The following is a 57,250-nucleotide window of genomic DNA, read 5'->3' on the forward strand; positions in this document are numbered from 1 at the left end:
GCCTTGCCGATGGCCAGTGTGCCCACCGCAACACCACCGGGCATCTGGGCAATTGAAAGCAGGGAGTCCAGCCCGTTAAGCGCCTTTGACTGGACAGGTACGCCCAGCACCGGCAGGGGTGTCTGTGACGCCACCATGCCAGGAAGATGGGCCGCGCCTCCGGCCCCGGCAATGATGACTTTCAGTCCACGCCCGGCCGCGTTCTTGGCATAGTCGAACAGCAAATCCGGCGTACGGTGCGCAGACACCACCCGGGTTTCGTAACTGACCCCCAGCTTATCCAGCATCAGTGCGGTATGTTCCATGGTGGGCCAGTCCGATTTGGAGCCCATGATAATGCCTACCAGCGGTTGCATAGCAATTGTCCCCGTCATTAAAGGTGACGGCAGCGGGCGTGGTCCGTCTGATGCCCGGCGTCGGGAAAGCCCGCCATTTTAGGATTTGCCTGACCGCCATGCAAACGCAAGCCGTGTCTTGCGGGTCGGCTACGGTTAACAGAGGGGCTTTAAGATGCACAGCAGGGCAGTAACTTGGTGATAAAGCCTGCAAACGGATATGATCAGTCGCCATAAGGCTGTTTCAGGTAAAGAGGTCACTATGGATTCGATTCGCCCTGATGAGGACGAACTGCGTGCTGACGCGCCAATCGCTGGCGGCGTGAGCAAAACCGGCAAAGGCAGGGCAGGGGAGCGCCAGGCTTCCGGCGATGGCGGCAGGCGGACCCCGCCACCATCTTCCGGCGGAAAGCCCGGAGGGACGGGTGGCGGCTCTGAAGGAAAGTCCGGGGGCTCATCTGGCGGCCTGGTCTGGACGTTGCTTATCCTGCTGGTGGTGGTGATCGCCGGTGGCGGCTGGTTCGGCTGGCAGATGCATCAACAGGTGCAGTTTATGGAATCCCAGCTGGAAGAGGCGGACTACTGGGCCCGCCAGAGCAAGCTGGCACTGGCGAGGTTCGAGGGCGACCTGTCGGAAACCGGCGAAAACCTGGAGGAAACCGGGTCCTCCATGGACGAGCGGCTGAGCGGTCTGGACACACAGCTGGAAGAAGCCAACGATGAAATCCGTAAGCTCTGGGTGCTCGCCAATGAAAAGAACCGGCCAAGGATTACCTCTCTGACAGAGCAGCAGCAAAACCTGACGGAACAGCAGGAAAACCTGACGGGCCAGCTGGAAACCCTGGTCAGCGACCTGGAAGCGGCGGGCCAGCGCGTGACCGAATTGCAGGGGACGACCGATACCCTGTCGTCGGGGCTGGAGCAGACGCAGCAGAGCCGGCAGCAGAATAGCGAGCGCCTGCAAACGCTATCCGGCGAACTGGAGAGTGTGAGCGATCGTGTTGGCGGAATTGACGAGCAGGTCGCCCAACAATTGCAGCGCTTCCGGCAGGAGCAGTCGCTGACCCTGGAAGGACTCGAGAGCCGGCTGGAGGCCCTGGAGACCGGCGATGGTCGTGTACAGGAGCTTTCACGACAGCTGACGGCTACCCGAAACCGTCTGGCGGAGGCGGAGCGGACCCTGGAGTCGGTGGATGCGTCCCGCGCCCAGCTGACCTCCCGGCTGGTGCGCCTTCAGGAGCAGGTGGATCAGCTCAGGGCCAGGTAACGCGCTTGCCGAGAGGGCGCCCTAACTCTCGGAATTGATTGAAAAATAGCCTGATTCCGGGGCTGGCAAAATAATTCCGGGAATTTTCCCTGAAATGTTTGACACTGCCTCAGAAATACTTAAAATGCGCGTCTCACTTGATTGATGAACACGGCAAAGGCCAGTCAGTCAGATGAAGCGCAAGCCGAAAGTGGGTGGTTAGCTCAGCTGGGAGAGCATCGCCCTTACAAGGCGAGGGTCGCAGGTTCGATCCCTGCACCACCCACCACTTTTCGGGCCGTTGACTTACCCCGGTCAACGGATATTGTCGAGACAAGCATAGCCTTGTCTGGCAATGATGCGGAGCGGTAGTTCAGTTGGTTAGAATACCGGCCTGTCACGCCGGGGGTCGCGGGTTCGAGTCCCGTCCGCTCCGCCATTTTTTTTATTCCCGGGTGGTTAGCTCAGCTGGGAGAGCATCGCCCTTACAAGGCGAGGGTCGCAGGTTCGATCCCTGCACCACCCACCATTTTTCCTTTTCCCCGTTTCGTTTGTTCCTCTATTCGTCGGCTCCCTTGTGCCCGGCTGCTTCCTGACGCCTGATTTTACATGTCTTTTTTACATGCTGTTACCTTCGTTTACAGGATCTGACAATTTTTCTCGCATTCTCCGCAAGTTAGGTCCAAAAAACAGACTTTTCTCACAAAACTACTCTCCCGCATTTTGTAAAATTTCACAAAATCTTCGTCAAGCGGGAGTTATTATTCATGCAGTTTTATGCCACTGGAAAGTCACGGACAGGGATAACTGCGGCTGTGATTGCCGTGGTCCTCGCAGGATGTGGCGGGTCCGGGTCGGGCAGCAGTTCCTCGTCGGATACCAGTGGCCAGACTCCCTCGTCGGAAGAGTCATTCAATGCTGATGCACAGGCAGTGTCCCTGAGCTGGCTGGCACCCGGGCAACGGGTCAATGGTGATCAGATCAGTTACACCAGCGATATTGATGGCTATATCGTGCTCTATGGGCAGGACCCGGACAACCTGGACCAGCAGGCTGTGGTGGATTGCAACTCGCTGAACTGCGGTTATTCGGTCGACGATCTTTCCACCGGCACCTGGTACTTCGCCGTGCAGACGGTGGACAGTAACGGGTTGATCAGCTCTCCCAGCCAACCGGTGTCACGTAACATCTGACCCGGCTTTTTACTGGTCAGGCTCGTCAGGGTGGGAGGCGACTGGCAGCTTCAGGGTGAAGGCGGAGCCTTCACCCTCTTTTGATTCCACATTGATTTCCCCCTTGTGCTTTTCCACAACCACGCTGACAAACGACAGCCCCAGGCCGACACCGTGCTTGCCGGCCAGTTCGGTACTCTGCTGCCGCCGGAAGCGGTCGAACAGGGTGGGGAGTTCCGAGGCGGCGATACCTGGCCCTTCATCGGTGACCGTCAGACAGGCCTGATGGCCCGCCCGGAATACCTGCATGGTCACCGCAGTACCCGGTTCGGAGTACTGCACCGCATTGGTCAACAGGTTGATCACCGCTCGCTCCAGCAATTCCGCATTACCCCGTAACCAGAGATCATCGTTGCCCAAAAGCACCAGTTTGATGTTCTTTTCCAGCGCCTGTTCACTGACGCTGTCACGGGCATTCTCCACAATGGCCAGGAACTCGCAGTCGTAGAAGCGCGTTTCCGTGAGCTGCTCCGCCCGGGCGAGCTGCACGAACTCTTCCGCCAGGTGGTAGCTGCGACGGGCCAGCTTGCGGAGCTGGTCCAGCTGTTCGGTCTGAACCTCACCCGGGCGCCGCTTGAGCTGCTCGATCAGGGCAAGCTGGGATACCAGCGGTGAGCGCACATCGTGGGAGATAAAGTCGATGGCCTCCCGGTGCTGCCGCTGCTGTTCACGGAGCTCGGAAATGTCCGCGATGTTGGCGATGATGCCATTCTGGTTGCTGTCCGGCAGCAGGAAAGGAGCCAAGTGGATGAGGAAGTCGCGGCCGTGCAGTCGCAGGTCAACGGTACGGCTCTGCTGCTGGGTCAGGGTGTCTGCCAGGGTTTCCGCCCAGCCTGGCGAGCGCTGGTCGTGCCCCTGCAGCAGGGCGGCCAGTGACATGCTCTGCAGGCTGGGCTGCGGTTCGTTGAACCAGCGGGGCACATGGCCATTGGCAAACAGGATCAGGCCCAGTGGATCGGTAACGATGATGCCATCGGGCATGTGCTCGAAGCTGCGCCAGATAAAGCTCTGGATATGATTGAGCTTTTGCGTGGCCTGTTGCGCACGGTTGATGCGGGTGGACAGGTTCTCCCGCACTGCGGCGACAGGTTCGGGCGTGCTCGGCTGTTGCAGCTCAAGACGGCCCAGGTAACGCTCGGCGGTGGCTCCGGCAAGACCTCCGGGAACCCTCAGGGCCAGGCGATACCGGCGTCCGCCGCGCGTCAGAACGGTTCGGCTGACGCCCTGGTCATGCAGCCAGATACCGGCGCGGCGAGGCCAGGTGCGGATGTCATCGGTGGACAGGTCTTGCTGCGCCAGCACCGTGTCGTCCTCCATCAACAGCCAGCCTTCCGGGCTCAGCAGATGTCGCAGGTTCGACAGAATCTGTTGTGGGCTTCGGCTCCAGGTCGGCGGCAGGTGCAGCAGGTTGCCTCTCTCCAGCTGGTCGATCTGCCGGTTGAGGAAGCGGTTCGCCAGGGACAGCCGGCGGGTACTCCACAGCGGGAACGCAATCACCGGCACCAGCAGGGCATTGGCCACTGGCAGCCAAAGGTTCAGGTATCGCAGGCCGATGACTGAAGCCGCCAGGATCAGGGCGAACAGCAGGCCCGAGAAACCGAAGGTACGGCTCGGGCGAAGGCGGGGCAGTACCAGTACGATCACCAGACCGCTGAACAGAGCCAGCAGAACCGGCCAGACCGGTGATACCTCGCGGATCAGGCCCTGGTTATCGATGGCATTGAGCACGTTGGCGTGGAATTCCACGCCAGACATGGGCTGGGCCAGGCCGGAGAAAGGTGTGGGCAGTACATCGCCGAAACTGGCGGCGGTGGCACCGACCAGTACGGTCTTGCCCTGCAGCCAGTCGGATGGCGGTGGGTTTACCAGAAGCTCGCTGTAGGAGTAGGTGCTAAAGGCGCCACTGCGCCCCGCCAGTGGTACCCGGCGAAAGCTCTGGCGAACGTTGACATAGCCCGGAGCCTCCAGCTGGTCAAAGGTGTCCGGGGTCACCGAGGGCGAGTTCCTGCCGGCGGCCAGGGTCATTGCGGGCCATAACTCATTGCCCAGGCCGTTGAAGAGATACAGGCCCCGCGCGATGCCGTCGGAATCCAGTTCCACATGGGCGTGACCAATGGCAAAGGCAGCGCTGGCCAGTCGTGGCGTGGGCAGTTGCTCCCGGAACAGATCGTTCTGACTGTTGGGGGCAACGTAAAGCGGCAGGATAACGCGGCCATGAGCGCGCATGGCTTGCGCCAGTGCCTGATCATCCATGGCCGGTTCGTTAAACAGGATGTCGAGGATGATGCGCTCAGCGCCTGCATTGGTCAGGTTCCGGATCAGGCTGGCGTGGACAGACCGGGGCCAGGGCCAGGGGCCGATGGCAGACAGGCTTTTTTCGTCAATGGCGACAATCACCACGTCTTCCGGGGCGTCCGGTGGCCAGGTGGTGATCAGTGTGTCGTAAAACCAGTTATCGAGCCGTTGTGGCAGAGTGGTCAGCTGCAGCAGCAACAGGATGCCGATGAGGGGCAGGGCCAGCGTCCAGGCTGAATGTCTGGTGGAAAACCAATCCCTCGTCATGGGTCCTGCTATGGTGCGTGGTGGATTCAGGTATGGTCGGGCGCCCGCGCCCATGGCCCGGGCGGCGGACTCGCCAGGGCACATCGGGCCGACAGTACCATTATTCTACATATAATTCTCTACCCGGGCCCCACCGACCCACTATAGGACTTTCGGATACCGCGCGCAGGCGAACGAAGTATCGTCTGCCCGGAATCAGCCGCAATGCTGCCGTGGTGTCGTCCACCGTGGCTTCCTTGAGCACATCCTCGAAGGATGGATCCTCCGAAAGCTGCAACAGGTAACCGGAGGCATCCTGATTGCGCTCCCAGAAAATACGCACCTGCCGGTCAATGTAGTTGGCGCTGATGACCTTGACCGGATCCAGCGTCCCGTTAATGGTCAGCATTCGAGTGTCGCTGGTGGCGACGGAGTTGCCGCCGGCTTCCGTCACTACCCGCCAGTGGTACTCCCCCGGCTTCAGGGATTTGCCGGGGGTAGCGGATTCCTGCCTGCTCCAGTCACTGCTGGCTGCAAGGTCCGTAAAGCTGTTGTTCCTGGCAATCTCCACCCGTGCCTTTTCACTGTCGCCCTGATAGCGCCAGCTGAAGCGTGGGCGGTTACTGTCCAGCGTGGCACCGGCTGCCGGTTCCAGCAACGTTGCGGCACGCGCTGCCAGATCCACCTGGAAAGCCACGTCCGTCGGCATGCCGCTGATGCCGTCGTTGGAGAGTGACGAGACCTGGGCGCGGTACCTGCCATTGGCAAGACCGTCCAGGCCCACTGCGGTGTCGCTGGTTTGCTCGCTGCGCACCGGCTGCCCGGTATCCTGGTCGAGTATGTCCACCTGATATTGGCGGGCTCCGGTGGCCTGCCAGGTCAGCTCCGCCGGCAGGCTGTTGATGGTGTCCGGCAAGGAATTGGTTGTCGGCGCCGGCGGCAGCCGCATGAGTTTCATGTTGCCCGAGCCACCGGGGTCGACTGACGCTCCATAGCCGGCGGGGATGTCGCGACTGTTGCCGGGAGGGCCAAAGGCAACCCGGCCCTCGGTCACCTGCAGGTGGCTGCCGTCGGAATCGGCCTGCAGGGCGAAAGCCGTACCGCGAACGGCGGCAACCGCCGACGGGGTTTCGATTTCGAAACGGGCGCCTTCTTCGATCATCGGTTGTATGCGGTTGCTGACGCCGCCGTGTTTGAGGCGTATGCGGGTGTCGGTCATTCCGGCACGGCCATAGCGGGTCAGCCGGTTGAATACCACGGAACTGCCGGGATTGATGCGGATGGTGGAGCGATCGGCAAGCTCAACGGTCACCATGCCATCGTGGGTGACAATGGTATCGCCGGCCTGGATGCGCCGGCCTTCGGTCAGGGGCCGAATGGCGCCGTTGCCCGCCGAGCGGACCCGGGCCTGGCCGCTGACACCCCGCACCCGTGCCGGTTGGGGGCGTTGCTTCAGCCAGGCGAAGGGAATGCGGATCTGATCGCCGGTGCCAATGGCCGAGGGGGAGTCTATGCGGTTGTAACTGGCCAGTCGATGAATGGATGCCGACGGTTTCAGTAATTCCCCGGCGATCCCGCTGAAGCTTTCGCCCGCCTTGAGCGTATAGGTCCACTCGGCACGATCGCTCGTGGCGCCCGCCGGGCCAGCTGTTGAGCCTGATCCGGACCCCCGTGCGACGGCCAGCTCCGCCTGTAATGGCATGGACCACAGGCCCACCAGCAACAGCAGGACAACAGCCAGTCTTGCCGGGGACAGTCGGTATCGGTCTGTCATGGCATCGGTGGTTCGCAAGTGACGGCCTCTGGAATCAGGCAGAAGTGGGTTCCTCATCAGCGGTGGCTTCGGTCATGGCCTCAAGCCGGTAGCCCCGCTGATAGATGGTCTTGATCCGGAAGCCGTTGTCCGGATTAAGTCCGAGGCGCCGGCGCAGGCGGCTCATGTGGGTGTCCACGGTGCGGGTGTTGATGTCCCGGGTCAGGCCCCAGACCCGCTCAAGCAGCATTTCACGGGTGAGCAGCCGGCCCTGGTTCTGGAACAGGAACAGGGTCAGGTCAAAATCCTTGTCGGTGAGGGTCAGCAGCTCGCCGTGCAGCGTGATGGTGCGACGGCTGGTATTGACCACAAACGGGCCGTAGAACAGCTCTTCCTTTTCCGTGTCCGGGTTGGAGCGGCGGGCCAGGGCATTGATACGGGCATTGAGCTCCGCCGGGCGGGCCGGTTTTGCCAGGTAGTCGTCGGCGCCTGCGTCCAGGGCCTGGACAATATCCTGCTCACTGTCCCGCTGGGTCAGGAATACCACGGGTACCGGCCAGTTCAGTTGTGCCCGCACATTGCGAAGCACATCCAGGCCGGTCATGTCGGGAATCTGCCAGTCAAGAATCATCAGGTCATAGCTGCGGTGAAGCACGGCGCTCAGGAACGATTGCCCCGTGGGAAAGCTGTCACAGGGGTGGCCCTGGTCCGCCAGAATCTGCTGCACATGCTGAGCCTGTTCGTGTTCGTCTTCCAGCAGGGCTATGCGCATGGGGTTTCTCCTGAAGAAAAAGGTGGTTCTCACCGCTGTAAAATGACCACTGGCGTCTGATCGCCATTAAAACGGCTGTTTTACACCCGTTATTGTGTCAAATATTGAATAGCACGTCAGTGTCATTGTGTAGCTTTACGTAAGGTGCCGCGTCAACAGGCGCTATCGCGCCGGCGGCCGCTGAAGTGCAGCCGGGGCGCCATTGTCGTCGTTTACGGTTTGTCGGCAGGAAGGGAAATTACTGCAGCCCCAGAACCAGCCGCGGTGGCTTTTCCGGCGCACCAGCGGGGCATAGCAGGCGGGGCAGGGCCAGGGCCGCTGACTGGTGCCGTCCTCGGGTGCCGTGTCTTCGATGGGACGGGTGCCATTACAGTCCGGGAAGCGAGTGCAGGCGTGGAACTGACCGTATTTGCCCTCCCGGACTCGCATTGGCGCGCGGCATTTGGGGCAGTGAATGGCCTCAGAGCCGTCTGCCACATCGGCGGTTTCACGTCGCGACGGGGCACCGGCGGTGGCTGCCGGCTGGCGGATAAAACCGCTGATCTGTTCCTTGAGCTGGTCCAGGAACTGGCGGGGGTCGCCCTCGCCGGCGCGGATCTGCTCCAGGGAGGCTTCCCAGCGGGCGGTCATGTCCGGCTGGCTGATGGCCTCGGGCAGGGCATGAATCAGGGTGCGGCCTTTCTCCGCCGCCCGGATATGGCGACCTGCCCGGTACAGGTACTCCCGGCGGAACAGGGTTTCCATGATCGCCGCCCGGGTGGCCTCGGTCCCCAGACCGTCGGTTTCCCGCAGCGTCCTGCGCAGTTCCGGGTCGCTGACAAAGCGGGCGATGTTGGTCATGGCCGCCAGCAGGGTGGCATCGGTGAAATGCTGGGGCGGCTGGGTCATACGCTCCTTCACCGAGGTGTCGGTGCAGGTGACGTCATCGCCGGGTTCCAGTCTTGGCAGCGGCTTTTTCGCGGGCCCTTCCGCTGCGGTGGACTTGCGCTGTCTCGGCTCAAGGGACTTCCAGCCGGTGTCCAGCAGTGCCGTTTCCGTCGCCCGGAAGCGGTGGTCGGTAATGGTCAGGTCCAGGCGGCCTTCCCGGTGGATCGCATCGGCCATGAACTGCATCAGATAGTAACGGGCCACCAGGTTGTAGATGTTCTGCTCCGCCTGACTCAGCGGCCCCGATGGCCGTGCCCTCAGGGTCGGAATAATGGCGTGGTGGGCGTCCACCTTGGCGTCGTTCCAGGCAGCGGTGCGACGACTCAGGTCCACCGCCTCCGACGCTTCGGCAAGGCTGCCATCTACCCGGCCAATGGCGCGGGTCACACCCTCTGACTGACCCAGGTGCCCTTCCGGCAGATAGCGGCTGTCGGACCGGGGATAGGTGATCAGCTGGTGCTTCTCGTACAGGTTCTGGGCGGTATCCAGCACATCCTTGGCACCCATACCGAAGGCCTTGCCGGCCTCGATCTGCAGCGCCGACAGTGACAACGGCAGCGGCGGTGCTTCGCGACGATCACGAAAGCGGGCAGCGGTGATTCGCCCGGGGCGCCCCTGCACCGCGCTGGCAATGTCGTCGGCAATTTCCCGGTTGAGCAGACGGTCCTCCTCGTCCAGGTGATCGCGCACGGATTCCGATGGCAGCCATCTGGCCTCGAACGTCTGGCTGCTGTCACCTTCCGCGGGTTGGGCGGTGATGGTTATGCGATACCAGGGCTTTGGCTCGAAGTTGGCAATGGTATCGTCCCGGTGGACCACCAGGCCCAGTACCGGCGTTTGCACCCGGCCTACGGAATAAACGCCGTCCGCTCCCTGTTGACGGTAGCTCAGGGTGTAGTAGCGGGTCAGGTTGATGCCGTAGAGCCAGTCGGCCCGCTGGCGGGCCAGGGCCGAATGGGACAGGCGCCGGAAGTCGTTGTTGTCCCGGGGCGCTGACAGGGCCCGGCGCACGGCATCCGGATTGAGGTCATTGATCAGTACCCGTTGTACCGGGCACTGGGCGCCGAAGTACCGTATCACCTCGTCCACCAGCAGCTGGCCTTCACGGTCCGGGTCACCGGCGTGGACGATTACCGCCGCCTGGCGGATCAGGCCTTTCAGTACATCCAGCTGCTTTGCCACACTGTCCCGCGGCATCAGGCGCCAGCGCTCGGGGAATACCGGCAGGTCCTCCATGCGCCACGACTTCCAGCGCGGGTCATAACTGGCGGGCTCCGCCGGCTCCAGCAGGTGGCCGATACACCAGCTGACGGTGACGCTCTGTTCCCCTTCGCCACAACGCAGCCAACCCGGCCCCTTCTGGACGGGACCTGGCAGGGCATCGGCGATGGCACGCCCCAGGCTGGGTTTCTCGGCGATATAAAGCTGCATGGCGAAACGGGGTATCCGGCGGTTCAGGGGAGAGGCAAGATGGCGTCTCGGCCGCCCCCTGTCAAGACGATGCGCAGGGTGTAGACTAGGGGGATAAATGGCTGACTCGCTGATTTTAATCGTTTGCGAGGCAGTCTTACCGGACCAATATCACACCAGAAGAGACCACATTGGTATGCGGATACAGCAGTCTATTGAACAGAAACTGGGCGAAAAGTTCGAAGGCGGCCACCTGACCGTGGAGAACGAGAGCCATATGCACAGTGTGCCACCGAACTCCGAAACCCATTTCAAGGTGACGCTGATTTCAGATCAGTTCGACGGGCAGTCAAAAGTGCGCCGTCATCAGGCCATCTATCAGGCACTGTCCGAGGAAATGCAGAACGGGGTTCATGCCCTCGCATTACACCTTTTTACACCGCAGGAGTGGGAGCAGGCCGGTGGTCAGGTTCCCGCGTCACCCAACTGCATGGGCGGTTCCAAAAAGGAGCAGGCATCGTGAGCCAGTTTTTCCAGATTCATCCGGAGACACCCCAGAAGCGGCTGATTAACCAGGCCGTGGATATTCTTCGCAAGGGTGGCGTGATCGTATACCCCACGGATTCCGGTTATGCCATTGGCTGCCATCTGGGTGACAAGCAGGCGGCGGACCGCATCAAGCGTATCCGCAAGCTGGACGACAAGCACAATTTCACCCTGGTCTGCCGCGATCTGTCCGATGTGGGCATTTATGCCAAGGTGGACAATACCCAGTACCGGCTGCTGAAAACCTTCACCCCCGGGCCCTATACCTTCATTCTTGATGCCACCAGTGAAGTGCCGCGCCGGTTATTGCATCCCAAGCGTCGCACCATTGGCCTGCGGGTGCCGGACAATGCCATTGTCCAGGCGCTGCTGGGTGAGCTGGGGGAGCCCATCATGAGCAGCACGCTGATTCTGCCGGGTGAGGAAGACCCCATGACCGACCCCTACGACGTGCGCGATGTGCTGGAGCATGAGCTGGATCTGATCATCGACGGTGGCTTCTGCGGCATGGAGCCCACCACGGTGGTGAACATGACCGGCGAAGTGCCGGAGGTAACCCGCGTGGGCAAGGGCGACCCGGAACCCTTCCGGGTGTAATGGTGCGCCTGCTCAGGCCCTGGCGTTGAGCCGGAAGGCGTAGTCACGCGCCGGTGAGCCGGTATCGCCAGCGTAGTTGCGTCGAATGCTGTCGTACCGGTGAACCAGATCCTGCAGACCGTTGAACTGCTGGTTATCGCTGACCAGGGTGTCCAGCACCGTGTTGCTGGTGCCGTAGGCCTGGTTCAGCTTGAGGGCCGTGTCCACGAACTCCAGTGTCGGTTCGTTGACGCTCAGGCGCTGAAGGGAGTCGCGGAACTCGCGGCTGTTATTCAGGTCCTGCTCGATGCGCTGGCGGGGCTGCTCCGGCATCCGTCCCTGTACCTGCACGTCTCCGCCGGCAGAGCGCGAGGCGGCGATCTGGGTGGTGGGCTGCATACCGTACTCGGCAAGCTTGTGCCGCAGGGTTTCCCGCACGAAGGCAAGGTCCTGCCCGACCTGTTGCCGGTATTCGGTGACCGATAGCCGGCCGGTCTTGGTTTGCGGCTTGCCGCCGGACAGGGTGAAGGTATCGTCATTGCCCTGACGGCTATCCGCCGGCTGTGCCTGGGCGGCCTTGCCAGCCGTTGCGGACTGCGGGTCCGCCGCCTTGCGGGCAGTGGCCTGCTGGAACTGGCTACCGGCCTTGATCAGTGATGTCAGCAGAGACATGGTGGCTTTCCCTCCGGCAATTACCGGGCAGACAGTGACGTTTCACCAGCGATCAAGCAGGATCCGGGCCAGTTGAACCGAAAACCGGGGTGGCATTTTTCCGGCCAGCATGGTTTCCTTTAACGGATATCAATAAAAACAATCTGGTAGAAGGTGGTCCAATCATGTCCCTGTTCGATCTTGCCGGAAAGGTCAGCCTGGTCACTGGCGCCGGGCGCGGTATTGGCCGCAGCATCGCCCTGGGCCTGGCGGAGGCAGGCAGCGACCTGGTGTTATGCAGTCGCAGCCCTGATGAGCTCGAGACCGTAGCTGCCGAGGCCCGCAAAAAAGGTGTCACAGCTCTGGTGGTGACTTGTGATGTGAGTGACCCGGGGCAGATCACCGCCGCCGTGGACACCGCCATCCGCGAACTGGGTCATATCGATGTGCTGATCAATAACGCCGGCCTGGCGATCAAACGGCGTGCCGAAGACCTGCCCCTGGAAGACTGGCAGACCATTATCAATGTCAACCTGACCGGTGTGTTCCTGATGGCCCAGGCGGTAGGGCGGCACATGCTCGAGCGCGGTAGCGGCAGTATCGTGAATATCTCCTCCATCGCCGGTAAAACCGGACTCACCGGCTCCTCCGCCTATTGTGCCAGCAAGGGCGGCGTTGACATGCTGACCAAAACCCTGGCGGTGGAATGGGCCGGGCGTGGTGTCCGGGTCAATGCCCTGGCGCCGGCCTATACTGAAACACCGCTGGTCAAGTCCATTACCGATGTGCGGGCGGATTTCGCCGACAAGGTGGTGGCCCGCACGCCGATGCAACGTATGGCCGACCCGGATGAAATGGTGGGTACCGCGATTTACCTGGCGTCGCGGGCATCGTCCTATGTGACCGGCGAGACCGTGATGGTCGATGGCGGCTGGACAGCCTTCGGAGCCTGAGTTCCCCCCGAATCCACCAATAATAATGACGAGACTGTACAGGAGTATCCATGACCAAATCCGTTGTTGCCCCTGATTCCCCCTGGTTTTCCAGTTATCCCCCCGAGGTTCCCCAGCAACCGGAACTGACCGGATTGTCGGTGCACCAGATGCTGACAGACTCGGCCAGCCGGTGGCCTGACCGGGCGGCCGTCAATTTCATGGGGCGCGAGCTGTCCTATCCGGAACTGGACCAGCTGGTGTCCCGGGCGGCTGCCGGTTTTCAGAAACTCGGTGTTGGCCCCGGGGTTCATGTCGGACTGTATCTGCCCAATTCTCCTCACGGCATCATTGGTTTTCTAGGGGTTCTCCGGGCCGGTGGCGTGGTAGTGAACTATTCGCCACTGGATGCCGAGCGTATCCTGGAGCACAAGATCGGCGACAGTGAAACCGACATCATGGTCACTGTGGACCTCAAGGCGCTGCTGCCCAATATGACCGGATTTCTGGGCACTTCGCGCCTGCAGAAGCTGGTGGTGGGCTCGGTGGATGAGTTCGCCCTGCAGGCCGATGCCGTGCGCAGCCAGCTCGACCAGGCCGGTGAGCTGGCGGCAGTGCCCGATGACGATCGTGTGATGAGCTTTGCGGACCTGTTGAATAACGACGGCAACTACCAGCGCCATGCCGAGGCGGAAGACCTGGACGGGCTGGCAGTGCTGCAGTATACCGGTGGAACCACCGGCGCGCCCAAGGGGGCGATGCTGACCCATGGCAATATCGCCTGCGCCGCGGACCAGCTTGGTACCGCTCTGAAGAGCACGGTAGCCTCCGGGGAAGAGCGGGTGCTGGCGGTGCTGCCGCCGTTCCATATCTATTCCATCGTGGTCAATATGCTGTTTGGTCTGCGCAACGGCGCGACCTTGTACCTGCACATGAAGTTTGATCCGAAGCAGGCTCTGGAAACCGTCCAGCGGGAGAAGATCACGGTCTTCCCGGCGGTCCCCACCATGCTGTCAGCGCTGCTGGCGATACCCGGGCTGAAGGAGTATGAGCTTGATTCCCTGAAGCTTTGCAACTCCGGCGGCGCGCCGTTGCCGGTTGAGCTGCAGCAACGGTTCCAGGACGCTGCCAGCTGTTCCGTCAAGGAGGGCTGGGGCATGACCGAAACAGCCGCCCTGGGTACGTTCACGCCCGAAGGCATGGTGTCGCCGGACGGAGCCTGCGGGCTACCGGTGCCGGGCGTCGACCTGAAGATCATTGACCTGGATGGCAGCGACCGGGAAATGCCCCAGGGCGAGCGCGGCGAGCTTTGCATTGCCGGCCCCAACGTAATGAAAGGTTACTGGAAGCGGGACGACGCCACTGCCGAGTCCATGACCGCCAATGGTTATTTCCGCACCGGTGACGTGGCCTGGATGGACGAGAAGGGATTTTTCTACATCGTTGATCGTACCAAGGACATGATCATTTGCAGCGGCTACAACGTATACCCCCGCAACATCGAGGAAGCGGTGTACGAACATCCTTCAGTGGCGGAAGTGTCGGTCATCGGTGTGCCAGACGACTACCGCGGCCAGAGCCCCCGGGCCTATATCACCCTGCAGGAGGGCCAGCCGGAGCCAACCCTGGATGAGATGAAGGCCTTCCTCAAACCGCGCCTGGGCAAGCATGAGATGATCCACAGTATGGAAATCCGCGATGAACTGCCGAAGACCCAGGTAGGCAAGCTGTCCAAGAAGGAACTCTATGCCGAGGTACGCCGTTGATGAGTGAGTCCGCTGTCGACGGAGCCGTCACCCGGCTGCGTAGCTTTGATTGCCTGGTGGAGGACTTTCTGGCCCTTCGCCAGCGGGGGCAGGCAGTTGCGCTGGTAACGCTGGTGGGCTCGGAAGGTGGATCGCCCCGCCCGCCGGGCAGCCAGATGGTAGTGGCGGCCGACGGGCATTATGCCGGTCACCTGACCGGTGGCTGCGCCGAAACCGTAATCGTGGACGAGGCCCGGGCCGCGCTGGCGGAAGGGCGCAACCGGACCCTGCGCCTGGGCACGGGTTCCGACTATCTGGATATCCAGTTGCCCTGCGGTGCTTCAGTGGAACTGTTCATCGACGTAACCGTGAACGACGAGGTAATGCAGTCCATCCACAAGGCACTGACCGAACGCCGGGTGGTTGCCCTGGACACCCCGGCAGCGGGCCCGCACCAGGCGGTTATCGACCCGGCTGGTGCTGATCCGGCCAGTGGTTTTCGCCGCTGGTACTACCCGCCACGAAGGCTGATGGTTTACGGCAAGGGTCCGAACGCCTATACGCTGGCACGTCTGGCGCAGGAAAGTGACTTTACTGTGTCGCTTCATTCCCCGGATCAGGCCACCCTTGCCGCCTGTGAAGGAAGCATGGAGACGGACCTGCTGAGGTCGCCGGTGTCGGTCAGGGTGCCGCCTCTGGATCCGCATACGGCGGCGGTGCTGATGTTCCATGAGCATGACTGGGAGCCGGCACTGCTTAAGCCGTTGCTGCAAAGCGAGTGCTTCTATCTGGGGGCACTGGGCAGTCGACGTACCCATCGGCAACGATGTGAGCAGCTGGTAGAGGAAGGTTTTAGCCAGGCGCCGGAGCGGATTCACGGGCCCGTGGGCCTGGATATCGGCGCGGCTAATCCGGTGGAGATCGCCCTGTCGATACTGGCGGAGATGATCCAGGTTTACCGCACGGGTGTGGCAAAAAGGCCACTGCTGTCAGTGGCCGATACCACAGTTGCTGCGTCTATCGCCTGAGGTTCGCCAGATCCTCCGGTGTATCCACGTCTGCGGCCACCCCGCTGATAGCCAGGCGATGGGCGCCGGTAGCCTTCAATAGCTGGCCGGCCCCCCGGTCCCCCTCCAGGGTCATCAGAGCTGGCCATAGCCAGCGCGGCAGATACGCAGGAACACCCGGACGGCCGTTGTAGTCCGCCGCAAACGGCAGCCCCGGTTCCCGGCGGGCGGCTTCACCGAGCCGGGCAAGACCTTCGCTGTCAATCAGCGGCTGGTCCATCAGCACCACGAATACCCCGTGTGCCGGGGAGGGGAGGGTACGGATGCCCAGTTTCAGGGAGGCAGACATGCCCTGGGGCCAGTCGCCTGTAAACAGCCAGGATGACGGGTGACGGTGAGCCCGGAGGGGCAGCAGCGGTCCGCGGCAACCGGTGATTACCCGCACATCGGGGCTGAGTTGACGGGCCTGGGCAATGGCGTGATCCAGCAACAACTGACCACGCCAGCGAGCCAGGGCCTTGCTGCTGCCGAAGCGGCGGGAGGCACCGGCGGCCAGTACCAGCGCCGGGGTGGCACTGGTGGCGCGAAACGCAGCGGCACAGGAGCGCTGCCTTCGCCATCGGGGGCCGGGCGCCACTACCATCACACTGCCATCAGGCCTGCAGAGCCTCGCGCACGGCTTCCGGAGTAATGGGGATTTCCCGCAAGCGGATGCCAACGGCCGCGAAGATCGCGTTTGCGATGGCGGGGCCAGTGACGGTGGTCGCTGGTTCGCCCAGGCCCACGGCGGCTTCGGTGCTGTCGACAAATTCGATCTCCAGCTCCGGTACATCACCGATTCGCATGGGCGTATAGGTGTTGAGGTTACGGTCAACCGGTTCGCCATTCTCGAATCGGGTGCCTTCATGGAGTGCCATGCTGGCGCCCCACAGTGCTGCCCCTTCCACCTGGGCGCGAGCGCCATCGGGATGCACCACCGTGCCGGCATCGGTGACCAGGGTGAGCTTCTCCAGCTTCACCCGTCCGGTCTCGCGGTTCACGTTCACTTTGGCCACGCAGGCGGTCCAGGTGGGCATGTTGCGCTCCTGCCCGTAGGTGGTGGCCACGCCAAGGCCGGTGCCTTCCGGCATGTCCTGGCCCCACTCCGAGATTTCCCTCACCCGCCGCAGCACATTGGCCTGGCGTGAGGCGCCGCCCACTGAGTTGGGGGCTTCGCCGGCGTTCTTGCCTTCCGCCTTCAGCAGGGCCAGCCGGAAATCGATGGGGTCCTGACCGGCCTCGCGGGCGGCCTCATCCATAAAGGACTCAATAGCAAAGTTGATCCAGCCAGAGCCGACGGAACGCAGCCAGCCGGGTCGGAAAGTAGCATTGGCCAGGTCATTGGAGATGGGACGTACCCGGTGGGGCCCGACGGAATACCAGTGGGCCGCCCCCTGAGCGGAGAACGGGTCGAAAGGCTCGTCATTGGCGCCCTTGGGCATGAAGAAGGGGGCCATCACCTGCGTGGGCCAGCCAGCGGCCGCATGGTGTTCCATGCCGACCGGGTTGCCGTTATCGTCGAACGCCATCCGCATGCGCTGATAGGAGGGCGACCGGGGTGAGTCAAAGCGGATGTCGTCGTCGCGGGTAAACACCAGTTTCACCGGCTTGCCCAGTTGCTGTGACGCCAGTGCCGCAGGTACAGCGTAGTCGCCATTTAGCCGACGACCAAAACCGCCGCCCAGCATGTAGGTGCGCATCACGACCTTGTCTTCCTTCACACCCAATGCCTTGGCCAGTACCGGCAGGATCAGTGACTGCCACTGATTGCCGGTGTGGATTTCCCAGGTGCCGTCCTTCTCGTAGGCCAGCGCATTCACCGGTTCCATCTGGAAGTGCAGAACCGTGTGGGTGATGTAGTCCTGCTCGAAGACATCAGAGGCATTGTTGAAGGCCTCGTCAACGCCTTCATCGGAGAACATGAGCGAGCCCTTGTCCGGGTTCTCGATCAGTTCCACCGCGTGGTCCAGGATGTCCTGTTCGCTGACATCGGCGGTATCGCCGGCGGTCCAGTCCACTTTCACCTTCGCCGCCGCCTTGTTGGCAGCGTGGAAGGAGTCGGCAATCACCACGGCCCAGCCCGGCGCGGTATCGGTCGGGTCGTCCAGCACAATCGTCTGCTGGTAACCCTTGACGGATTTCGCCTCACTGTCGTCCACACTGTTCACGGTCGAGCCGTAGCGGGTGGGCGGAATCAGAGGGCGCCCGTACACCATGCCTTCTACTTTGGCGTCCAGCCCATACTGGCTGGTGCCGTCGGTCTTGTCCGGAATGTCCAGTGCCCGGGACTCACGCCCGATCAGTCGCCGCTGAGATGCCGGTTTGATGGGCATCTGTTTGAGCTCTTCCTCGCTGTAGGTGCGACTGAGATCGCCCTGGCTGACGATATCGCCATAGCTGATGGACTGGTCACCGGCGATCACCTGGCTGTTGCGGGCCTGGCACTGGTCCGGGCTGACACCCAGCAGGCGGGCGCCTTCCTCGATCAATGCCTGACGGCCCGCCGCGCCGGCCCGGCTCAGGGGTGTGAAGTTCTGCCATATGGACCAGCTGCCGCCGGTGACCATCAGGCCCCACTTGGGGTCGCTGTCCACATGGTGTAATTCCACCATGGACCAGTCGGCCTCCAGTTCGTCGGCCACGATGCGGGCGAGGGCAGTGCCTACGTGCTGCCCCATTTCTGCCTCGGCAATATTCACCACAATGCGGCCGTCCGGGAAGATGTGATACCAGATGGTGGGATCGAACGTCTCTGCCTCGACTACCTCTTCCGGCTGGGCAAAACTCAGCCCGGAGCGGAAGAACGCCAGGGTAAAGCCGGCACCGGCAGCGCCGATCAGGAAGCCTCGACGACTGACAGGCAGGGTGTTTTCGGACGCCGGTGTTTCCGTGCCCTCGGGACGATTGAGATAGCGTTCGAATTTATTCATTGGTGGCCCCTCCTGCGACAGACGCATTGTCCGCGCCGGCTCCGTTCATTTCCCGGGCGGCCAGTTTGATGGCTTCGCGGATACGTACATAAGCCATGCAACGGCAAAGGTTGCCTGCCATCACCGAATTGATCTGTTCATCGGTGGGGTCGGGGAAGTCCTTGAGCATGGCGGCGGCCTGCATGATCTGTCCGCTCTGGCAATAGCCGCACTGGGGGGTCTGGGTCTGCACCCAGGCTTTCTGCAGAGGATGTTCGCCGTCAGGGTCCAGCCCTTCGATGGTGGTCACGGTGGCGTTGGCCACGGACTCCACCGGGGTGATACAGGACCGGGTTGCGCGGCCGTTGACCAGCACTGTGCAGGCTCCGCACATGCCGATGCCGCAGCCGTACTTGGTGCCTGTCTGATCAAGGTCGTCCCGCAGGGCCCAAAGCAGGGGGGTATCACCGTCAATGTCGACAGTGATGGCCTGGCCGTTGAGTTGGAATTCTGTTGCCATGGTGTTCGCTCCGTTCTGGTCTCTCTCGGCCACGGTTATTGTTCCCGGTGGTCCCGGATGGTCTGTTCCAGGTTATCCCAGGCTGGCTGGTCGGTATGGGTCTCGCGCAGGAAGCCCAGCAGGCTGGCGATTTCCTGGTCGCTCAGAGCACTGGCAAATCCGGGCATCATGACCTGCGGTATGCCGTCTTCCTGGGAGACACCGTGCAGGGTGGCGCGAATCAGGTTAACCGGGTCCGGTGCGGTGACGGCGCTGTTCAGGCTCATGTCCGGGCGCATGGCGTTGGGGCTGGCGGGATCGTTGTAGTGGCATGATGCGCAGGCGTAGGCATAGATGCGTTCGCCCTGGCTCATGTTGGGGTCGGGACCCAGTTGTGCCTGTGCGCTCTTGATAGCCGCGGTAGCCTGACTGCCCGCCTGCTCACCGTCCGCGGCACCGGCCAGGTCGCTCAGCCAGACTGCCAGACCCCGTACATCCTCGTCCGGCGCCTTGCCCAGTCCGGCATGTACAACATCCGCCATGGAGCCGATGGCGACACCATGGAACGGAGACGCGCCCTCACGCAGATAGGCATGGGCGTCGTCGGTGGTCCAGTCCACGGGGGACAGGTTACTCTCGTTCAGCGCCGGCGCGTACCAGCCGTTGACGACAGTGCCTTCCCAGGCCTGGCCCTTGTCTTCCGCGCCGAACTGGTTTCGGGGCGAATGGCAGGCACTGCAGTGGCCCAGGCCTTCGGCCAGGTAGGCACCGCGGTTCCATTCATCGCTCATGCTGTCCTCGGCCTGGTAACGGCCCTCATCAAAGAACAGCAGCTTCCAGCCGGCCTGCAGCATGCGGATATTGAACGGGAACTCCAGGGTGTTCTCCGGTGCCTCGGTGCGGATCGGCTCCCGGGTCATGACGTAGGCGTACAGGTCCGCCACATCCTCGTCTGTCATTTTGGTGAAATGGGTATACGGGAAGGCGGGGAACAGGTGGGACCCTGAACGGTCCACCCCTTCACGCATGGCCCGTGCAAAGGCCTCCTGAGACCACTGGCCAATGCCCGTTTCGGGATCCGGCGTGATGTTGGTGGTGTAGATGGTGCCGAACGGGGTCGGCATGGCCAGGCCCCCGGCGTAGGGCTGCTCGGGGTCGGTGGTGTGGCAGGTCTGGCAGTTGCCGAGGCCGGAAATGACTTCGCCACGGTCGATCTGCTGCTGGCTGAACTGGTCGCTGGCAGGCGGATCAACGGGGTCAACCGACGACTCCCACGCAATGACCAGGAACACGGCCAGAACCAGTACGGCCAGGCCGACAATTCCCATCAGTATTTTTTTTATCACCGTTCTTCTCCTTGTTCGTCCCGTGACCGTCCGAGGTGTGTGCCGGGTAGATGGATGGTTTCGGGTAGCTGGTAAGACACTGTAGTCTTGTTTTACAGGTTTTGTTTCGGTTGCATGCTTACAGTTTCATACCAATACATCAACACGACTAATCAGTTTAGGCGACGAATCACCGGAATACCCAATGTGATCCGTTCATTGTGTGGGCCACTTCCAATGGCTGCCCTCAATGGTAGTCGAGCGGGTTGATACGATAGAAACCGCAAAGAGTTTCATAGACTTGGGGCTGCTTTTCAAAAAGGTGGCCGGGTTGCTGGAAGAACGTCTCGGTGAGTACCGCAAAGAACTCCGCGGGCTCGGTGGCGCCATACGGGTCCAGCCAGCTGGTCTGGCGGTGGCGCAGGGCGTGTTGCAGGTGCCTGTAGGCTTCGCTCATGGTGCGCTGCCAGTGTTCGGCCTGGGCCCCGGATAGTGGCGGTGCGCCATCGGCGCTTCCGTCCAGATAGTCGAGCTGATGGGCGAATTCGTGGAGAATCACGTTGTGGTGGCTGCCCGGGGACAGTGCCCCTCGCTCGCAGTCATGCCAGGACAAGACCACCTGCCCGATCGTTGACGCCTCACCCGCCCGTACCTGGTGGGTCATGTCCACCACCATGCCCTGTTGCCTGGATTCCATGACCTGGTAGGCCGACGGATAGACCAGAATGCTGCGGATCTCGTCAAAGTCGCTGTACGGGCGAGCAAGAATCAGCAGGCAGGCGTGGCCGGCAATGGTCAGCCGCACGGTGTCGTCGATTTCAAAGCCGTCGCAGCCGTAGAATTCCTTCTCCGACAGGAACAGCTGAACCCGCTGCTCCAGGTCCGTTCTGAGATGCTTCGGCAACCGTGTATACAGGGGCACCCTTGTTTCCAACAGCTTGCGCCAGGCCGCCGGAAAAGGCTGCTCCAGCTCCCTGCGCCGGCGCCAGTTACGGTAGAAAAACAGGAAGAACACGGCCAGGGACAGGGCGGCGACGGCGAATATGGCGAATACAAGGCCTGGTGACATGGCGTAATGGCGTCCCTGGAGGTTGGCTGGGCGGATTCACTGTTATAGTAGGGATATCCTATCCCTTTATGGTCCTGATATGCCAAGGAGGTACCATGAACAAGACCGCTCTCGTTCCCGTCGCCGATGGCAGTGAAGACATCGAATCCATTGCCATAATCGATGTACTGCGTCGAGCCAACGTGGAAGTCACCGTCGCCAGCGTGCATGAACACCAGACCGTAACCCTGTCCCGGCGGACCCGCATTACTGCCGATGCCCTGCTGCAGGACTGCGTGGATCACGACTATGACCTGATCGCCCTGCCGGGTGGTATGCCCGGTGCCCAAAAACTGTCGGAGTGCGCTCTGCTGATAGACCGCTTGCGCAAGCAGCGGGAGGCAGGTTTCTGGTATGCCGCCATCTGTGCCTCACCAGCGGTGGCGCTGGCCCCGCACGGGTTGCTGGACGGCCTGGCGGCCACCGGTCATCAGGGTTTTCGTGAAGATCTGCCGGACCAGTCACGGGTAACCGAGCGGGTGGTGGTGGATCAGAACTGCATCACCAGCCAGGGGCCGGGGTCGGCCATCGAATTTGCGCTGGAGCTGGTCGCGAGGGTTTGCGGCGAGGATGTGCGCGACCAGGTGGCCGCACCGATGATGCTGCCCTGATAGCCGGTTAACCGGGTATTATCGGAGCAAATCCAGAATAACAACTGTCCGGAGAATACAATGCGATTCCTGTATGGCGTTATAACAACGCTGATTGTTCTTGGCCTTGGCGGCGCGCTGTTTGTCTATAGCGGGGTCTATAACGTTGCGGCCACCGAGGAGCATACCGATATTGGCAACTGGGCGTTGCATACGGCCATGCACCGATCCGTCAAGGGGCGGGCCGGAGATATCGAGGTGCCTGAGAACCTGGTCAGCGAGGAGCGTGTGCGCCAGGGCGCCAGGGCCTATGATCAGCTCTGTGCTGCCTGCCATCTGAAGCCGGGGCAGTCTGATTCGCTTATCCGGCAGGGTCTGAACCCGACACCTCCGGCCCTCGACAGAGAAGGGCATTGGACCGCCGGGGAGCAGTTCTGGATCATTAAGCACGGCATAAGGATGACCGGCATGCCCGCCTGGGGTGATACTCACGAGGATGAAGACCTCTGGGAGCTGACGGCTTTCCTGCAGCGTTATCCCTCGCTGTCTGAAGAGCAGTATGTCGCTCTTGTTCAGCCGGATTCCTCTGGCGCTGGCCAGGCCGATGATGGTCACGATCATGAGCATACAGATATGAGCGCAATGACGGGCACCGGGTCCGACCACCATGACGAGGCTGCAGATCACCCTTCAGAAGACGACGGTCACCACGACCAGGGTGACGGCCAGGCCAGCATGGACCACGATCAGGGTCAGACCGTAGAGCAAGAGACCACCACTGGCGCTGATGCCCGGCAGGAAGAGGACGATCACTACTCTGACGGGCACACCCATTGATGGATATCTTCAGCCAGTCCCACGATGCCCTGGAATGAAGCAAGGTCAGCCCCTGGCTTTGTGATCAGCGTTGTGCAGGATTCCACCGAAACGGTGCTGAATTCATCTACCGATGTACTGCTCACCGCCGCAGCCTGTCGCGCGGCCAAGCGTAAAGAGGGGTAGCAGGGCGATGGCACGGAACCTGGTTTTTATCGGCATGCCGGGCAGTGGCAAGAGTACCGTGGGAGTGCTGATTGCCAAGCGACTGGGCCTTGGCTTCGTGGATACCGACCTGCTCATCCAGCAGGAAGAAGGGCGCACGCTGCAGGAAATCGTGGATCAGGACGGCTACCAGGCCCTGCGCAGGATTGAGGAGCGAGTGTTGCTGAATCTGAACGTCGAGAACCACGTAATCAGCACGGGCGGTAGTGCCGTTTACAGCGATGCCGCCATGGCCCACCTCAAGACCGGCGGCACGGTGGTTTTTCTGGATATCCCGCTGGATGTGGTCGTGGAACGTATCGGAGACCACAGCCTGCGGGGGATTTCACGCCGGCCGGACCAGTCCCTTTCCGAGCTGTTCGAAGAACGCTTTGCGCTTTATACCCGCTACGCAGATGTCACGGTGACGGGGGCGGGGCTCACTCACGACGAGGAGTGTGAGGCAGTGCTGGCTGCACTGGAGTCAGACTAGCCGAATCTCCCCTTCGGTGGTGTGAAGGACAGTGGCTATGGCCGTGAACACGGCGGCTTCGGCATGCGGGAATTCGTCAACATCAAGTCCGTGATGGTCAACCAGTCCTGAAGCGACTGCGCATGCCCCTCAAAGGTGTATCCGGGTGGCCGGCTACTCCTTTGCAGGGGCGGGTCTGAGTCGACGCCTCTCAGTCCTCGCGGCTGGGCGGTGCCATGAATTCCGGTCCGACCGGGTCCTTGACGTGTTCGGCCAGGATGTCGTTGATGGCCTTCATGTCATCTGCTGACAAGGACCAGCCCTCGATCTCGGAGACGGGGTCCAGCTGGTCCGGTCGACGGGCGCCCCAAAGGGCCGTGGTCACGTCTTCCTGATCGATCAGCCAGCGCAGCGCCAGGGCGAGTACGCTTTTGCCGAACTTGTCTTTGGCATATTGGTCGAGCGCATCCACCGCGTTGAGATACTGATCGAAGCGCTCCCCCTGGAACTTGGGGTCATTGTTGCGCAGGTCGTCCCCTTCAAACTGTCTGTCCCGGCTCATCTTGCCGGACAGCAGGCCCCGGCACAGACCGCCGTACGTGATGGTGGCCAGCCCCTTGTCCCGGCAGTAAGGCAGGATCCTGTCCTCAATGTCGCGTTCGAACAGGTTGTAAGGTGGTTGCAGGCTGTGAAGCGGCGCGAATTTGCGGAATTCGTCCATCTGTTCCGGTGAGAAGTTGCTGACACCGATTGCGCGGATCTTGCCGTCCCTGAACAGCTTTTCCATGGCTTTGGCGGTTTCTTCCATGGGCGCTGCGGGGTCAGGCCAGTGGACCTGATAGATATCGATGGTGTCTGTCTGAAGGCGCCGCAGTGAGTCTTCAACCTCCTTCTGGATACGGCTGGCTCGTGCATCCCGCTGAACGTTTTCATTCTCGTCCCAGTTAAGAGCAACCTTGGTGGCGAGCGCTACCTTGTCACGACGTCCACCGGCCAGGGCCTTGCCGACAATCTCCTCGGACCGTCCAAAGCCGTAGACCGGAGCGGTGTCCACGAGTCCGATGCCCTTGTCGATAGCGGCGTGGATCGTATCGATGGACTGGGCTTCGTCGGTACCGCCCCACATCCATCCACCAATGGCCCAGGTACCAAGGCCGACCGGGGTTACTTCAATATCGGTATTGCCAAAGGTGCGGGTTTTCATGGTGCCTCCATTGTCCGGGAAAGTTCAGAAAGCTGTGTTTGTTAACTCTGTTCTTATTAAATGTGGACTTACCGGAGCGACAATTCAACTGCGGATCGCGACGGTGAAGTGATATGCCGTTTTAGCGCAACGCCCTGCCTGGCACCTGAGAAACGTCTGACGACACGGGAGCTTCCGTCTGCCTAGCGTGCCGTGCGGTTAATTCGCTGAACTACTGCGTGACGCTGGGGCTTCTGGCCAAGGCGCCAGTCCGCGGGTGTGGTGGTTCCACATCAAGGGCTGGCAACACCGGCCAGAAGCCCCAGCGTCGCGCCCTTCGGGAGCCCTGAGGGCCTTGATAGCCGCGTTGCGCTGCCTCGATTTGGAGCCACCAAACCTTCGCCACCGCGCCTTGCTCTCAAGGCCCTCAGGGGCTCAGTAGATCAGCGAATTAACCGCACGGCACGCTAGATGCCGACCCACTGACTGATGGATCCCTGATCCAGATCATTTAAAAGTTGACGCATATCTATAAAGTTATGCGCCAGACAGTCGTCATTTATTGCAGTCGCTCCCTGACCACCGAGATGCCATGAAAAAACACTATTCAATCCGTTTCCTGCTGCTTGCGGCCCTGGCTGCGGCCTTCTCCCTTATCCTGGTGTTCACTATCGCCTACAGCGCGTATTCCCAGCGCACCCATCTTGAGGAATACAGCCACAAGTACGTGGATGGCCTGGCGAAATCCTATTTTGACGGACTGAACACCATGATGGTGACCGGCACCATCGGCAATCGGGAGGTGCTGCGTGACAAGGTTACCGCGCCTGAAGAGGTGCTGGATGTCCGCGTCATCCGTAGTGATCAGCTCAACGCCATGTACGGTGCCGGCAACAAGGATGAGCAACAGCGGCAACCGGAGGACCTGAGAGCTCTCGATGGGGAGCAGGTGGAGTTGTACTCCGAGAATGAGCAGGGCCGTGTGTACACCATGATTGAACCCGTTGTCGCCAGCGCCAATTACCAGGGGGTGAACTGCCTGGGGTGCCATCAGGCTGAAGAAGGGGATGTGCTCGGGGCGATCCGGGTGGATTATTCCCTGGCGAAAAGCGACGCTCAGCTGCAACAGCAACTGGTGGTGAACGGTGGAATCCAGATTCTGATCTTTGTGGTCATTTTCATTCTGACTACGGTATTTCTCGGACGGTTGGTGTTTTCCCGTCTGCGGGGCCTGCACGATCGCATGGACGAGATTTCCCGCAATTCCGACCTGTCCCTCGAGCTGGAAGTGACCCGCAACGATGAGATCGGCTCCGTATCCAAGGCCTTTAACCGGATGGTCAGCAAGATCCGCGAGAGCATGCATACGGTAATGGACAACGCCGCACAGGTTGAGGCGGCCGCCAGGGCCATTGCCGGCAAGGCGGAAACCACAGAGCGGGAGGTGCTGGCCCAGAAGGACAACACCGACCAGGTGGCCAGTGCCACCACGGAAATGGCCGCCTCGGCGGTACAGGTGCGGGAAAATGCCGTCACCACGGCCCGCAAATCCGCTGACACCGCCCGGTCGGCAGACAGCGGAGAGCGCCTGGCCCGGGCCGCTGTTGACGGGATCGAGTCCCTGAATACCGAGGTTCAGGAGGGGGCACAACGCATCGAGCAGCTGGATCAGCGAACCACGGAAATGGCCGGCCGCCTGGAGCTGATTTCTGAAATCGCCGATCAGACCAATCTGCTGGCGCTCAACGCTGCCATCGAGGCGGCACGGGCTGGAGAGCAGGGCCGGGGCTTCTCGGTGGTGGCGGACGAGGTGAGGGCGCTGGCCTCACGTACCCAGGATTCTACCGTGGAAATCCGCAACACCATCGACGGCCTCAAGAAAGAGGTGGTGGACTGCGTGGGCACCATGCGCCACGCCTCTGAAATGGCCCAGCATCAGGTGGAGGCGATACTCAAGGTGGAGCAGGAACTCCAGACCATTGCCGCAGAGGTGCGAGAGATCACCGGCCTGAATGAGCAAATGGAGAATGCCGCCAACGAGCAGAGCGATGTATCCGAGTCCATCAACCACAATGTGATTGAGATTAGCCGGTCAGCGGAGCAGACCTCCAGCGATGCTCAAGAAACCGCTCGCATTGCCGGTGATCTACTGTCCATGGCGGAAAACTTGCGCAAGACCATTGAGCAGTTCCGGTTGTCGCGGAAGTAAGCTTGGCCTGACCTCAACCTTCGTGCTGATTTTAAGCCAGATGCCCGAAGTGGCCGATTCGCAACCATAGGAGTCGGGATAGTTATATTGATTCAAGGTAGCTGAATTTTTTGGCTTTCGGGTATTTTCTGTTGGCCACGCATGGACCTTTGATTCCCGTTTGCACCCTCTCAGCAAGACTGACAGCCAGCGTAATACTTCCAGCCTCGCTGCGAGGGTGAGGGTTAACGGATATTTGATTTTTGTAGACTACCGGGCAACGCGCCGACGAGCTGTGACGGCCAGGAAACCGAGTAGAAGCAGGCCAAACGTACCGGGTTCAGGTACGGGCACGGGGGTAGGATCTGGGTCTGTGATTTCTCGGAAGATCTTATCAGTAATCGTATCAGCGAAGTCCTCGAAATCATCGGCCGAGACGGCAAAGCCGGTGCTGGTAATAATCTGATTCTGGAGATACCCAAGTCCGTCACCTCCCGGGAACTCGTCAGGGGCAATCGCCAACCCGTTCACGACAATTCCGGCTTGTTCCGCAGCAGCCCTGGCTGAACTGGTCTGAGCAATGCATCCGGCATCACTGCCATCCCCGAATGCGGGGCAACCGGAGTTGAGGTTCTGCGGGCCATCAGCTGAAATATCGATAACCTTCCGTGAGCCTTCGAACCCATTGGCAAAGGAATTGATGGCAAGGTTGTAGCCGTCAGCGATATCGGTGCCACTCCGTAGTACCCCGGTTGGTGCAAGGCTGCCAATGGCGGAGGCGAACGTACTGATACTGTTGGTGTCGTACAGGTGGGTCCAGGATATTTTCTCAACCGCACTCCGGGAAAAGAAAATGACGTTAGTCGCGATGCCGCCTGGCAGACTGGTTATAGCTGACTGTACCCCCGAGTCCATAAAGGCAGATTGATAGCCCTGACGTTGGAGATTGTATTCGGAAGTGTTAATGCTGGGTGATATGTCGATAACCAGCGATAATTCAAGGTCTACGGGAATAGCCTGGGCCTGGGATGTAAAGGCGACTGCCAGGAAAGCGAATGGAATTCCGATTGCGTGCTTGAGACAGATCATTGGTTGAATCCTCTTAAGGTTGTTTCGGGACGTGTCGCAGTTTGCCAACCGTCAAATCGACCTTGCGTGGAACTACTAGCCTGGCTGAATCAGACCCGATCTGTGGCCTGGCCATCTGTACGCGCAGAATTGTGGCTTTGGCCACCAAGCATGAACCGGGCCGTTATAGCCGTGTGAGGGATATATGACTGATGTGTAGAGACCTTTTCAAAAGACCTGTTTTCCGCATCTTTCATTATTCTTGTATTTTGTAAATAAAATCGACAGGTGAATACGCCAAATACCAGCCAAGACTGTTTCCAGATGAGAAAGGACGGGCCGGTGAAATGCTTGTGCAGATTGCGCTGAGGATAGTTCATTCGTGTGAATGCGGGTATTTTGCTGCTGGAACGGATTCGCAACCCCTTGTGCCGAACCAGACAATCTGGGCAATGCAAAGGACCGGCTCCCCGCCAGCCCTTTGCAGGTTTTGTCTCTTACAGCATTTTCTTCAGCTGACCGTAGTCCCCGTCGGTACGGAGTACCAGGGTAATATCGTTATCATTCCGGTTTCTGAAGAACCAGCCATGGTTGCCGGTAAAAGCGGCTTCAAGCTCGCCTTCGTCTTCCGGCACACCCCGGCCTTTCTCGTATGAAATCGACTGTCCGCCTCCATCGCCATGAGTGTCGTAGTTGATAGGACCACCCTCAGACACCCAGGAGAACCGGGCAACAGCACCCTCATCCATTGTGAGCTTGAATTCAGTTCCCTCGCCCGGCGTAAGAACCACGCGTACTTCATCCTGCCACTGTGGCCCCGTGGTTTCCGGTTCAGGTGAAGGCTCCGGCTCAGTGGATACAGCCTCGGTTTCGGAAGTAGAAGCTGGTTCCTCAACCGATTCGGCATTAGTAGTTTCTGTGACTTCCGGTGCCGTCTGGTTGGCTGAGGATTGCACGGCAACCATCTCGGCTGCCTCGTCCGCGGCGGCTTCCTCGGCGAGCTGTTCCTTGATTTCCCCCATTTCGGTCAACCCCAGCAGTCGGCCCGCGCCAGTCGGGTCCACAGAGTATTCTGCGGGCATTACCACAGTAACCAGCAGAATCAGCGCCACAATCGCGGCAATGATGGTTGAGCGAATCAGTCTGGCGGTGCTGGGTAATTCTTCACGACTTGGTATATCCGTGTTGTACATAGCGAATCTCCGGAATCAGGCGACAAAGTAACCGGTGAGTTGGTAACCAAAGAGCAGGAAGCCTGCGCTCATCATGGCCACGTTGGCGGTGTAGGCGTGGCGGAAAAAGCCATCGGTTTTGCGCCAGAAACTTATGACGATCAGGATCATGGCCAGGGCGATAAGCTGTCCGATTTCCACGCCCACGTTGAAAGCGAGGAGGTTCGGAATCAGCCCATCTGGCGAGATGTCGTATTCAATGATCTTGCTCGACAGGCCAAAGCCATGGAAGAACCCGAAAATGAGCGTGGCGGCCCTGGTGTTGGGCTGGAAGCCAAACCAGCGCTGATAGGCACCAATATTGTCCAGTGCCTTGTACACGATGGACAGACCGATAATCGCATCAATGATGTAGCTGTTGATGCCCACGTTGAAGTACACCCCCAGCAGCATGGTGGTGGAATGTCCAAGAGCAAACAGGCTCACGTAGATCGCGATGTGCTTCATCTGGTAAAGAAAGAAGATCACACCGAGCAGGAAGAGCAGGTGATCATAGCCGGTGACCATGTGTTTGGCCCCCAGGTAGATGAACGCAATGAGATTCACACCGGTAATTTCCTGAATGTACCCCTTGTCGCCCTGAGCGACAGCATGGGCCAGCACATCGGTACTCAGGCCCATCAAGCCCAGTGTCAGAAATATCCAGAAAAGACGACTGCCTGCGCCCGTTGAGGACATGCTGCGGCATCCGCCAGGCAAGCTTGAGAACATAAAGACTCCAATCGAATGTGGTTCCGTGGGCCGTGTAAACGGTAAAAATCAAGCGGGAATGGCCGAAGTCATCAATCTTGAAGTGCCGAGTCAGTTGTTGGATTTCAACGAAGGCGGAGAATATCATCCCCCCACGGCGGGATAGGAATTAAACATGGTAAATGATCACACGCATCAATCGCACCGGAGCGGTTCAACCGTCACATGGACCAGGGACCGACAGCGGGCCTGAAGGCGCTCTTTGTAGAGTGTGGGTGACTCAGGCTGGTGTGAAACCACGGAAACAATGGCCGCATGGATGTTTGAGCCAATCGCCCACACATGCAGATCACTGACTCTGGAAAGGAATTAGCCAGACGGGACACTAGCCGGGGCTCTTTATATAGAGGACATTCTTGTCCCGAACGCTGATATCGAACAGCTCGCTGGCCCGGATAAGGTCACTGAGCTTCTTGTACCCGTAGTTCACCGGTGAGAACGAGCTGTTATTGGAAATATACTGACCCACCTGGCCGAGGTGTGCCCAGCCGTCATCATCTGCGGTCTGCTCCACCGCCGTGCGCAGGGTGCGAACCAGCACTGAATCACCACGCAGCTGTTTCCGGTCCCATTTGGATTTGGCCGGCGGCTTGGGCTCCTCCCCACTGCCGGTGCTGTCCGATTCGTCGCTCTCCTCCCGCAGGTTTTCCGTGTAGATGAACTGGGAGCAGGCATTAACAAAGGGCATCGGCGTCTTGCGCTCGCCAAAGCCAAACACAGGGAGGCCCGCCTCAAGAATCCGCATGACCAGCGGCGTAAAATCGCTGTCGCTGGTCATCAGCGCATAGGCGTTCACATTCCCGCTGTACAGCAGGTCCATGGCGTCAATGATCATGGAAGCGTCTGTGGCGTTCTTCCCACTGGTATAGGCAAACTGCTGGACCGGCCGAATGGCATTGGCGTGGAGCTTGTCGATCCAGCCGCCAAGCTGCGGGCCATTCCAGTTGCCATGGGCATGCCGAACGTTAACTGCGCCGTATTTGGCCAGTTCCTGCAGCACGCCTTCAATTGAGTGGTGGCTGACGTTGTCGCAGTCGATGAGTAGTGCGATCTTGTAGTTGGTGTTCATCGTCCCTGGGCGTTCCTGTTTATCTGATGACGTTATTCGCATTTTAGCATGCCTTGATGGCGGCAAGTTTGTCTCCATGACTATGAGGTTATGGTTAGTTCGGCACAGGCGGGCCTAGCGTAACCAGGTGACCGTTTTCGTCCGGCCCACGGCCCGTCGTGTCGGCTAGTTACCTGACACGCGCTGGTCTCTTAAATCGATGCAACCAACGGAATTTGGAATCGCTAGCCCGGATTTATCATCGGGGGGATTACCCCTTGAACACATTCTCGCTTTCTGCCCGATGAACTATCAGTTTGGGCCAGGGATATGAATGGCCACTTTTAGCCCATTCATTTGACTGATACTGAAGTTCAGTTGCCCCTCGTAGCGATGAACAATATCGAGCACGATTGCCAGGCCCAGACCATGGCCAGGTTTCTGCTCGTCCAGTCTAAACCCGCGTTTGCCCAGCTGATCACGAGCCTCATCCGCGACGCCTGATCCGTCATCGCTGACTACAATCCGAATCTGACCACTGTTGTCGTTCAGGGAGAGCTCCACGCAACGAGAAGACCACTTGCCGGCATTATCAAGAAGGTTTCCAAGTATCTCGTTCAGGTCATGCTCCTCTATTGGCCAACGGTGCTCCTGCGTCAGATCCGTAGTGAGCTCAAAGGATTTTTCCGGATAGAGACGGCCCAACATCCATAGCAGGTCGCGCGCCTGTTTGACTGGGTGAGCACTTTTGCCCACCTGCGGACCCGCGAACCAACTGCGGCGCATTTCTGCCTCGAGCTGATTGTCGATGTCACCCAGTCTTGATGCCATCTCCCGCCTTAACTTTTCATCGAGGGGGCGGCTGGTGTCCTCCAGAATTTGCCTGACCGCAGCTATTGGCGTTTTGACGCTGTGAGACAGGTTGGCGAGAGCATCCCGGGAGCGCTCCAGCCGTTGATCCAGTGAATCCAGAAGCTGATTGAGCTGTTGGACCAGGGGACGGAATTCCTCGGGTCCGTCCACATTGATCCGTGAGATTTCGCCACATTGAAGCCTTTTCAGGGCGGCCTGAAGTGTCACGACGGGGCGCAAGGAGACGGTGATCCCGACCCAAATACTTGCCACCAGTAGAATGATCAACAGGATTGAGAAAATCGCCGTCCATGCCTGTAGTTCGGCCTGGTTGTTGTGCAGTACTTCCATGTCCTCAGCGACAATTACGATGATGGGGGAGCCGTTGACCTGAAATGACCGGCGATAAGCAAGAATATCGGACGGGGCATCGGGAACATCGGGGTGTTGTACCCTCAATGTTCCCTGTCTATCGACTGCCAGCAATGGGCTGAGCAGGGGGGCCCAAGACTCGGGGGAAATGCTCTGCCGGGATGATGAGGCAATGGCAAAAGCATGGTGGAACACTTCCTGGAAATAATCGCCGGTCCGGAGCCTATCAATCCTGCCTCCAGACTGACGTAACTGGTGTTCCAGAAAGGCTGCCTCGTCCTTCAACTGGCTTGCAACGAACTCCTGGGACATTCTCTCCAGCAAGGCACCATGAATAAACCAAGCCAGCGCCATCAGACCAATGCCTGCCGGGAGCAACAGAATTAACAGCATTCGCCTGACCGAATATTGCCTAATGAACATCGGCATCAAACAGGTAACCCTGGCCACGTCGAGTCTTGATGGTGTCAGCCCCTACCAATTTCCTGAGCCGGCGAATGTAGGCTTCGATCACGTTTTCACTTGGGTTGTCGTTCAGGTTGTAAAGCTGCTCTATCAGCTGCTCCTTGGAGAAGACGTGACCGGGGCGGCTCATGAGGCATCGTAGCAACCGAAACTCGGTACCGGTCAGGCTGTATTCCTGGTCACTGTCCGCTTTCAGCATCTGACGGTTCTCATCCAGTTCGAAACGCCCTGCCTTCAACGTATTCTGAATCCGCCCTTCGCTTCGCCTCACAATGGCCTGGAGTCGGGCAATCAGTTCTTCGGTCTGGAACGGTTTGGCCAGATAATCGTCGGCCCCAGCCTTCAGGCCGTTGACTTTGTCTTGCCAGTCCCCCCTGGCGGTCAGGATCAGCACCGGAAAGCCAATGTTGTTCCCGCGCCATTGCCTCAGCACATCCAGTCCGTTGCCATCGGGTAGTCCCAGATCAAGGATGCCAACCCGGTAATCTTCATGTTCCCCAAGGAGCCTTGCTTCCCGCGCGGTGTGTGCGCTATCCACGCTGAAACCTGCTTTCTCCAGCTGGCCCCTGAGTCCTTCCGCCAGCAGGCGGTCATCTTCCACCAGAAGCACTCTCATTAGTCACGCCTCTCCGAAGTAAGAACAAAGCCTGCATAGTCTCGCTGAGAAACCTGAACTGAGCCTGAAGGAAAAATAATTCCGGGTTTTCAGGAAGGGTTCAGGTTAGTGCGCGATGGTTGCAGCCGATTCTGGACATTGCTCAATTTTTCAGGGCAAGGAAACAGGCGTGTCAGCGCAAAACACTTCACAGGAGACGATGAAATGAACACATCCAAGCTCGTAATGGCAGCAGCAGCTCTTTCCATTTCAGGAACCGTTTTGGCCGGTGGTACCCACGGCGATGGTAATAGCGCGGTAAGCGGTGAGCCGGGCAAGGCTTCAGATGCCGCCCGGACTATCACCGTTGAAATGTATGACAATTACTACGATCCCGAATCCATCGAGGTAAAACCGGGAGAAACCGTGCGATTCGTGGTCGAGAACAAAGGGAATCTCGTGCATGAATTCAACATCGGAACCCCCGCGATGCACGAAGGCCATCAGAAGGAAATGATGATGATGGTCGAGCATGGCGTTATCCAGGGCGGCAAGCTTAATCACGACATGATGGAAATGGATATGGGTGATGGCCAGTCCATGAAGCACGACGACCCCAACAGCGTTTTGCTGGAGCCCGGACAGAGTGAAGAGGTTATCTGGACGTTCACTGACAAGAGCAACATCGAGTTTGCCTGCAACGTGCCCGGGCACTATCAAGCCGGCATGTACGGCGAAGTCAACTTCAACTAAGTCCCGTTTTTAACTGATGGATGGAATTTCCGGGCTGGGATTGTTTCCCCAGTCTGATCTTTTTGCAGTGCAGTCTGGAGTAAAGTAAATGAAAAGAAGTCTACTAGCGGGGCTTTTGACTCTGTTAATGCCGGCTCTGGTTCTGGCCGGTGAATACGACCTGACGGTCGATCGCGTCAAAATTGATACCGGCGATTTCGTCAAAGAGGGTATCGGATACAACGGTGCATCGCCGGGTCCGGTGATGCGCTTCAAGGAAGGTGAAAACGTCAGGATCAATGTGACCAACAACCTCGATGAGATGACCTCCATTCATTGGCATGGGTTGATTCTTCCCTTCGATCAGGATGGTGTGCCTGGTATCAGTTTCCCGGGAATCAAGCCGGGAGAAACCTTCACCTACGAGTTTCCCATACAGCAGGCGGGAACCTACTGGTTCCACAGCCACTCTGGTTTCCAGGAGCCTGATGGCGCTTATGGAGCCATTGTCATCGAGCCGAAAGGGCGTGAGCCGTTTCGGTATGATGAGGAATATGTGGTCCAGCTGACCGACAAGCATCCGCATTCTGGAGACCGCATTATGCGGAACCTTAAAATGATGCCGGATTATTACAATCGTGAACAGCAAACCGTGGGCGAGTTCTTCTCGGATGCGTCGAAAAACGGTTTGATGAACACCATTCAGGACCGTATGGCCTGGGGCGACATGCGGATGATGAAAGCGGATGTTGAGGATCTCCAGGGCTTCACCGGACTGATCAACGGTAAGGGGCCAGAGCAAAACTGGACCGGTATCTTTGAGCCTGGGGAGCGTATCAGGCTCCGGTTCATCAATTCCTCGGCGATGACGTATTTTGATGTTCGGATCCCCGGACTGGAAATGACTGTTGTTCAGGCCGACGGCAATAATGTTCAGCCCGTTAATGTGGATGAATTCCGGATTGGCGTGGCGGAAACCTATGACGTGATCGTGCGACCGAAAGATGAGCAGGCGTATACGATTTTTGCCGAGTCCATGGGCCGTTCGGGCTATGCCAGAGCAACACTGGCTCCGGAAGAAGGAATGGAAGCTGCAGTTCCCCAAATGCGTGAACCAGCACGTCTGACCATGGCCGATATGAGCGGCATGTCAGGTATGGATCACGGCGATATGGCCGGAATGGATCATGGGAACATGGATATGAGTGGCTCAGAGGGCGTGTCGGACATGGACCAATCTAACATGGAAGGTATGGACGACTCGGGTATGGCTGGCATGGACCATGGTTCTATGGCGATGGGCCAGGACGGGTCAGGCGATCCCTTTTACGCGAAGGGCAGTGGTCTGATGCCAATGGCGGCAAGTTCCTGTCCTACTCCGACTTGAAGGCTCAGGACCCGCGGTACGAACTTCGGGAGCCGACCCGGGAAATCGAGCTTCGTCTGACCGGTAACATGGAACGCTACATGTGGAGCATTAACGGTGTTAAATACGAAGATGCAGACCCTATTCGCCTGAAATACGGTGAGCGCGTTCGCTTCAAGTTTGTGAATGAGACGATGATGACACACCCCATGCACCTGCACGGTATGTGGTCCATCCTGGATGTTGGCGCAGGTCAGTGGAACCCGATCAAGCACACGGTCAGTGTACAGCCTGGAACCACGGTTTATATGGAAACCGAGGTAGATGAACCCGGGCAGTGGGCATTTCACTGTCACCTTTCTTACCACGCTGCGGCGGGCATGTTCCGCAAAGTGATCGTAGAGGGTGGTCCGGACTCGACTCAGGCAAAGACAGGCGTTGTGACCGAAGAAGGAGGTGATGCATGAGCCCTGTCCGATCCATTATCGCTGTCGGTCTACTTGGTTCGCTCATCTTCCCAGCCTCTGTGGCGGCTCAGGAAATGATTGCTGACACATCCGCACGAAAGCAGCCGCTAACGTCCTGGGGCGTCCAGTTTGAGGAGCTTGAATATCGCTACAGTGATAACGATGAAGAACTGGCAGTCTGGAATGCGGACTTCTTCTATGGCACTGATGAACTGAAAGTCCGGTGGCTGACCAAAGGCGAATACGCCATTGATGAGCAGGCCTACGAAGGGCTGGAAAACCAGTTGGTTGGGCAGGTTCCCATATCCGAATTCTTCGACGCCAAGGCCGGTGTAAGGTTCGATACCCCCGAGGGGCCAGATCGTACCTATGCCGTCCTGGGCGTTGCCGGGTTGGCGCCGCAGTGGTTTGAGATAGATGCCAATCTGTATCTGAGCGACGAGGGCGACACATCTGCCGGATTGGATGCAGAATACGAGTTGCTGCTGACGAATTACTGGATTCTCTCTGCAACGTTTGATGCGACCGTGGCATTCAGTGAAGACCGCGAAATTGGTGTCGGCAAAGGGCTGGTTTCCACCGAAACCGGTCTTCGGCTGAGCTATGACCTGGTGGATCGCGCTTTCTCACCTTATGTAGGTGTGGTGCATGAGCGTAAGTACGGGGACACCGCGGACTTCGCCGAAGTCGAGGGGGGTGGTACGGAAGACTGGTTTGCCGTGATCGGTGCCCGCATCGCCTTCTGATCTCGGTTTTAACGGGCCATGGCATTCCCCTGGCCCGTTTGTCGTCTATGATTTGATGCAGGTCAAATCCATCGCAAGCCTTTCCCCGGATTTCAGTAGCAATTCAGGTCGGGGTGTTGTGATAGAGGGGAAGCGACCAGACCAAGAGGTGCAACCCCATGACAAAAGCCCACAAACTTATCAATCAGGATCAGTTTCTGCTCCGCCGGAAACTGATCGTCGAAGGTCTTGACGAGAGCCAGTGGGATGATTTCATTCATGAGCTCAATCATCATCCTTGTGTCGACTTTGCTGAGCGCAAACCGAATGACCAATTGCAGGTCACCTATGATGGAACTCATTGGTCCATGGACGAGTTACTTGCAATGATCGAGGTCCACGGAGGCCGGTTAGAAGCTGGATGGTGGACCCGACGCAAACTGGCGTGGTACCAGTTTACGGATGACAACGTGCGGGCCAATGCCAAACATGAACCGTTTTGTTGTTCAAAAATCCCACCCATGAAGAGAAAATAGCCGGAGGTTGAATGAGCAGGGAGCAAGACAGAACCACTCGTTATCAGGAGGGTAGTCTTACCCTGCCGGGAACGGTCATGCTGGGCACCGGCGTCATGATTGGCGCCGGGATCTTTGCGCTGACCGGGCAGATGGCCCAGATGACGGGTGTTCTATTTCCGCTGGCGTTCCTGGCGGCCGCCTTGATTGTCAGCTTCAGTGCCTATTCCTACATCAAGATTTCCAATGCATATCCGTCTGCAGGCGGCATTGGCATGTATTTACACAAGGCCTACGGTAATCGGTTGCCAACTGCTTTCAACGCTTTGCTGATGTATTTTTCCATGGTCATCGCCCAGAGCTTTCTGGCCCGGACCTTCGGTTCCTACACCATGCAGCTTTTTGGTGGCGATGAAAGTGGACGAATGGTGCCCATTCTTGGGGTATCGCTGATACTGGCAGCATTTGTGATCAACCTGCTGGGTAACCGAATGATTCAGGGTGTGGCCTCCTTCATCGGTATTCTGAAGATCGGAGGCATATTGATATTCGGGCTGGTGGGTGTCTGGGTTGCCGACTCCATATCGGTTGACTTCTCGAACCCCGGAGACGCCGGAACAATGGGTAATTTCCTGGGTGCAACTGCGCTGGGGATTCTGGCCTTCAAGGGCTTCACCACGATTACCAACAGCGGCTCCGAAGTCATAGACCCTAAACGGAACGTGGGGCGGGCGATCGTTATTTCCATCGCAGCCTGTGTGGTGATTTACACACTGGTCGGATTTGCCGTTGCCAGCAATCTGTCGCTGGCTGAAATTATCGAAACGCAAGACTATTCCCTCGCCGCTGCTGCGCGCCCGGCACTGGGTGAATACGCTGTCTGGTTTACGGTTGCCATTGCCATGATGGCGACGGCAGGTGGCATTCTGGCCAGCATTTTTGCGGTATCGCGCATGCTGGCAATGCTTACCGAAATGAAGCTGGTCCCTCATCGGCATTTTGGAATGCCCGGCGACATCCAGAAGCATACCCTGGTATACACCGTCGTCCTGGGACTGATCCTGACAGCCTTCTTTGACCTCTCCCGAATTGCCGCGCTGGGCATCGTGTTTTATCTGGTGATGGATGTTGCCATTCATTGGGGTGTATTGCGCTATCTGCGCAAGGACATAAAGGCCAATGCCTGGATACCAGCCATAGCCATCATTCTTGATCTGCTCGCGCTGGGTGGCTTTGTCTGGGTCAAGCTGAACACCGATGCCTTCGTGATTGGCGTGGCCGTGGTCACGATGATTGTGATAGCGATTGCAGAGCTGATCTTCCTGAAGAAAACAGCGGGTATCGCGCCCCCCAATACTGAGCAATCTCATGCCCACCACCACCACTGAAACCAATCGTTAAAATGGAGGCTCGTACCATGATGGGAGATAACATGTTTGGGAATACCATGTGGGCAGGGCACTGGCTATGGATGCTGGTACTTGCCATTGTTGTGGTCATTCCGGCTTGGCGCATTTGCCAGCGTACGGGATACCCGGGTTGGATGGGCGTTCTGATACTGATTCCCGTCGTCAATCTCTTCTTGCTTTATTTTATTGCGTTCAGTGACTGGCGAATCGACAGAGACGGTGAAGGGAGATCTTGATGGACAGTCCGGAAAAACAGGCACGGCTGGAGCCACGAGAGCTTGAGTTGATCGTGCCTGGAATGAGGTCAGACCACTGCGCCGGTATTATCAGCAAGACGATTGGCCGCCTTGACGGAATCGATGCGATACAAACCAACATCGCCAAACATAGGGTGAGTGTCCGCTCCTTTGTGTCCGGGCCTGACGGAGAAGCCCTGAAACAGGCAGTGGAGAGTGCCGGCTACGATGTGGCCTCCGTCAGGGAGATTGGCGCCACGACATTCAGGGTGACTGTTCCGGGAATGGGGTCCGATCATTGTGCGGGCATTATCAAAAGCACACTTGCGAGACACGAAGGCGTTCAGACGACGTCAACCAATATCGCAAACCACACCGTAAGCGTGGTGGTCGGCCCGGGGGGGCCAACAGAACAGGAGTTGAAAAAGCTGATAGAGGGTGCCGGATATGATGTTGCCGCAGTCGCCCTTGAGGGAGATGCCAGCCAGGAGGAAGATTCAGCTGTTGAGGAAGCCTACCTGAAGCTTGCACTGCGGAGACTCTGGATCGCGGCAGTACCAACAACGCTGATCATGGTGTTGATGATCCCTCATATGTTCTGGCAGTCCATTCCGGGATATCTGGCAATTATTGCAGTGCTCGGCTTCCCCGTGGTGTTTCTTTATGGCGGTACCGCCACCCACAAGGCGTCCTGGCGCTCGCTCAAGAACCGCACCTTCAACATGGATGTATTGATTTCCATGGGCAGCCTGCCTCCCTACCTGATTGGTCTGGTGGGGTTTGTCTATCCGATGACCTCGTTTATCGAAATGGCCGCCACCATCATGACCTTTCATTTGCTTGGCCGGTACCTGGAAGCAAAGGCCAAGGGCAAGGCCTCTGAGGCGATCCGTAAGCTGCTTACTCTGGGAGCCAAGACCGCCCGAGTGGATCGGGATGGGGAAGAAGTCGAAATTCCAGTGAAGGAACTGGCTCCAGGCGACATCATGATTATCCGGCCTGGTGACAAGGTGCCTACTGATGGTGAAGTGGTGGATGGTGAGAGTCATCTGGATGAGTCCATCGCCACCGGTGAATCGGTTCCCGTCTACAAAAGCACCGGCGACACCGTTATTGGAGCCACCATCAACAAGGAAGGTCGTCTGAGGGTCAAGGCTACCCGCGTTGGCGGTGACACCTTCCTGGCACAGGTGGTGAAGCTGATCGACGAGGCCCAGGGATCCAGGGTGCCGATCCAGGAGTTTGCAGACCGCATGACCGGTCGTTTTGTGCCGCTGGTTCTTATTATCGCCCTGGGCAGTCTTGTTGTCTGGCTGCTGGCGGCGGATACACTCCGACCAATTCTCGAATGGGGAGCGGTTTTCTTACCGTGGGTAGACCCCACGGCCACTACGCCGGTGCTGGCTATTCTCGCGGCGATAGCTGTGCTGGTGATTGCCTGCCCTTGCGCCCTGGGCCTGGCAACGCCGACTGCGCTGATGGTGGGTTCAGGCGTCGGGGCCGAGCGGGGTATCCTGATTCGCTCTGGTGAGGCCATCCAGACTTTCAAGGACGTCAAGGTGATGGTTCTTGATAAAACGGGCACCATTACCAGGGGGGAACCGAAGCTTACCGATGTAGTACCAGCCGATGGCATTTCGGAAACAGAGTTGCTGGAGCTTGCCACCGCAGTAGAAAATGCGTCGGAGCATCCCATTGCCCGCGCCATTGTGGACGGTGCCCGGGAGCGTGGTATCAAGCCCGGAAACGTTGTTGATTTCCGCTCCACCGGCGCCAGAGGTGTGTCGGGCACGGTCGGTGAGAGCACCGTGCTGATTGGTAACCGTCTCCTTCTTGAAGAGCAGGGCGTTGATGGGCTGGATGCCCTGGACAAGAGTCTTTCCGACCTTGAGGACCAGGGCAGAACCGCCGTTATTGTTGCCCGTGACGGCGAGGCCTGCGGGATTGTCGCGGTTGCCGATACGCTCAAGGACGAATCGGTGGCAGCCATTCGCGCGATGCACGAGCAGGGGCTGCACGTAGTGATGATTACCGGTGACAACGAGCGTGCAGCCAACGCCGTTGCCCGTGAAGTTGGCATTGACGAGGTTCGCGCCGGGGTGCTACCGGAAGGCAAGGTGGATGCCATTCGGGAACTGCAGGAAAAGTACGGCAATCATGTTGCCATGGTGGGTGATGGCATCAACGACGCCCCGGCCCTGAAACAGGCTAATTTCGGCATTGCGATAGGGGCTGGCGCGGACGTGGCCATAGAGGCTGCGGATGTAACCCTGGTGCGTGGGGAATTGTCTGGCGTTGTCGACGCCATGGTGTTGTCCCGTGCCACGTTTAAAAAGATCGTTGAGAATCTGCTGTGGGCCAGCGGATACAACGCCGCGGCTATTCCGATAGCAGCGGCGGGGTTGCTGCACCCGATGATTGGTGTCGTGGCGATGACTGTCAGTTCGCTATCGGTTATCGGTAATTCAATGTTACTGCGCCGGCGTTACGAAAAGGATCATCGATAGGCCGAATGAGGTGAGAGAGAGAGTGGTTTGATTCCTGTCATATTCATGTTTGGTGCATCCCGGCCATTCAGGCTGAGTTCAGCAAACCGTGATTTACTTTATGGGTGCGCCTTTACCATAGATTTCCGGTAACGATTGGTGCGTGAAATCGTGGGTGAAGCTCAAAAAAGGAAATGGATATGGCATTTAGTCGTCGATACTGGATTACCCTGTCGGTCTTTGGTGTGATAGCTCTGGTGCTTCTATGGGGCGAACACAAAGTTCACGTGCTAGGGGCTTTGCCCTGGTTAATCCTTCTGCTTTGTCCGTTAATGCATATTTTCATGCATGGCAGCCACGGCCACGGTGGAGGTCATGCCGGACACCAGCATGGTCCGGCGAAGGATGATCACCGTGAGCAATGAAACAACTGACTACGGGCTCTGGAGCCTGGTCATACTGAATTCTGCTGTTTTTATATTTTTTGCGTTCAGCTTTTTCAAGCCCAGAACGAAACGGGACTGGCGCTCATTTGGCGCCTTCAGCGCCTTTCTGGTCGCCCTGTTCACCGAAATGTATGGCTTTCCCTTAACACTCTATTTCCTGGCCGGCTGGCTGCAAAGCAATTATCCGAATGTGGACTGGTTTTCTCACGAAAGCGGACATTTGCTGGAAATGCTATTCGGATGGCAGGGATCTCCCCACTTTGGTCCGTTCCATTTTCTGAGCACGGCTTTCATAATCGGTGGCTTTTATCTGATCGCCGCCGGCTGGCGCACACTCTACGCGGCTCAGAAAGAGGGCAAGCTCGCTACCACTGGGCTTTACGCTCGGGTGCGCCATCCCCAATATGCTGGCTTCGTACTGGTTATGTTTGGTTTTCTCGTGCAGTGGCCGACACTGCTCACTTTGGCGATGTTCCCGGTGCTTCTCTGGATGTATTCACGTTTGGCGGTTCACGAAGAGCGAGAAGTCGAGAAAATGTTCGGGGACACCTGGCGAAATTACGCCGATAAAACACCTCGGTTTATTCCGCGTTTAGGAAACCTGAGCGAACGTGCGTAGTTTTGTGCCACCAAGTGTGAACCAGGTGCGGTTGTCGGCTTCTGCAATCGCTTGCCGTAGGTTACCGGTTCGTCGCGTTAACTGACCTCTGGCTACAGTCATGATGGCAGCAGTAACGATAGCCACATTGGTTCGTTACGGATCGTGTGGTCAGCGCAACCAAAAGGCTTCCAACGAGCTACGCATCCAGCAGGTCAACGCAGATTCGATGTTTTCTTCGTTGACGAAATGATGTGGGGAATTTCGGAATCGAGTTCCCTGCTGACCTGAAATACCGGGATCCTGAATTATGAACGCATCTGTTAGCCATGGCGGTGCATGGGGCATCGCACTTATCGTCATCGTACTGGTGTCCTGGTTCTTCTATCGCTACTTTGCACCAAAAAGCTGGCGCGAGTGGGCCGGTGCCGGCGCTGTGCAGGCCTTTATCATCGCTCTGTATGCGGAAATGTACGGCTTCCCGCTCACCGTTTACCTGCTGGTCCGTTTCTTTGGCCTGGACAGTGAGTTCGTCAGTGCAAGCCTCTGGTCCTCGCTGGTCGGGCTGGGCGAAATCGGTATGCTTGTCTCAATGCTGCTTGGCTATGCTATCGCGTTCACCGGCATCGGTCTGTTCATTCAGGGGTGGCGTCAGGTGTACCGGGCACGCAAGGAAGACAAACTGGTTACCGACGGGCTTTATGCGTATGTGCGACATCCCCAGTACACGGGTTTGTTCATCGCGCTATTCGGTGAGGGCGTAGTGCACTGGCCGACGCTGTTTTCCATCGGTCTGTTCCCGGTGATCGTACTGATATACGTCTGGTTGGCGTATCGTGAGGAGAAGCAGGTCATCGCCCGGTTTGGAGATGCTTATCGCGCCTATCAACGACAGGTTCCCATGTTCATCCCCCGCTGGGGTCAGTGGAAGCAACTTGCGAGTGCCTCAAGGGGCCGCGGTGACCAACAGGACTCCAGGTGAGGGTTGCCAGAGGAGCCAGTTGCCGACAAGGCGTGTAACTTGTGACACTTCCGGGCTCGGTCATACTACTGATCACTGTCAGCGAAATTGTCGAAAGGAGCCGTCTACAATTCGGCACGACTTCAAAGACGCATGGTTGCAGGAACTGGAGAACAGATGATGAGCGTTTTGGAGCAATACAGTTTGCTGCCCGCCCTGGTGATCGGTATCGCAGGTACCGTATCCTGCCTGTATGGGCTTGCTCGCGCGATAGGGCCCACACGCCCGGAGCCGGTCGCCACCACAAGGGGTGACAAAGATGGCCGAATTCATCGGGTGGAGTGCGCGGCACTGGCTATGATATCGACCCCGACCTGCAACGTCACGGGAAGGGCGCGGACGTGGGCTGATACCTTCTTTGCAAACAGGAAGTAGGCGCCAGACCCTGGTAGGGGCCAAGGCCGCTCGGGCATCCGCGCAGTGTCTCTGTTCCGACGGGCCCGGCCTCTCGCCATTCTGTCCATTCCATTCCATTGTACTGCTGCCTTCCGGTCTTGCTACAACACCAATCCCCGCCATCATAGTCGAATAAATATATCTTCTTTTTGGTATCCGGAATTCAGCGTGGTTTCAGCTCTGTATGATTTACTCAGCTCGTTTAATCTTGTTGAAGAAAAAAAGGTTCAATCGGTTTCATCGTCATCTTGAGTTGGTTAAGCCGCACGATGAACGCCTTAATCCATCCCCCGATCACACTGGGAAAACCAATTGATTAGAAGCAAGTCCATTCCCATACACAGAAATCGGAGGTTCAATGCTTAAGTATCCACAAATCGACCCGGTAGCGATTTCGTTGGGCCCACTGAAGATTCACTGGTATGGTCTGATGTACCTTGCTGGTTTTCTGGCCGCCTGGTGGCTGGGCCGCCGCAGGGCTCATCGATTGGGCTTGAGCGCCGAGGCTATCGAAACGCTGATTTTCTATTGTGCCATTGGCGTAATGCTCGGGGGGCGTTTTGGCTACGCGCTATTTTACGGCTTCGAACAATTGACCGACAATCCGCTTTGGCTATTCAAGCTCTGGGAAGGCGGCATGAGCTTCCACGGCGGTCTTACCGGGGTCTTGGTGGCGGCCCTGGTTTTTGCCAGCAAGCATAATCTTCGGTTTTTCCGGCTCACGGACTTTATTGCACCCCTGGTTCCGATCGGTTTGGGCGCAGGGCGTCTGGGTAATTTCATAAACCATGAGCTACCAGGGCGGGTCACTGATGTACCCTGGGCTATGTCGTTCTCGCACATGGGGCCAGAGCTACGACATCCTTCAGCGTTGTACGAGTTCGCGCTGGAGGGCGTCGTATTGTTTCTCGTACTGTGGTGGTTTACTAGCCAGCCTCGTCGAACTGGAGCCGCGTCCGGTTTGTTCCTGTTGCTTTACGGGGTTTTCCGTTTTTCTGTCGAGTTTGTCCGCCTCCCCGATCCGCAGCTGGGGTTCATTGCCTTTGGCTGGTTGACTATGGGGCAGTTGTTAACTCTACCAATGATTATTGGCGGACTTGCCCTGATTGGTTGGTCCAGATATCAGCCAATTGGCGCGACGAAGGCCTCGACAGCCTGACATCGCCCTAACTGCGAAATTAATACATCTCGCTCTTCCGACACGGCCCTACAAACCCAAGGGTAAATCCGAAGCGGAAGTGGACGTCCAGATCTTTGAACTCCAGGTCCTGGCGCCGTTGATCCGCATCAAACAGGACGATGATTGGGTATGGTTTTCAGTTCTGTTTCAGTTTGGCATGTTCAACTCAGACTGAAGCAATTTCTTAGTCGCAAGTGTGCAAGCGTCGTTCATTTGGCGATAAAGAACCATTCCCTCGCTCTGATCACAAGGTAACTTTATGAAACCCCAATCGCGCAAGCGGTGGTTTGCAGGCCTTACCGCCATGCTTTTGATGAGTCTCTCGCTGACGGTATCGGCGGGCAGCAACCGCGCCTTCATTCCCATGGGGACGGCAGATTCCGTAGGTGTCATGGATCTGGAAAGCCATCGCTTGACGTCGACGATCTCTGGCACGGTCAATACCCATGGTTCCGCGCTGACTCCCGATGGTCGCTACCTCATTGCGGGCAGTTTAACTGCCCATGAAAATCAGGAAGCGCCGGCGCGTCCTGAGGGGGTTACCGAAGACGAACACGCCGCCCATCATGGGGGAGGGGGCAATGCCGCTCCGAAAAGGTCAGGTACTGGTCGGATCTACGTGGTCGACACAAGAACAAGCGCTATTGATCGCGTGTTTGAAGTGCCGGGGCCGGTACACCATGTTCTGGTAACAACAGACGGCCGCTATGCTATTTCCACCCACCCGATGGACGGTGGTATCAGTGTTGTCGATCTGGATTCCGGAGAAGTCGTTGAAGTCCTGGCCACCGGGCCTTCTCCCAACTACATGGCGACGACGGAGGACGGTCGGTCCATATTCGTCAGTAATACTGGCAATGGCACCGTCAGTGAAGTGGATACCCGGGAATGGTTCGTAAAACGGAATCTCCGCATAGGCGGGGGGCCGGAGCACATGGTAATCGACCCTGACGAAGAACATCTCTACATCAATGACGCTGCCGCTGGTCAGGTTGTTGCCCTTGAGCTTTCAGAAGGCGTTGTAACGACAAGGTACGATATAGGAGAGGAGCCTCATGGTCTCGGTCTGAGTGCGGATGGACAAGTTCTTTATGCGTCCAGTACGGGCAATGAACGCATCGTCCGTATAGAGCTTGCCCTCAACTCCCGCAAAAGTGTGAAGTTGGTTCCGGCTCCCTACCACCTGGCCGTTTCCCATAAGGATGGCAACATTCTTGTTACCAGTCGCGGCGAGGCCAAACTTTGGGTGTTAGATCCGGTGTCCCTCGACATCGTTGATGACGTGCCGCTGGAAGGGATTGGTCACCAGATATCGATTGAGGCTCCCTGACTGATACGGGGAGGGTTTGGCGTTTCTCCTGAGGGGACATAAGGTGCCAGCTTAAGCCTTACTCCTCTGTGGTGTAGGTGAGGGAGCCATTGATGAGTCAATCATTATCGATGAGTACCATTGCCGGAATGGTGCTCGTCGCATTTCTCTGGGCGATCTGCTTTCTCTTTATTGTGGTGGGCTTACCAGACGCGCCGCCTTTGCTGAGCAATGAGTGGTACCCCCGGCAGGACTCGAACCTGCTACCTTCCCCTTAGGAGGGGGACGCTCTATCCAGATGAGCTACGGGGGCCTTTCGCTGGGAAGGCCGGTATAATAACGGGGTGGCGCCTGTCTCTCAAGGTGGGGGCCGAATTTCCGCGATTTTCCTGTGGTTTCATTCACTTTTTGCCCCGGAGCAGCTTGTGCCGCGGTCGACTGCTGTCAGCATTATTGTTCCCGTTCTGAACGAATCTGCCTCCATTGTGCCTGCCCTCGAGCGCCTGTCAGCCCTGCGTGATGCCGGTGCTGAGGTGATCGTGGTGGATGGAGGCAGTGCCGACGATACGGTGGCACTGGCAACGCCGTTGTGTGACCGGGTAGTGGACTCGGACCGGGGCCGCGCCCTGCAGATGAACCGCGGGGCGGCCGAGGCGACGGGCGAGGTGCTGTTGTTTCTGCACGCGGATACGGTGCTGCCGGAAGGCGCGGATCAGGCCCTGGAGGCATTCCGCCCCAGTAACCACGCCTGGGGACGGTTTGATGTGCGTCTTAGCGGCACCCGTCCACTGTTCCGGCTTATCGCCTTCATGATGAACCTGCGCTCCCGGCTGACGGGTATTGCCACCGGGGACCAGGGCATTTTTGTCCGCCGGTCGTTGTTCGAGGACCTGGGTGGGTATCGTGAGTTGCCGCTGATGGAGGATGTGGAGCTGTGCCGCCGCCTTCGACGGGTCTCGCGGCCATTCTGTATCGGTACGCCGGTGATAACGGACAGCCGGCGCTGGGAACAGCTGGGGGCCTGGCACACCATTGTGCTGATGTGGCGTCTGCGCTGGCGTTACTGGCGGGGCGGGGATCCGGCCGAGCTTGCGCGGGCCTACCGGGCGGATGTCCGCCACCCGGGTTCACCGACCAAGAAAAAGGGAGCCAGTGACCGATGACGTCTGGCGTGCAGCTGATCCAGTTCGCCAAGTGGCCCCAGCGTGGCCGCGTGAAAACCCGGCTGGCGAGTGCCCTGGGGGACGAGGGCGCCCTGGATGCCCATATCCGCCTGACCCTGACGGTGATGGAGCGACTGGTCCAGTCTGGGCTCCCCGTTACCCTGGCTTGGGACAGGGCCATGAAAGAGCCCCCGGCAGAAGCTGAGCCCATCCTGAAAGCCATGGCCGCAAGCAGGGTGGCGCAGTCAACCCAGCAGGGCGCGGACCTTGGGGAGCGCATGACCCGGGCGCTTGCCAGTAGGTTATTGGAGACTGACATCGCCATGGTGGTGGGCAGTGATTGTCCTTCGGTGGATGCAGCCTATATTGAGCAGGCGCGGCAAGCTTTGCGGCAGGCGGATGTGGTCTTCGGGCCATCGGATGATGGCGGTTATGTGTTGATTGCGGCGCGGCGTACACAGCCGGAGATGCTACAGGGAGTGGCGTGGGGCAGTGAGGATGCACTGGAGCAGAGCGTGGCTGCCGTCCGCAACGCCGGACTCGGGGTTGCTACCCTGAGCCCGCTCTGGGATGTGGACGAGCTGGCGGACTGGGACCGGTTCCTGAAGGAATTCGGTCAGTCGTCTACCGGGGGTTGATTGCGCAGTGTCTTTACCAGTTCGTCGGATGTCGTAGCGTCTGCGCTGGTGGTGACCAGCAGGCTGGCGTCCAGCTCGCGCAGGGCGGCATCGAAGGTGGCCAGCAGCTCGGCCTTGCTGACCTCCCCGATGGCGTCAGCCAGTTCTTCCCGGGAATCGAAGTCCGTAGCCTGCCGGTCAATCTCCCGCCAGTAACGCTGTGATACGTCTGAAAGCCGACGATCCTGCTCCATCAGATTGCTGATGACTGCCTGTCTCTCCTGTTGCAGAGCCTCTTCTGACATGGTTTTCAGCTCTTCCCGGAAGGAGTCTGCGAACGCCTGCACCGCTTCGTCGATGGTGTCTGCGCTGGCGTCGGGCGACTGCACGACCAGCCCGATGGCCGGTGTCTCCAGCATTTCAAACGGTGTGGCGTAGACCGCGTAGCCCAGCTGCCGGGTGGTGCGGATCTCCTCGTAGAAGGCGCCACTGATGACCTGGGTAAGGAGGCGATAGCGGGCACGTTCGTCAAACCCGGTGTTACTGCCCTGGCTGTAGCGTAAGTAGCCGGTATCCGGATGTGGTACGGGCAGGGTTATCCGGGTTTCGCCGTCGGGAAGGTCCCGAACCTGGCTGCGGTTGACGACGACCTGTTGCGAGTCCTGGAGTAACAGGGCGTCAGTCTGTTGGGCGGTATTCAGGGCGAAGGCCCGCGTAGCGTTGCCGTGGACCAGCATCACTGCGTCGACCCGTGCAGTGAACGAGTGGGCGAACTCACGCAGGTCTTCCACCGTCACGGATTCGGCCGCCGCCAGTCTTTCCGGGGCGGTCCAGGCGCCCTGAACCAGCGCGTCCTGGACGAACGCGGAGGCCTGAGCCACGGGCTTGTCCTGCAGGCTGTTCCGTAGGTCGTCCATCAGCTGCTGGCGGGCGATGCGGAAACGCTGTTTGGTGATCTCCGGATTGGCCAGGGTGGCCATGATCCGGTTCATCAGCACCGGCAGCCGGTCATGGTAGCCGCCAACGCGGACGGTCAGGCCGCGGAGGTGTGGATACACCTGATAGTCGAGGCCGGCAATCTGCGCGGGATAGGCCCAGGGGTTGAGCTGCACGGAAACGGCCTCCGCCAGCAGGCTGGTCAGCACCTGCCCACGGGGTGAGGCCGTGGTCAGCGGTGACCGCAAGCTGAGGAAGATATTCGCCTCTGGCCGTTCAAAGCGGGTATCCCTGGCGTGCCAGATCTCCAGGTTATCGAAGGTGGCCAGCTTTGCCGGCTGATCCATGGATGACCCTTCCAGAACAGCCAGGTCTTCCGGAATAAAGGGGTTCTGGTTCGGAAGCGCCAGTTGATCGGCCAGCTGGGCCGTCACCTCATTACCAGTGGGTACGTCGATGTCGGTCTGAAACAACCGGTAAGGGGTGTCATACCATTGGGTCGTGCTGGCATTTTCCGGCAGGTCCTGGTTGCTTTGTACGGCGATCAGTACGTTGTCCGGGGTCAGATGTCCGAGCAGCTCACGGTACTGGTCGGGAACATAGTCGGTCATCATGTAGCTGGCCTGCAGTACATCTTCCGGTGCCACTTCCTGCATCTCCATGGACAGGCGCATGGCCAGGTGCAACGGGTCCGGGCGCTGCTGGAAACGGAAATCGATTTCCGACAGCTGCCTGTCCTCCTCGAACCGGAAGCGGTCAATGCCTTCCTCGCGGACCAGTTCGATATAGTCAAAGGCCAGCGCCACGATCTCGTCCTGATGGTTCATGCCCTCGCTGGTCAGGGACATGCTCAACTCAAGGGTGGAATGCTCGCCGGTATCGGTACCACTGCCGGCGGACAGGCTTTCCACCCAGCCACGGCGCTTGAGTACGTTCAGCAGACTGCCCGGGCCCTCGTGGCCAAGCAGGCTGGCTACGTAATGCAGCGGCTTGGTCCGGTACTGGTCCCGTTGTGAGGGGATGGGGAAGATCAGCTGCAACCGCCGGATATCCTTGATGGTCTGTACCTGCAGGCGCGCGGGCAGGCTATCCGGCGCAAACAGCGGTTGGGGGTGGTCCTTCACGGTGAGGTTGCGGTTGTCGATGGCACTGAAGCGGGGGCGCACCATGGCCTCCAGCTCATCCAGGGACTGGGGACCGTAAACCGCCAGGGTCATCAGGTTGGCGGAATAGTGGTTCTTCCAGAACTCGATCAGGTCCTCCCGCAGGGGGCGTTCCTCGGAGTTGGCCAGGGTTTCCAGGTTGCCTACGGAAAACTGGCTGAAGGCATGCTCCGGATTGCTGATGGCCTTGCGGACGGAATAGTAACGGCGCCCGTCATCCTTCAGTGAGGCGCTGTATTCCGAGTGCACCGCGTTGCGCTCACGATCCACCAGCTCGGCGGTGAACAGCGGCGCGGAAAACTGCTGGGCGAAGCGGTCCAGGGCCGGCTCCAGGTGCGTGGGCTGAATATCGAAAAAGTAGTTGGTGTCCTGGAAGGCGGTGAAGGCGTTGTGGCTGCCGCCATGGCTGCGGATGAACTGCTGGTATTCACCGGGGTTGGGATACTTCTCGGTACCCAGGAACAGCAGGTGCTCCAGGAAGTGGGCCAGGCCTTCCCGGTCTTCCGGGTCGTTACCGCTGCCCACGGATACGTTGAGGGATGCCGCTGCCTTGTCTGCCCCGGGGTCGGATATCAGCAGTGCTTCGAGACCATTGTCCAGACTGATGTAACGGTACTCGTTGTCGTCCGCCGGGCTTTTGACTGGCTGGATGGCCGCCTGTGCAAGGGTGGCAAACCACAGCAGGGCGAACAGGGCGGTAATGCGGGCAAGGCTCATTGGGGCGACGGGCGTCATCCTCATTCAGTGCGTCCTTCCTGGGTGTCAGATGTGGGTTCGGGGTGGCCGGTCAGTGCATCCGGCCTTGGCTTGCAGCGTTCGGGGTCTGGTCGAGTGTAATGCGCGTCAGAGTGGCCGCATCCTCGTTGCCCAGTTCACCGGACGCGATACGCTCCAGCACTGATGCCATCACCTCAATGGCCTGGCGTTGCTCGGCAAACTCGGACTGGAAGGCATCGTCGATGGCTTCGTATACCGCCTGGATCTTCTCTTCCCGGCTGCCGCTGTCGGTGGCGGTGTCGTTGATGGCCTTCAGGCAGGCGCGTGCAATGGAAATATAGCGATCAGCGTTGTCCTGGCTGGGCATTCACAGGTCTCCTGGTTAAATCGGCCGCTTGGGCAGCAGTGTTGGTACTTAAGGACAGGGATTATCGCATCTGGTTCCCTTTCATGCATGCATCGTGCATGCGAACCCGGGATCCTGTTCGACCGCAGGTGAAAAGTCTGCTTTCTGGCATTTGAGGAATCGCCGGGATGACATACAGTATGTGTAAGTATGTGAAGGATAAAAACAACCCAAGGGCATAACAGTCATGAACTATTTTCTGACAGGCGGCACCGGCTTCATCGGCCGGTTTCTGGTCGAAAAACTGCTGGCACGGGGCGGCAACGTCCACGTGCTGGTGCGCAAGGAATCCCTGGACAAACTGGAAGCATTGCGGGACCGGTGGGGCAATGGCTCTGAGCGGGTGCATGCAGTGACCGGCGATCTGAACGAACCGGGCCTGGGTCTGGATGCCAAGACCCGCAAGGCGCTGGCGGGCAAGGTGGACCATTTCTTTCATCTGGCGGCGGTCTATGACATGACGTCGGACGAAGCTGCCCAGCAGCAGGCGAATGTCGATGGTACCCGGCACGCGCTGGAAGCGGCCGGAGCGCTCAAGGCCGGCTGCTTTCATCATATCTCGTCCATTGCCGCGGCAGGCATGTACAAGGGCACCTTCCGGGAGGATATGTTTGACGAGGCCACCAGTCTCGATCACCCCTATCTGAAGAGCAAACACGAGTCCGAGGGCGTGGTGCGTGATGAATGTCAGGTGCCCTTCAGACTCTATCGCCCCGGCATGGTGGTGGGCCATTCCCGCACCGGCGAAATGGACAAGGTGGACGGGCCCTATTACTTCTTCAAGCTGATCCAGAAGGTGCGCCGCGTGCTGCCGGAATGGGTGCCCACCATTGGTGTTGAGGGCGGACGGCTGAATATTGTGCCGGTGGACTATGTGGTGGATGCCCTGGACCATATCGCCCACCTGGATGGTGAAGACGGCAAGTGCTTCCATCTGGTGGATCCGCAACCGTACAAAGTGGGGGAAATCCTCAACATCTTCTGCGAGGCGGCCCATGCCCCGCGCATGGCCCTGCGGGTGGATTCGCGGATGTTCGGCTTTGTGCCGCCCTTCATCCGGCAGTCGCTGAAGAGCCTGCCACCGGTGAAACGACTGACCTCGGCGGTACTTGACGACGTGGGCATACCCGAGTCGGTGCTGTCTTTCATCAACTACCCGACCCGGTTCGACAACCGGGAATCAGAGCGGGCCCTGAAGGGCAGTGGTATCGAGGTGCCACGCCTGACGGATTATTCCGCCGTGCTGTGGGATTACTGGGAACGCAACATGGACCCCGAACTGTTCCGGGACCGCAGTCTGCGCGGGGCAGTGGAGGGCAAGGTCTGTGTGATTACCGGGGCCACGTCGGGCATTGGCCTGGCCACGGCGGAAAAACTGGCGGATGCCGGCGCCATACTGGTGATCGGTGCCCGTAAGCCGGAACGGCTGAAAGAGGTGACCAGCGCTCTGCAAAGCCGGGGTGCCGAGGTGCATTCCTATCAGTGCGACTTCTCCGATATGGAGGCCTGTGATGGTTTCGTGGCGCAGGTGCTGGCGAATCACGGCGCGGTGGATGTACTGATCAACAACGCCGGTCGCTCCATCCGCCGGTCACTGGCGCTGTCGTTTGATCGTTTCCACGATTTCGAGCGCACCATGCAGCTCAACTATTTTGGTGCGGTTCGCCTGATTATGGGATTTGCGCCGGGGATGCTGAAGCGTAAGCGGGGACATGTGGTCAACATATCGTCCATCGGCACGCTGACCAACGCCCCCCGTTTCTCGGCCTATGTGGCCTCCAAGTCGGCGCTGGATTCGTTCAGCCGCTGTGCGGCGGCGGAGTGGTCGGACCGGAACGTGACCTTCACCACCATCAATATGCCACTGGTGAAGACACCGATGATCGCGCCTACCAAGATCTACGATTCGGTGCCTACCCTGACACCGGGTGAGGCAGCCGACATGGTGACCGAAGCCATTATCCACCGGCCCAAGCGTATCGCCACCCGGCTGGGTACCTTCGCCCAGGTCACCCACGCGGTGGCGCCCAAGCTGGGGGAAATCGTGATGAACACCGGCTACCGCATGTTCCCGGACTCGCCACCCGCCAAAACCAGGCGGGCGGATCAGCCCAAGGCAACGTCTGAGCAGATCGCGTTTGCGGCGCTGATGCGGGGTATCCACTGGTAGGTGTCCAGTCGTCAGGGAGGAGCCGGCCTATAGATTGGCCGGCTTTTCAGACTCGGGCGGTTCCGCACTGGCTTCCGGCAGTGGAAAGCCGCCCAGGGCCTTCCAGCGGTTGACGATGCCGCAGAACAGGTCGGCGGTTTTTTCCGCGTCATAGGCGGCGGAATGGGCTTCCCGGCTGTTGAACTCCAGCCCGGCCCGTTTGCAGGCTTCCGCCAGAACCGTGTGGCCATAGGCCAGGCCCGCCAGTGTGGCAGTATCGAAAGTTGAGAACGGGTGGAATGGGTTGCGCTTGATGTCTGCGCGCTCCGCTGCCGCAAACACAAAGTTGTGGTCGAAGGTGGCGTTGTGGCCGACCAGCACCGCCCGTTTGCAGTCGTGGGCCTTTATCGCCTTGCGGATAGGGTTGAAGACTTCCCGCAGGGCCTCCGCCTCGTCCACCGCCCCACGGTCCTCGGCCCAGGGGTCGATGCCGGTGAAATCCAGTGCCGACTGCTCAAGGTTGGCGCCTGCGAACGGCTTGACGTGCTGTGAGATGGTTTCTCCCCGCTGCAGCCAGCCATCCTCGTCCATGGTGATCAGCACCGCCGCTACTTCCAGCAGGGCATCGGTGCGCGAGTTGAAGCCACCGGTTTCCACATCAACCACCACTGGCAGGAACCCCCGGAAGCGGCGGGCCATGGGATGGGTTTTCTTGCTGGCTTCTTCAGTCACAACGTCTCCAGATTCGGATCGACCACGGGCGGAAATCAGGCCAGGCGCCAGCGCAGCGTTTCGCCGGCTCGCAAGGGTACAATGGTGCCACCGGCCAGGGGCAGCTGCTCCGGTACGGTCCAGGGGGCACGCTTCAGGGTGATGGTGTCGGTATTGCGGGGCAGGCCATAGAAATCCGCCCCGTTGAAGCTGGCGAAAGCCTCCAGTTTGTCGAGCACGCCAAGGTCCTCGAACACTTCCGCGTAGAGCTCAATCGCGGCGAAAGCGGAATAGCAGCCGGCACAGCCGCAGGCGGTTTCCTTTTTGTCCCGGGCGTGGGGGGCGGAATCGGTGCCCAGGAAAAAGCGGCGGTCACCGCTGACCACGGCGTCCCGCAACGCCTGCTGGTGGACATTGCGCTTGAGTACCGGCAGGCAGTACAGGTGAGGGCGGATACCGCCCACCAGCAGGTGGTTGCGGTTGTACATCAGGTGTTGGGGCGTGATGGTCGCGGCCAGCCGGCCCTCGCCGTGTTGCTGGACAAAGGTGGCGGCATCGCGGGTGGTAATGTGCTCCATAACCACCCTCAGTGTGGGGTGGCGCTCCATCACCGGGGCCAGGACCTGATCGATAAAGGCCTTCTCGCGGTCGAAGATGTCCACGTGGTCGTGAGTGACTTCGCCGTGGACCAGCAACAGCATGCCGCTCTCGGCCATGGCGGCCAGGGCCTGGTCGATCTCGGCAATATCCCGCACGCCGGAGGCGGAATTGGTGGTGGCACCGGCGGGGTAGAGCTTGGCTGCCGGAATGCCGGCACTGACCGCTTCACGGATGTCATCCGGGGTGGTGGAGCCGGTCAGGTACAGGGTCATCAGCGGGTCGAAGCCGGTGTATCCGCCCCGGGCTGCGAGAATCCGGTCACGGTACGCCATGGCCTGTTGTGCAGTGGTCACCGGTGGTGCCAGATTGGGCATGATGATGGCGCGGCCAAAACGTTCCGCCGTGGCCGGTACCACATCCGCGAGCACCTCACCGTCCCGCACATGCAGGTGCCAATCGTCGGGTCGAGTGATGGTGATCTGATCGGTCATGGTGCGTTTACTCCGCTGACGAGATTCTGCTGACTCAAAAACGCCGCGAGTATACCAGAAGGTCAGGGCTAAAGAATCCGCCGGTCCGGCCGATACGCTACTCAGGTGCACCTACAACGGAAATCCGAATACCGCCATGGTCAGATACGATCGTTCAGCAAAGACACCAAAAACCAGAGGCTTGCCCGTGCGGCGAACCCTGCTGGCGCTGCTGGTTGCCGGTGGCCTGGGCACGTCGATGGCTGTGGGTGCGCGCAGTTTCGGTGCCGGGCTGGAAAACAGTGAATGGTACCTGTCCGAATCCGTGTTCGACTGCACGCTGACCCACGAGGTGCCCGGTTATGGCCGCGCGGTATTCCGGCACCGGGCGGGGGAAGATCTTGGCTTTTATCTCGAGGCGGACTTGCCGCTGATGCAGCCGGGGCGAGGATTGCTGGTGGTGGAGGCGCCGGCCTGGCGACCGGGTGAGCCCACGCGGCGGCTGGGCTACGTGCAGATCAGCGACAGCCGCAAGGTAATGGATGTGGGCAACCGTGAGGCCATGGCCATGATGGAGGGGCTACTGTCCGGAATGGCGCCGACGGTGACCCGTCAGGCCCGCTACCAGGGTGAGAAAGTCAGGGTCAGGCTGTCCAATATCAACTTCCGTTCCCGGTTCGATGGCTATCGCCGCTGTGTCACTGGTCTGTTGCCGGTCAATTACGACCAGATCCAGCGCTCCCGGGTGCCGTTCGTGTCGGGCAGTACATCGTTGGCGGACAGTGATCGTCAGCTGCTGGAAAATATCGCCACCTATGTGGCGGCCGACCCCGCAGTGACTCGACTATTCGTGGATGGTCACTCCGATCGTTTCGGCAGCCGTATACAGAACCGTGCCTTGTCCGAAGAGCGTGCCCAGGCGGTGGCGGACTATCTGATTGAGGTGGGGGTGCCGGCAGACATGATCGTGATACGGTCCCATGCGGACCAGTACCCGGTGTCCAGTAATCCGGCTGACAACCGTCGCACCAATATCCGCCTGGAAAGGGAAGGTGACAACTCGGGAACCCAGCGCGCCGACAGCGACGCCTTTGGTGGCGCCAGCGGCTGAACGGACATCAAGGAAGGGTACCAGGTACTAACGCCCGGCCCTGACCAGTTCGCCCACATGGGCGCCGACGCTTTCTGCCAGCGCTTTCAGGTGGTAGCCACCCTCCAGGGTCGAAATCAGCCGGTCGTTGGCATACTCCTTCGCCAGCCCCGTCAGCATTTCCGTCAACCAGCGGTAGTCACCGGTTTCCAGGTTGGTTTCCGCCATGGGATCGAGCCGGTGACCGTCAAATCCGGCTGACACCAGGATCAGCTGAGGCCTGAACGCCTCCAGTTTGCTGACCCAGCCTTCCTCCACCCGCTTGCGATACTCGGGCCCGTCACATTCCGCGGGAATGGGCACGTTCACAATATTGTCCGGCAGCCGGTACACATGTGAGTGGGGATAGAACGGGTGCTGGAAGCTGGAGCACATCAGGATGCGCTCGTCACCCTGGACGATATCCGCCGTACCATTGCCCTGATGAACATCGAAATCCACGATCGCGACCCGCTCCAAATGGTGGAACGTCAGCGCTCGCATGGCTGCCAGGGCAACATTGTTATAGAAACAGAAGCCCATGGACTTGGCCCGCTCGGCGTGATGCCCCGGTGGACGCGCGCAGATAAAGGCATTGGTTACCTGGCTGCTGAGCACCATGTCCACTGCCTGGATATTCGCCCCGGCCGCCAGCCGGGCGGCCCGCAGGGTATCCGGCATCAGCGCGGTATCGGGATCGGTGAACACTCGTCCCTTGGTGGGCTGCATCAGGTCGAGCTGGTGCAGGTACTTCTCGGGGTGGACCATCAACAGCTGGTCGCGGGTAGCTTCGTCGGGCCGGACCCAGTCCAGTTCCTGATCGAGGCCGCTGTCTTCGATGTAACTGATGATGCGACTGAGGCGCTCCGGTGATTCCGGGTGCTCGGCGCCCATGTTGTGCCTGGCGCAATCGTC

General features: G+C 59.2%; 49 protein-coding genes, 4 tRNA genes and 2 pseudogenes (2 of these 55 running past the window's edge). 31 read left to right on the forward strand and 24 right to left on the reverse strand.

The genetic code is table 11. The features are described from left to right. A protein-coding gene (gene purE, locus IE079_RS08755; RefSeq protein WP_189575488.1) for a 5-(carboxyamino)imidazole ribonucleotide mutase crosses the window boundary here: on the reverse strand, positions 1-356 show its 5' portion. 139 nt of this gene lie to the left of the window's left edge; the window shows 356 of its 495 coding nt (coding positions 1-356); the start codon lies at positions 354-356; the stop codon falls past the left edge of the window. Positions 357-597: 241 nt separating this feature from the next. Between purE and IE079_RS08760 the strand changes: the two genes are divergently transcribed. The 5 genes from IE079_RS08760 (at position 598) to IE079_RS08780 (ending at position 2,774) form a co-directional block, all read left to right on the forward strand. Further along, complete coding sequence (locus IE079_RS08760) at positions 598-1,602, forward strand: GumC domain-containing protein (protein WP_189575490.1); 1,005 nt, start codon at positions 598-600, stop codon at positions 1,600-1,602. Positions 1,603-1,794: 192 nt separating this feature from the next. Next, positions 1,795-1,870 (forward strand) — tRNA-Val (locus IE079_RS08765). Positions 1,871-1,943: 73 nt separating this feature from the next. Next, positions 1,944-2,020, forward strand: a tRNA-Asp gene (locus IE079_RS08770). Positions 2,021-2,034: 14 nt separating this feature from the next. Then, a tRNA-Val gene (locus tag IE079_RS08775) sits at positions 2,035-2,110 on the forward strand. Positions 2,111-2,348: 238 nt separating this feature from the next. Then, positions 2,349-2,774, forward strand: a complete 426-nt coding sequence (locus IE079_RS08780; protein ID WP_189575492.1) for a fibronectin type III domain-containing protein — start codon at positions 2,349-2,351, stop codon at positions 2,772-2,774. A 9-nt stretch (positions 2,775-2,783) separates the two neighbouring features. On the opposite strand, the gene IE079_RS08785 is transcribed toward IE079_RS08780, so the two are convergent. From IE079_RS08785 to IE079_RS08800, 4 genes are all read right to left on the reverse strand, one after another. Continuing rightward, positions 2,784-5,375: a CHASE2 domain-containing protein gene (locus IE079_RS08785; RefSeq protein ID WP_189575494.1), complete on the reverse strand. Its 2,592-nt coding sequence runs from the start codon at positions 5,373-5,375 to the stop codon at positions 2,784-2,786. Between the two features lie 100 nt (positions 5,376-5,475). Beyond that, positions 5,476-7,146 (reverse strand): FecR family protein, encoded by a 1,671-nt coding sequence (locus IE079_RS08790; RefSeq protein WP_227712394.1) that lies wholly within the window; start codon positions 7,144-7,146, stop codon positions 5,476-5,478. 16 nt (positions 7,147-7,162) lie between these two features. Beyond that, positions 7,163-7,879 carry a response regulator transcription factor gene (locus IE079_RS08795; protein WP_189575496.1) on the reverse strand — a complete coding sequence of 239 codons (717 nt, stop codon included), beginning with the start codon at positions 7,877-7,879 and terminating at the stop codon, positions 7,163-7,165. A gap of 162 nt (positions 7,880-8,041) precedes the next feature. After that, complete coding sequence (locus IE079_RS08800; protein ID WP_189575498.1) at positions 8,042-10,237, reverse strand: DNA topoisomerase III; 2,196 nt, start codon at positions 10,235-10,237, stop codon at positions 8,042-8,044. A gap of 175 nt (positions 10,238-10,412) precedes the next feature. Between IE079_RS08800 and IE079_RS08805 the strand changes: the two genes are divergently transcribed. Next, positions 10,413-10,739, forward strand: a complete 327-nt coding sequence (locus tag IE079_RS08805) for a BolA family protein (protein ID WP_189575647.1) — start codon at positions 10,413-10,415, stop codon at positions 10,737-10,739. Then, complete coding sequence (locus IE079_RS08810; protein WP_189575500.1) at positions 10,736-11,359, forward strand: L-threonylcarbamoyladenylate synthase; 624 nt, start codon at positions 10,736-10,738, stop codon at positions 11,357-11,359. Before IE079_RS08805 ends, IE079_RS08810 begins: the two co-directional genes overlap by 4 nt. Positions 11,360-11,371: 12 nt before the next feature. Here the strand turns inward: IE079_RS08810 and IE079_RS08815 are convergent, their stop codons facing one another. Beyond that, positions 11,372-12,010 carry a hypothetical protein gene (locus tag IE079_RS08815; protein WP_189575502.1) on the reverse strand — a complete coding sequence of 213 codons (639 nt, stop codon included), beginning with the start codon at positions 12,008-12,010 and terminating at the stop codon, positions 11,372-11,374. A 164-nt stretch (positions 12,011-12,174) separates the two neighbouring features. Between IE079_RS08815 and IE079_RS08820 the strand changes: the two genes are divergently transcribed. From IE079_RS08820 to IE079_RS08830, 3 genes are read left to right on the forward strand one after another with little or no spacing between them, the layout of a single operon-like run. Next, complete coding sequence (locus IE079_RS08820; RefSeq protein WP_189575504.1) at positions 12,175-12,942, forward strand: SDR family NAD(P)-dependent oxidoreductase; 768 nt, start codon at positions 12,175-12,177, stop codon at positions 12,940-12,942. Between the two features lie 50 nt (positions 12,943-12,992). Further along, entirely contained in the window at positions 12,993-14,687 is a 1,695-nt protein-coding gene (locus IE079_RS08825; protein ID WP_189575506.1) for a long-chain-fatty-acid--CoA ligase, read from the forward strand. Then, complete coding sequence (locus IE079_RS08830; protein WP_189575508.1) at positions 14,687-15,694, forward strand: XdhC family protein; 1,008 nt, start codon at positions 14,687-14,689, stop codon at positions 15,692-15,694. The genes IE079_RS08825 and IE079_RS08830 overlap by 1 nt, the downstream gene beginning before the upstream one ends. On the opposite strand, the gene IE079_RS08835 is transcribed toward IE079_RS08830, so the two are convergent. The 5 genes from IE079_RS08835 to IE079_RS08855 form a co-directional block, all read right to left on the reverse strand. Further along, entirely contained in the window at positions 15,684-16,316 is a 633-nt protein-coding gene (locus tag IE079_RS08835) for a nucleotidyltransferase family protein (RefSeq protein ID WP_189575510.1), read from the reverse strand. The genes IE079_RS08830 and IE079_RS08835 overlap by 11 nt on opposite strands. Before the next feature lie 10 nt (positions 16,317-16,326). Then, positions 16,327-18,642, reverse strand: coding sequence for a xanthine dehydrogenase family protein molybdopterin-binding subunit (locus IE079_RS08840; protein ID WP_189575512.1), 2,316 nt, complete (start codon positions 18,640-18,642; stop codon positions 16,327-16,329). Continuing rightward, positions 18,635-19,141 (reverse strand): (2Fe-2S)-binding protein, encoded by a 507-nt coding sequence (locus tag IE079_RS08845; RefSeq protein ID WP_189575514.1) that lies wholly within the window; start codon positions 19,139-19,141, stop codon positions 18,635-18,637. The genes IE079_RS08840 and IE079_RS08845 overlap by 8 nt, the downstream gene beginning before the upstream one ends. A gap of 35 nt (positions 19,142-19,176) precedes the next feature. After that, positions 19,177-20,466 carry a cytochrome c gene (locus IE079_RS08850; RefSeq protein ID WP_189575516.1) on the reverse strand — a complete coding sequence of 430 codons (1,290 nt, stop codon included), beginning with the start codon at positions 20,464-20,466 and terminating at the stop codon, positions 19,177-19,179. Positions 20,467-20,692: 226 nt separating this feature from the next. Continuing rightward, on the reverse strand, positions 20,693-21,514 hold the full coding sequence (locus tag IE079_RS08855; RefSeq protein WP_189575518.1) for a M90 family metallopeptidase: 822 nt from the start codon (positions 21,512-21,514) through the stop codon (positions 20,693-20,695). A 95-nt stretch (positions 21,515-21,609) separates the two neighbouring features. Between IE079_RS08855 and IE079_RS08860 the strand changes: the two genes are divergently transcribed. The 4 genes and pseudogenes from IE079_RS08860 to IE079_RS08875 form a co-directional block, all read left to right on the forward strand. Then, positions 21,610-22,164, forward strand: coding sequence for a DJ-1 family glyoxalase III (locus IE079_RS08860; RefSeq protein ID WP_189575520.1), 555 nt, complete (start codon positions 21,610-21,612; stop codon positions 22,162-22,164). A 60-nt stretch (positions 22,165-22,224) separates the two neighbouring features. Next, on the forward strand, positions 22,225-22,980 hold the full coding sequence (locus IE079_RS08865; RefSeq protein WP_189575521.1) for a c-type cytochrome: 756 nt from the start codon (positions 22,225-22,227) through the stop codon (positions 22,978-22,980). Positions 22,981-23,152: 172 nt separating this feature from the next. Continuing rightward, complete coding sequence (locus IE079_RS08870) at positions 23,153-23,656, forward strand: shikimate kinase (RefSeq protein WP_189575523.1); 504 nt, start codon at positions 23,153-23,155, stop codon at positions 23,654-23,656. Continuing rightward, positions 23,657-23,767, forward strand: a pseudogene (locus IE079_RS08875) (aldehyde dehydrogenase family protein); the annotation flags it as partial. It abuts the gene before it with no gap. Between the two features lie 79 nt (positions 23,768-23,846). Here IE079_RS08875 and IE079_RS08880 read toward each other — a convergent pair. Continuing rightward, complete coding sequence (locus tag IE079_RS08880) at positions 23,847-24,839, reverse strand: aldo/keto reductase (RefSeq protein ID WP_189575525.1); 993 nt, start codon at positions 24,837-24,839, stop codon at positions 23,847-23,849. A gap of 571 nt (positions 24,840-25,410) precedes the next feature. Between IE079_RS08880 and IE079_RS08885 the strand changes: the two genes are divergently transcribed. After that, positions 25,411-27,027 carry a methyl-accepting chemotaxis protein gene (locus IE079_RS08885; RefSeq protein ID WP_189575526.1) on the forward strand — a complete coding sequence of 539 codons (1,617 nt, stop codon included), beginning with the start codon at positions 25,411-25,413 and terminating at the stop codon, positions 27,025-27,027. Positions 27,028-27,276: 249 nt separating this feature from the next. Here the strand turns inward: IE079_RS08885 and IE079_RS08890 are convergent, their stop codons facing one another. The 6 genes from IE079_RS08890 to IE079_RS08915 form a co-directional block, all read right to left on the reverse strand. Then, positions 27,277-28,095, reverse strand: a complete 819-nt coding sequence (locus tag IE079_RS08890) for a DUF1194 domain-containing protein (protein WP_189575527.1) — start codon at positions 28,093-28,095, stop codon at positions 27,277-27,279. A gap of 476 nt (positions 28,096-28,571) precedes the next feature. After that, positions 28,572-29,267 carry a hypothetical protein gene (locus IE079_RS08895; protein ID WP_189575528.1) on the reverse strand — a complete coding sequence of 232 codons (696 nt, stop codon included), beginning with the start codon at positions 29,265-29,267 and terminating at the stop codon, positions 28,572-28,574. 15 nt (positions 29,268-29,282) lie between these two features. Beyond that, complete coding sequence (locus IE079_RS08900; protein WP_189575529.1) at positions 29,283-29,984, reverse strand: HupE/UreJ family protein; 702 nt, start codon at positions 29,982-29,984, stop codon at positions 29,283-29,285. 397 nt (positions 29,985-30,381) lie between these two features. Further along, positions 30,382-31,125 carry an NYN domain-containing protein gene (locus IE079_RS08905; protein WP_189575530.1) on the reverse strand — a complete coding sequence of 248 codons (744 nt, stop codon included), beginning with the start codon at positions 31,123-31,125 and terminating at the stop codon, positions 30,382-30,384. Positions 31,126-31,416: 291 nt separating this feature from the next. Further along, positions 31,417-32,757 carry an ATP-binding protein gene (locus IE079_RS08910; RefSeq protein WP_189575531.1) on the reverse strand — a complete coding sequence of 447 codons (1,341 nt, stop codon included), beginning with the start codon at positions 32,755-32,757 and terminating at the stop codon, positions 31,417-31,419. Further along, positions 32,741-33,409: a response regulator gene (locus IE079_RS08915; RefSeq protein WP_189575533.1), complete on the reverse strand. Its 669-nt coding sequence runs from the start codon at positions 33,407-33,409 to the stop codon at positions 32,741-32,743. Before IE079_RS08915 ends, IE079_RS08910 begins: the two co-directional genes overlap by 17 nt. 204 nt (positions 33,410-33,613) lie before the next feature. On the opposite strand from IE079_RS08915, the gene IE079_RS08920 reads away from it, so the two are divergent. From IE079_RS08920 to IE079_RS08975, 12 genes and pseudogenes are all read left to right on the forward strand, one after another. Next, positions 33,614-34,141, forward strand: coding sequence for a cupredoxin domain-containing protein (locus IE079_RS08920; protein ID WP_189575535.1), 528 nt, complete (start codon positions 33,614-33,616; stop codon positions 34,139-34,141). A gap of 88 nt (positions 34,142-34,229) precedes the next feature. Beyond that, positions 34,230-35,953 (forward strand): annotated as a pseudogene (locus IE079_RS08925) (copper resistance system multicopper oxidase). Next, positions 35,950-36,699, forward strand: coding sequence for a copper resistance protein B (locus IE079_RS08930; RefSeq protein ID WP_189575537.1), 750 nt, complete (start codon positions 35,950-35,952; stop codon positions 36,697-36,699). The pseudogene IE079_RS08925 and the gene IE079_RS08930 overlap by 4 nt, the downstream one beginning before the upstream one ends. 158 nt (positions 36,700-36,857) lie before the next feature. Then, on the forward strand, positions 36,858-37,214 hold the full coding sequence (locus tag IE079_RS08935; RefSeq protein ID WP_189575539.1) for a hypothetical protein: 357 nt from the start codon (positions 36,858-36,860) through the stop codon (positions 37,212-37,214). Between the two features lie 11 nt (positions 37,215-37,225). Then, on the forward strand, positions 37,226-38,581 hold the full coding sequence (locus IE079_RS08940) for an APC family permease (RefSeq protein WP_189575542.1): 1,356 nt from the start codon (positions 37,226-37,228) through the stop codon (positions 38,579-38,581). 29 nt (positions 38,582-38,610) lie between these two features. Then, complete coding sequence (locus tag IE079_RS18965; RefSeq protein WP_189575544.1) at positions 38,611-38,838, forward strand: hypothetical protein; 228 nt, start codon at positions 38,611-38,613, stop codon at positions 38,836-38,838. Beyond that, positions 38,838-41,345 carry a heavy metal translocating P-type ATPase gene (locus IE079_RS08950; RefSeq protein WP_189575546.1) on the forward strand — a complete coding sequence of 836 codons (2,508 nt, stop codon included), beginning with the start codon at positions 38,838-38,840 and terminating at the stop codon, positions 41,343-41,345. The genes IE079_RS18965 and IE079_RS08950 overlap by 1 nt, the downstream gene beginning before the upstream one ends. 179 nt (positions 41,346-41,524) lie before the next feature. Then, on the forward strand, positions 41,525-41,749 hold the full coding sequence (locus tag IE079_RS08955) for a DUF2933 domain-containing protein (protein WP_373296192.1): 225 nt from the start codon (positions 41,525-41,527) through the stop codon (positions 41,747-41,749). After that, the gene (locus IE079_RS08960) at positions 41,739-42,389 is read left to right on the forward strand and encodes an isoprenylcysteine carboxylmethyltransferase family protein (protein WP_227712399.1); all 651 of its coding nucleotides are present in this window, start codon (positions 41,739-41,741) and stop codon (positions 42,387-42,389) included. The genes IE079_RS08955 and IE079_RS08960 overlap by 11 nt, the downstream gene beginning before the upstream one ends. Before the next feature lie 289 nt (positions 42,390-42,678). Continuing rightward, positions 42,679-43,350 carry a methyltransferase family protein gene (locus IE079_RS08965; protein WP_189575550.1) on the forward strand — a complete coding sequence of 224 codons (672 nt, stop codon included), beginning with the start codon at positions 42,679-42,681 and terminating at the stop codon, positions 43,348-43,350. A gap of 793 nt (positions 43,351-44,143) precedes the next feature. Beyond that, the gene (gene lgt / locus IE079_RS08970) at positions 44,144-44,944 is read left to right on the forward strand and encodes a prolipoprotein diacylglyceryl transferase (protein WP_189575552.1); all 801 of its coding nucleotides are present in this window, start codon (positions 44,144-44,146) and stop codon (positions 44,942-44,944) included. 280 nt (positions 44,945-45,224) lie between these two features. Continuing rightward, the gene (locus IE079_RS08975) at positions 45,225-46,295 is read left to right on the forward strand and encodes a YncE family protein (RefSeq protein ID WP_189575555.1); all 1,071 of its coding nucleotides are present in this window, start codon (positions 45,225-45,227) and stop codon (positions 46,293-46,295) included. Between the two features lie 215 nt (positions 46,296-46,510). Here the strand turns inward: IE079_RS08975 and IE079_RS08980 are convergent. Next, positions 46,511-46,587, reverse strand: a tRNA-Arg gene (locus tag IE079_RS08980). 112 nt (positions 46,588-46,699) lie between these two features. On the opposite strand from IE079_RS08980, the gene IE079_RS08985 reads away from it, so the two are divergent. Together IE079_RS08985 and IE079_RS08990 are read left to right on the forward strand one after the other, a co-directional pair. Further along, complete coding sequence (locus IE079_RS08985) at positions 46,700-47,437, forward strand: TIGR04283 family arsenosugar biosynthesis glycosyltransferase (protein WP_227712400.1); 738 nt, start codon at positions 46,700-46,702, stop codon at positions 47,435-47,437. Next, the gene (locus IE079_RS08990; protein ID WP_189575557.1) at positions 47,434-48,075 is read left to right on the forward strand and encodes a TIGR04282 family arsenosugar biosynthesis glycosyltransferase; all 642 of its coding nucleotides are present in this window, start codon (positions 47,434-47,436) and stop codon (positions 48,073-48,075) included. The genes IE079_RS08985 and IE079_RS08990 overlap by 4 nt, the downstream gene beginning before the upstream one ends. Here IE079_RS08990 and IE079_RS08995 read toward each other — a convergent pair. Both IE079_RS08995 and IE079_RS09000 read right to left on the reverse strand, forming a co-directional pair. Beyond that, on the reverse strand, positions 48,054-50,888 hold the full coding sequence (locus IE079_RS08995) for an insulinase family protein (RefSeq protein WP_444543417.1): 2,835 nt from the start codon (positions 50,886-50,888) through the stop codon (positions 48,054-48,056). The two genes, IE079_RS08990 and IE079_RS08995, sit on opposite strands and share 22 nt — an antisense overlap. Before the next feature lie 52 nt (positions 50,889-50,940). Further along, complete coding sequence (locus IE079_RS09000) at positions 50,941-51,237, reverse strand: hypothetical protein (RefSeq protein ID WP_189575561.1); 297 nt, start codon at positions 51,235-51,237, stop codon at positions 50,941-50,943. 226 nt (positions 51,238-51,463) lie between these two features. On the opposite strand from IE079_RS09000, the gene IE079_RS09005 reads away from it, so the two are divergent. Beyond that, positions 51,464-53,446, forward strand: a complete 1,983-nt coding sequence (locus tag IE079_RS09005) for an SDR family oxidoreductase (RefSeq protein WP_189575563.1) — start codon at positions 51,464-51,466, stop codon at positions 53,444-53,446. 27 nt (positions 53,447-53,473) lie between these two features. Here the strand turns inward: IE079_RS09005 and rnt are convergent, their stop codons facing one another. Both rnt and pyrC read right to left on the reverse strand, forming a co-directional pair. Beyond that, complete coding sequence (gene rnt / locus IE079_RS09010; protein ID WP_227712416.1) at positions 53,474-54,124, reverse strand: ribonuclease T; 651 nt, start codon at positions 54,122-54,124, stop codon at positions 53,474-53,476. 68 nt (positions 54,125-54,192) lie between these two features. Then, on the reverse strand, positions 54,193-55,227 hold the full coding sequence (gene pyrC / locus IE079_RS09015) for a dihydroorotase (RefSeq protein ID WP_189575566.1): 1,035 nt from the start codon (positions 55,225-55,227) through the stop codon (positions 54,193-54,195). Between the two features lie 187 nt (positions 55,228-55,414). Here pyrC and IE079_RS09020 point away from each other — a divergent pair, with 187 nt between their 5' ends. Further along, positions 55,415-56,317 carry a flagellar protein MotY gene (locus tag IE079_RS09020; protein ID WP_227712401.1) on the forward strand — a complete coding sequence of 301 codons (903 nt, stop codon included), beginning with the start codon at positions 55,415-55,417 and terminating at the stop codon, positions 56,315-56,317. Positions 56,318-56,344: 27 nt separating this feature from the next. Here the strand turns inward: IE079_RS09020 and IE079_RS09025 are convergent, their stop codons facing one another. Next, positions 56,345-57,250 carry the 3' portion of a histone deacetylase family protein gene (locus tag IE079_RS09025; protein ID WP_189575568.1) on the reverse strand. 24 nt of this gene lie beyond the right edge of the window, so the window shows 906 of its 930 coding nt (coding positions 25-930); its start codon lies beyond the right edge, outside the window; its stop codon occupies positions 56,345-56,347.

Source organism: Marinobacter zhanjiangensis (genome assembly GCF_014651935.1).
GTDB lineage: Bacteria > Pseudomonadota > Gammaproteobacteria > Pseudomonadales > Oleiphilaceae > Marinobacter > Marinobacter zhanjiangensis.

What these genes read in the sequence shown, in the direction of transcription:
- IE079_RS08955 (WP_373296192.1), top strand. Translation starts at nt 41,525, where the DNA reads ATGGCATTTAGTCGTCGATACTGGATTACCCTGTCGGTCTTTGGTGTG.
- IE079_RS08835 (WP_189575510.1), bottom strand. Translation starts at nt 16,316, where the DNA reads ATGGTAGTGGCGCCCGGCCCCCGATGGCGAAGGCAGCGCTCCTGTGCC.
- IE079_RS08975 (WP_189575555.1), top strand. Translation starts at nt 45,225, where the DNA reads ATGAAACCCCAATCGCGCAAGCGGTGGTTTGCAGGCCTTACCGCCATG.
- IE079_RS08840 (WP_189575512.1), bottom strand. Translation starts at nt 18,642, where the DNA reads ATGAATAAATTCGAACGCTATCTCAATCGTCCCGAGGGCACGGAAACA.
- IE079_RS08995 (WP_444543417.1), bottom strand. Translation starts at nt 50,888, where the DNA reads ATGACGCCCGTCGCCCCAATGAGCCTTGCCCGCATTACCGCCCTGTTC.
- IE079_RS09005 (WP_189575563.1), top strand. Translation starts at nt 51,464, where the DNA reads ATGAACTATTTTCTGACAGGCGGCACCGGCTTCATCGGCCGGTTTCTG.
- IE079_RS08805 (WP_189575647.1), top strand. Translation starts at nt 10,413, where the DNA reads ATGCGGATACAGCAGTCTATTGAACAGAAACTGGGCGAAAAGTTCGAA.
- IE079_RS09000 (WP_189575561.1), bottom strand. Translation starts at nt 51,237, where the DNA reads ATGCCCAGCCAGGACAACGCTGATCGCTATATTTCCATTGCACGCGCC.
- IE079_RS08760 (WP_189575490.1), top strand. Translation starts at nt 598, where the DNA reads ATGGATTCGATTCGCCCTGATGAGGACGAACTGCGTGCTGACGCGCCA.
- IE079_RS08825 (WP_189575506.1), top strand. Translation starts at nt 12,993, where the DNA reads ATGACCAAATCCGTTGTTGCCCCTGATTCCCCCTGGTTTTCCAGTTAT.
- IE079_RS18965 (WP_189575544.1), top strand. Translation starts at nt 38,611, where the DNA reads ATGATGGGAGATAACATGTTTGGGAATACCATGTGGGCAGGGCACTGG.
- IE079_RS08865 (WP_189575521.1), top strand. Translation starts at nt 22,225, where the DNA reads ATGCGATTCCTGTATGGCGTTATAACAACGCTGATTGTTCTTGGCCTT.
- IE079_RS08940 (WP_189575542.1), top strand. Translation starts at nt 37,226, where the DNA reads ATGAGCAGGGAGCAAGACAGAACCACTCGTTATCAGGAGGGTAGTCTT.
- IE079_RS08795 (WP_189575496.1), bottom strand. Translation starts at nt 7,879, where the DNA reads ATGCGCATAGCCCTGCTGGAAGACGAACACGAACAGGCTCAGCATGTG.
- lgt (WP_189575552.1), top strand. Translation starts at nt 44,144, where the DNA reads ATGCTTAAGTATCCACAAATCGACCCGGTAGCGATTTCGTTGGGCCCA.
- IE079_RS08880 (WP_189575525.1), bottom strand. Translation starts at nt 24,839, where the DNA reads ATGAAAACCCGCACCTTTGGCAATACCGATATTGAAGTAACCCCGGTC.
- IE079_RS08895 (WP_189575528.1), bottom strand. Translation starts at nt 29,267, where the DNA reads ATGTACAACACGGATATACCAAGTCGTGAAGAATTACCCAGCACCGCC.
- IE079_RS08890 (WP_189575527.1), bottom strand. Translation starts at nt 28,095, where the DNA reads ATGATCTGTCTCAAGCACGCAATCGGAATTCCATTCGCTTTCCTGGCA.
- IE079_RS08965 (WP_189575550.1), top strand. Translation starts at nt 42,679, where the DNA reads ATGAACGCATCTGTTAGCCATGGCGGTGCATGGGGCATCGCACTTATC.
- IE079_RS08820 (WP_189575504.1), top strand. Translation starts at nt 12,175, where the DNA reads ATGTCCCTGTTCGATCTTGCCGGAAAGGTCAGCCTGGTCACTGGCGCC.
- IE079_RS08830 (WP_189575508.1), top strand. Translation starts at nt 14,687, where the DNA reads ATGAGTGAGTCCGCTGTCGACGGAGCCGTCACCCGGCTGCGTAGCTTT.
- IE079_RS08930 (WP_189575537.1), top strand. Translation starts at nt 35,950, where the DNA reads ATGAGCCCTGTCCGATCCATTATCGCTGTCGGTCTACTTGGTTCGCTC.
- rnt (WP_227712416.1), bottom strand. Translation starts at nt 54,124, where the DNA reads ATGGCCCGCCGCTTCCGGGGGTTCCTGCCAGTGGTGGTTGATGTGGAA.
- IE079_RS08950 (WP_189575546.1), top strand. Translation starts at nt 38,838, where the DNA reads ATGGACAGTCCGGAAAAACAGGCACGGCTGGAGCCACGAGAGCTTGAG.
- IE079_RS08845 (WP_189575514.1), bottom strand. Translation starts at nt 19,141, where the DNA reads ATGGCAACAGAATTCCAACTCAACGGCCAGGCCATCACTGTCGACATT.
- IE079_RS08905 (WP_189575530.1), bottom strand. Translation starts at nt 31,125, where the DNA reads ATGAACACCAACTACAAGATCGCACTACTCATCGACTGCGACAACGTC.
- IE079_RS08920 (WP_189575535.1), top strand. Translation starts at nt 33,614, where the DNA reads ATGAACACATCCAAGCTCGTAATGGCAGCAGCAGCTCTTTCCATTTCA.
- IE079_RS08915 (WP_189575533.1), bottom strand. Translation starts at nt 33,409, where the DNA reads ATGAGAGTGCTTCTGGTGGAAGATGACCGCCTGCTGGCGGAAGGACTC.
- IE079_RS08860 (WP_189575520.1), top strand. Translation starts at nt 21,610, where the DNA reads ATGAACAAGACCGCTCTCGTTCCCGTCGCCGATGGCAGTGAAGACATC.
- IE079_RS08815 (WP_189575502.1), bottom strand. Translation starts at nt 12,010, where the DNA reads ATGTCTCTGCTGACATCACTGATCAAGGCCGGTAGCCAGTTCCAGCAG.
- IE079_RS08800 (WP_189575498.1), bottom strand. Translation starts at nt 10,237, where the DNA reads ATGCAGCTTTATATCGCCGAGAAACCCAGCCTGGGGCGTGCCATCGCC.
- pyrC (WP_189575566.1), bottom strand. Translation starts at nt 55,227, where the DNA reads ATGACCGATCAGATCACCATCACTCGACCCGACGATTGGCACCTGCAT.
- IE079_RS08885 (WP_189575526.1), top strand. Translation starts at nt 25,411, where the DNA reads ATGAAAAAACACTATTCAATCCGTTTCCTGCTGCTTGCGGCCCTGGCT.
- IE079_RS08785 (WP_189575494.1), bottom strand. Translation starts at nt 5,375, where the DNA reads ATGACGAGGGATTGGTTTTCCACCAGACATTCAGCCTGGACGCTGGCC.
- IE079_RS08990 (WP_189575557.1), top strand. Translation starts at nt 47,434, where the DNA reads ATGACGTCTGGCGTGCAGCTGATCCAGTTCGCCAAGTGGCCCCAGCGT.
- IE079_RS08780 (WP_189575492.1), top strand. Translation starts at nt 2,349, where the DNA reads ATGCAGTTTTATGCCACTGGAAAGTCACGGACAGGGATAACTGCGGCT.
- IE079_RS08935 (WP_189575539.1), top strand. Translation starts at nt 36,858, where the DNA reads ATGACAAAAGCCCACAAACTTATCAATCAGGATCAGTTTCTGCTCCGC.
- IE079_RS08870 (WP_189575523.1), top strand. Translation starts at nt 23,153, where the DNA reads ATGGCACGGAACCTGGTTTTTATCGGCATGCCGGGCAGTGGCAAGAGT.
- IE079_RS08900 (WP_189575529.1), bottom strand. Translation starts at nt 29,984, where the DNA reads ATGTCCTCAACGGGCGCAGGCAGTCGTCTTTTCTGGATATTTCTGACA.
- IE079_RS08910 (WP_189575531.1), bottom strand. Translation starts at nt 32,757, where the DNA reads ATGCCGATGTTCATTAGGCAATATTCGGTCAGGCGAATGCTGTTAATT.
- IE079_RS08855 (WP_189575518.1), bottom strand. Translation starts at nt 21,514, where the DNA reads ATGTCACCAGGCCTTGTATTCGCCATATTCGCCGTCGCCGCCCTGTCC.